This window comes from Enterobacter sp. H2G27 (assembly GCF_054403075.1).
Map to the genome: position 1 here is coordinate 4,356,081 of NZ_JBSVSI010000001.1, position 57,671 is coordinate 4,413,751.

Genomic DNA, 57,671 nt, shown 5'->3' on the forward strand with positions numbered 1-57,671 from the left:
GCTTTATGCGCGAGATGGAGCCCGATCCGCAGGAGCTGAACGCCTTCCAGCTACGCTATAACCAGCTCTTCCTGCCGGAAGAGGGCGTGTTTTATCTGCACTGATCCCCTCTAAAAACCACAAAAGTTGTCTAAACGTTAAATCCGTCACACTTTTGATGATAAACTGCGCGACTTTTCCGCACGTTTTTATCTTCAGGTGACGCCATGACAGAACATATCCAGCCCACGACCAGACCGCAGACCAAAGAGGTTTCACGCCCCAACTGGTCGGCGGTTTTCTCCGTGGCGTTCTGCGTCGCCTGCCTGATTACCGTTGAGTTTCTGCCGGTGAGCCTGCTGACACCGATGGCGCAGGACCTGGGCATTTCCGAAGGCGTGGCGGGGCAGTCCGTTACCGTCACCGCGTTTGTGGCGATGTTTGCCAGCCTGTTTATCACCCAGGTGATTGGCACTATCGACCGCCGCAAAGTGGTCATTCTGTTCAGCGTGCTGCTGACGCTCTCCTGCCTGCTGGTCTCCTTCGCGGAAAGCTTCACCCTGCTGCTGCTCGGTCGCGCCTGTCTTGGTCTGGGGCTCGGCGGCTTCTGGGCGATGTCCGCCTCGCTCACCATGCGCCTGGTGCCTGCGCGCACCGTGCCGAAAGCGCTGTCCGTCATATTTGGCGCGGTCTCCATCGCGCTGGTGATTGCCGCGCCGTTGGGCAGCTTCCTGGGCGGGATTATCGGCTGGCGTAACGTCTTTAATGCGGCGGCGGTTATGGGCGTGCTTTGCGTTATCTGGGTGTGGAAGGCGCTGCCGTCCCTGCCGGGCGAAGCGGCGCACCATAAGCAGAACATGTTCGCGCTGCTAAAGCGCCCCGGCGTGCTGGCGGGGATGACCGCGATCTTTATGGCCTTTGCCGGGCAGTTTGCCTTCTTTACCTATATCCGCCCGGTGTTTATGAACATGGCGGGCTTTGACGTAGACGGCCTGACGCTGGTGCTGCTGAGCTTCGGTATCGCCAGCTTTGTCGGCACGTCGCTGTCTTCGCAGTTCCTGAAGCGTTCCCTGAAGGTGGCGCTGGCGGGTGCGCCGCTGGTGCTGGCTGCAAGCGCCGCGGTGCTGGTGCTGTGGGGTAGCGATAAGTGGGTCGCGTCTGCCATTGCGATTATCTGGGGCTTTGCCTTTGCGCTGGTGCCGGTGGGCTGGTCGACGTGGATCACCCGCTCACTTGCCGATCAGGCTGAAAAAGCCGGGTCGATTCAGGTGGCGGTGATCCAGCTGGCAAACACCTGCGGCGCGGCGATTGGCGGCGTGGCGCTCGACCACCTGGGGCTGACGTCACCGCTGGTGATTTCCGGCACGCTGATGCTTTTGACCGCGCTGCTGGTGGCGGGCAAGGTTAAAGCATGTTGATTGATAAATAGTCACTTCATCGATATACTTGTACCGTAACTTGTACAGGAGGGAATATGCAGGTTGTGACGTTTACCGAAGCACGAAGCCGACTCAAAGATGTGTTGGACGACGTGAATGACAACGTGGAGACAACCATCATCAGCCGCCGAAACGGGGGTGACGCGGTGGTTATGTCTCTGCAGCACTACAACTCGATGATGGAAACCATCCATCTGATGAGTTCGCCTGCTAACGCCAGCCGACTGATGGAGTCAATCGCACAGGCAAATACCGGAAAAACCACGCAGAGGGATCTGATAGATGACCAGGCTACTGATTTGGACTGATAACGGCTGGGATGATTACCTGTGGTGGCAGGAGCAGGACAAGAAAACGCTTCGCAGAATCAATAAATTGATTGAAGATGCGAAGCGTCAACCTTTCGATGGCCTGGGTAAGCCGGAACCCCTTAAAGGTAACCTTTCCGGATACTGGTCCCGTCGAATCAATGATACCGATCGTCTGGTTTACGGGGTGTCAGATAGCGCTCTTACTATTTTAATGTGCCGCTATCACTATTATTCGTAGATCACGCCGATGTCCTCACCCGTCTTCTTGAATCCATCGAAATCAGTACAACCGACGACACGATCAGCAGCGTCCCCAGCCAGTCCGGCAGGGTGAACGCCACGCCCAGCAACACCACCGACAGCAGCGCGCTGCTCAGCGGCTCGGCGCAGCTCAGAATGCTCGCTTTCGGCCCGCCGATCGTCTGCGCGCCTTTCAGATACAGGCTGAACGTCAGCGCGGTGCCGATCACGACCAGGTAGAAAAACGCCAGCAGCAGGCTGCCGTCAATGACGAAGGTCGTCCCGCGCCCGGCGTAGAACGGCGTCAGCATTAACCCGGCAATCAACATACTCCAGCCGACAATCGGCAATGTGCCATAGCGGGCAATCAGCGTTGACGGATAGGTGGTGTAAAACGCGGCGGCAAACGCCGAAGCGATGCCGAAGAACAGCGCGGCTGGCGAGATGGAGAGCGAGGTTGGATCGCCGTGGGTGACCAGCAGGAACGTCCCGACAAGCGAGGTCACAATCGCGGATAAAACAAACACGCCGGGGCGCTTTTTCCGCGCCAGCGCGAACCAGGCCACGATAATGGTTGGCGACAGAAACTGCAGCACAGTGGCCGTTGCCGCATTGGATTTTTCAATCGTCAGCAGGAAGGTGAGCTGCACGGTGAGCGCGCCGACCAGCGAGAAAAACAACAGGCTGAGGGCGTCTTTGCGATGTTTGATGACCGAGAAAATCTTGTCGCCGTGAACGAAGGAGAGCGTCAGCAGGATCACGCCGGTAAACAACAGGCGAACCATGGTCAGGTAAGGCGAAGAAATGTGGCTTTTCTCCATGATGTACTGCGCGCAAACGCCGGAACTGCCCCATAAAACGGCGGCGATCAGGACGTTCAGCATCCCTTTACGTGTAGAACCCATTTTCTCCCCTGTTATGTTGGTTTTTTTCTAGCATAACATGGGATCTTTCCGGGTGGCGCTACGCTTACCCGGCCTACAAAACCTTGTAGGCCCGTGCAAGCGCAGCGCCGCCGGGCGAAACAAACGGCGCTGTACTAGAACCACGCCTCCCACATCGCGCCGACGTTGAAGTCGTCGAGCGTTTCGTCTTTGGTGTTGTTCACGCGCGCGGTGCGTGCGTTATCCACTTTGCCGCCGGTCACGTAGAAGCGCAGCATCGGACGGAACTCTGGCCCCATGGCGATAGACATGTTCTGCGACAGGGTCAGCTTCCAGCCCTTGTTGTCGCCGCCGTTGTCGTAGTCAACGTGCTGCCAGCCTGCTTCCAGCCAGGTGGAGTGAACGTCGTTCCACCAGTGCATCGGACGCACGATGGCGTTGTAGTTCTTGCGGTTGTCGGTCTTATCGCGGCTGTTGTCGTAGTCGTGGAAGGCGAGGATATACTCCACCTGCGTGGCCTGGGTGAATTTGTACAGCCCTTCGAAGCTGGCGTAGACCGTGGTCAGATCCTCGGTTTTGTTGAACACGCTGTTGTCCGAATTATCGGAGTAGCGGGCAATCACCTTGTTCACGCCGCTGTCGTTGGTGTGGCTCAGCACCACGCCGCCCTGCCACGCGTTCAGACGTTCGTCGCTCTCCACCGCTTTGGAGTCAAAGCCGTAGTTGGCGTAAAGCTCCATGTCGATCGGTCCGAGCTTCATGCCGTGGATTTTTGAGGTCGCGGCGTAGTTGCCTTTGTCGCCCGTGCCGGACCCGCCGGTACAGGTGATGCGCGACGGGTTGGCTTCATCTTCCATCACTTCCGGGCTACAGGATTCCACCGCCGCCACGGCGGCGACGTCAAACTGCACGCCGCCGATGTCGAAGTTCTTCACCCCGGCGCCCTGGCCGTCGTGGTTCATCCAGAAGTAATCGTTGATGCCCTGCTGCGGACGCTGGTGGAAGTCACGACCGGCCCAGAAATAGGCGTTCGGGTTGGAGGCCATAATGTTGGTCACCCCGGCGTAGGCTTTTTTCAGGTTAACTTCGTCGCCCCAGTGGTCGATCATCACGTTGATGTCCCAGATGGCGCCGTTTTCGCCTTTAAAGGCCTTGGAAAGCTGGAATTCCCCGCCGTTGCCTTCGTTGCCCAGACGACCAATGGCGGACGCGCCGTTGTATGAACCGTCCACCGCCACGTATTTCTGATCGGCGGCCTGGAAGTGCGCGCCGTATCGGGCGTAGCCGGTAAATTTAACCCCAAACGGAATCGCCATATCCGGAGATTGCGCCGCGCTTTGCGGCTCGGTCACCACGTCCGCTTTTTTCGCGACGGCAGCATCCATTTTGGCCTGACGTTCAGCCAGGGCTTTATCCACCGCTTTCGCCACAATGGCGTCGATTTGTTCCTGCGTGAATTCCTGTGCGAGCACGGAAATTGGGCAAAGCGCGGCGATAACCGCCATGGTTAATGGAAGTTTTTTAATCGTATTCATGGTTATCTCAATATAGTTTAATTTTATTCAGACAATAACCATCCCGCTCCGATCTGACAGAATATGTCGCTATCATCAGAACAAGTGGATTTCTAGTTTTAGGTACAGAGGTGTTACATTAATTTATTTCGACATAGGCTATCTCTGATATAAATGAATAATTTCTTCGGACAATTCACGCGCTAATAAGGAATTCATTAAGTGATCCTGCGCGTGAACCATGATTAACGTCATCGGCTGACGGCCTTCGCCCGCATCCTGCTCGATCAGTTTGGTCTGCATCTTGTGCGCCTGGCGCGCGTAGCCGTCGGCTTCGCGCAGCAGGCTTTTGGCTTCATCAATGTTTCCCTGACGCGCGGCGTGCAGGGCTTCAAAGCACAGGCTGCGGGACTGCCCGGCATTGACGATAATTTCCATTACGGCTTCTTCTAGTGCGATCATCATCATTACTCTTTATCAAAGCTATTATTTAAGGCGGTGGCGGCAAACCACTCCCCGCTTTTCTTAATGGTGCGCTGCTGCGTCTTTAAATCGAGTTGGATAAATCCGTAGCGATTTTTATACGCGTTACACCACGACCAGTTATCAATAAACGTCCACATATGGTAACCAAGACAATTGCACCCTTCGCTAATACCCTTATGCAGCCAGGCTAAATGTTCGGAAATAAACTCGATGCGGTATTGATCGTTAATCTGGCCATTTTCAATAAAACGTTGCTCGTTTTCGACGCCCATGCCGTTTTCAGAAATAAAGCAGCGGGGGTTGCCGTAATTGTCGCGCAGGTTAATCAGAATATCGTAAATACCCGGCGCGTAGATTTCCCAGCCGCGGTAGGGGTTCATCTTGCGGCCCGGCATCTCGTAGCTATCAAAGAACCATTCCGGCATAAACGGCGCCTGCGGGTTCACCGCGCTGTCGCGACACTTCACGCGACGCGGCTGATAGTAGTTAATGCCGAGCAGGTCGATTTTCCCTTCCGCAATCAGGAAACCGTCTTCCGGCTTGCAGGCGGGCAGCTGGTCGTAAGATTTCAGCAGCGCCACCAGATCCGCCGGGTATTCGCCGCGCAGGACCGGGTCGAGGAAGCTGCGGTTAAACATCAGATCCGCAACGTGCGCCGCCTTCACGTCTGCCGGGTTCTGCGAGCGCGGATACGACGGCGTCAGGTTCAACACGATGCCGATCTCCCCCGCGTAGTGCCCGGCGCGGTAGGCCTGAACTGCCTTCGCATGGGCCAGCACCGTGTGATACGCCACGGTGGCCGCCCTGCGGAAATCCACTACGTTGGGGTAGTGGAAGTCGTACAGATAACCGCCTTCCACCGGCACGATCGGCTCGTTGAAGGTAAACCAGTGCAGCACGCGGTCGCCGAACAGCTCGAAGCAAATCTGCGCATAGCGGGCGTACGCGTCCACTACGTCACGGTTTTCCCAGCCGCCAATTTCCTGCATCGCCATCGGCATGTCGAAATGGAACAGAGTGATAAACGGCGTGATGCCCTGTTCGTTCAGCTTGTCAATGACCTGATTATAAAAATCAACCGCCTCCGGATTCACTTCACCGATACCGTCGGGGATCAGGCGCGCCCAGCTAATCGAGGTGCGAAAGCTGTTGTGGTTCAGCTGCTTCAACAGCTGAATGTCCGTTTTCCAGTGCTGATAAAACGTGGAGGTCTGCTGTGGCCCCACGCCGTTGTGAAAACGGTTCGGCTCGCGGGCAAACCAGTAGTCCCACGTGGTTTCCCCCTCTCTTGCCCCTTCCGTCTGGAGAGCGGAGCTTGCGCTGCCCCACCAGAAGTTATCGGGAAATGCGTATTTCATGACTCTTCCTCTTTGACTTAATTGCTGGCGGTCTCAGCGGCACCGACGGTTGCCTGGGCCTTCTGCTCTTCGTTTTTGATGAGCGTACGCTCATAGGCGCGCAGGAACGGCAGGTACATCAGCGCGGACATCACCATACAGACCAGGCACATCACCACCGGGCTCAACGCCCAGTTCGCCGCCCACGAGGCGCCGATCGGTGCAGGGGTAGTCCATGGGGTCAATGACACAACCTGTGCCAGCCAGCCGAGTTTGGTTGCCGCGTACGCCAGGCAGGCGTTAACCAGCGGAACGAACACGAACGGGATAAACAGCATCGGGTTCATGATGATCGGCGCGCCGAACAGGATCGGTTCGTTGATGTTAAAGAAGCTCGGCACCACGCCCATTTTGCCGATGGTACGCAGGTGGGTAACGCGGCTGCGCAGCAGCAGGAACGCCAGCGGCAGGGTGGAGCCTACGCCGCCAATCAGCAGGTAGTGATCCCAGAAGCCCTGAAGATAAACGTGCGGCAGCGCCGCGCCGGCCGCCAGCGCCGCCTGGTTTGCGGAGAGGTTAGCCATCCAGAACGGGTTCATGATGCCGGTGACAATCAGCGAGCCGTGAATACCGGCGAACCAGAAGATCTGGCACAGCAGTACGGAGAGCAGAATCGCGGGCAGGGAGTCAGACGCGGACACCAGCGGCTCCAGCAGATGCATGATCGCCTGCGGGATGATCATTCCGGTCTGCGCTTCGATGAACAGGTTCAGCGGGTGCAGCGTACCGATCACCACCATCACCGGGATCAGGATCTCAAACGAGCGCGCCACACCGGTTGGGACTTCCTTCGGCAGACGAATGGTCACGTTGTTCTGCTTCAGCCACGCGTAAACGCGGGTGGCGTAGATCGCGGTAATCAGCGCGGTGAAGATGCCCTGACCGGAGAGATACTGGGTCGAGATTTTGCCGTCGGCATACGGCGCGGCGACCAGCAGGAAGGCCATAAAGGCCAGCAGGCCGGACATCACCGGGTCGAGATTAAACTGACGCCCCAGGCTCGCCCCAATCCCCACCGAGATGAAGAATGTCATCACGCCCATGCTGAGGTTAAACGGCAGCATCAGCTGCTCGCGGTAGGTCTGGGAGAAATCCAGCCAGCCGCGGGCGAAGCTGTTGGTGGTATCCGCCGAGAACGGCGGGAAGATGAACACCAGCATAAATGAGCCGATGATCATGAACGGCAGCGCGGCGGTAAAGCCGTCGCGGATGGCAATCACATACTTTTGCTGGCCGAGCTTCGCGGCCAGCGGGGTAATTGACTGCTCAATCACCGCGACCATGGATTGATATAACGAACTCATGTGAACACCTTTTAGTGTGCCGCTTCGATGAGCGACAGAGCATAGTCCAGTACTTTATCGCCACGCTGCATGCCGTAGTCCATCATGTCGATGGGCTGTACCGGAATGCCATGCGTCGCCGCCTTGTCTGAGAGTGTCTGTAACATGTATTTCACTTGCGGTCCGAGAAGGACAACCTGGTATTGCGGAAACTGCGTATCAAATTCGGAAACACCGTACGCATCAATCTTCACCGGCAAACCACGTTCTTTCGCGACATCGACCATTTTGCTGACCAGCAGGCTGGTGGACATCCCGGCAGAGCAGCACAGCATAATCTTGAACATCGACAACCATCCTCTAAATGTAAAAAGTTATTGCGAGGATGATTGGACATGATACGGAAACCGGTTTCCATTTATAAAGAGCAGAACTGTGATAACCATCAAGATCCAATACTTATGAGGCTAATTAACCGGATGTGCGTCACATAATTTCGCTGTTTTGACATCATTTTGAGTGGAAACGGAAAATCGGTTTCCATGGAAAACGGAAACGGATATACTCCGTTCTGGCTATAATGTGAGCCGAAGCGGTGATGGAATTTGCAGGCGCGAGGTAAGCCTGCCAGGGGAAAAAGATGTCGACAATCAATGATGTATCACGTCTTGCCGGGGTGTCTAAAGCCACGGTTTCGCGAGTGTTGAGTGGGTCGCGTGGCGTTAAGGAAGCCAGCCGTCAGGCCGTTCTGAAAGCTGTGGATGAGCTGAACTATCGTCCCAACGTGATTGCCCAGTCGCTGCTGAGCCAGTCGACGGGCTGCATTGGGGTCATTTGCGCGCAGGAGAATATTAACCAGACCACCGGTTATCTGTACGCGCTGGAAAAACAGCTCAGCCAGCATCAAAAACACCTGCTGCTGCGTTTCGCGCACGGTAAAGCGGAAGTGATGAACGCCCTTGAAGAACTTTCCTGCGGGCTTTGTGATGACATCCTGGTGATCGGCGCCCGTTTCCCGCTGGACGTCGACATGGACAACGTCATTCTGGTGGACTGCATGGAGTCTGATAATTCCAACAGCATCCAGTTCGATCACGCTTTTGCCGCAGAAACTGCCTGTAACTATCTCACCAGCCAGGGGCGTCGCCAGATTGCGCTGATCCACCCCCACGGCAGCGGTTTTGCCGACCAGGTGCTGCTTGGCTACAAGCACGCGCTGGAGAAAAATTTCCTGCCCTTTAATCGCAACCTGGTCTTTATGGACGCGACGTCTTCGTCCGTTGCGCTGCAGGAGCTGCTGAATAACGCCAGCACGCTGAACTTCAACGCGCTGCTGGTGGCGGACGAGCAGGAAGCCCAGCGGGTGATCCCGCAGCTGCAGGCGTTTAATAAATCGGTACCGGACGACATCATGGTCTTTAGCCTTGCCGGATCGCTGCACCTGCCGGGTATTCCGGTGATCCCGGCGATTGAATATTCCATGGATGCCATGGCGGCGCGCATTGTGGGCTGGCTGACGGAGAAAACGCAGATGCTGGGCTCGTATGTGCTGCGCGGAGATTTAATTATTCCGGATGTGCGTAAGCGTTAGAAATATTTTGTAGGCCGGGTAAGCGTAGCGCCACCCGGCAAGCAGCATTCAATAATCTTCCATACAATCCACCTGCCCAATCGCCCCCCAGTAGGCATCCAGGTTGTCGCGCTTCACGGCGGTAATGGCATTTTTGATTAGCAGCTGATTGGCCTCGGACGACAAAATCATCTCCTGCCAGGCTTTATCGCTCTGCTTTTTCTGTGGCGTACAGGTTTTCTTAATATCTTTCAGGACCTGCTGCTTTATTTGCGCCTCTTTCGCCGGATCCTCCTTTTCCTGAGCATGGACAAACGCGGCAAAGAGCAGACAAACCAGCAGGCAGACAAGGTGTGCAGCTTTCATCAACAACCCCCTTTTGACGTCACAGGCTTCCCATGAAATATATCGTTACATTCAGTGTAGCGACGCCAGCCGAAAGTATGAATTTTCTCCGTAAAGTATCTGTGAGATAGTCAAACAGCACACAAAAACAGGGAGAACGTCATGCAACTGAGCATTACCAATACGGTTACGCAGCAGGAAAAAGAAGAGTTATTCGTGGGGCTGCGTGCCTACAACGCGCAATTTTTGGATATGGCGACCTTTAGCGGCGACGTTGGCGTTTACGTGCGTGACGATAATGGCGCCATGCTGGGCGGGTTAATCGGTGTGCGAAAAGGCGACTGGCTGAATATCGACTATCTCTGGGTGAACGAGACCGTGCGCGGATCCGGCGTTGGCAGCCAGCTCATCAGAACGGCCGAAGAGGAAGCCAGACGCAAAGGCTGCAAGCACGCGCTGGTCGATACCGCCAGCTTCCAGGCGCGGCCGTTCTATGAAAAACAGGGGTACCAGCTGCAAATGTCTTTGCAGGATTATCCTTATCCGGGCATGCAGCGACATTACCTGGCGAAAGCCCTTTAGCTCTGAATCCGCAGGCCGGGTAAGCGCAGCGCCACCCGGCTATACCCGCATATAACTTATCCTTCTTATTGATTCTTTTTCGGTTTTTATTTCACCGCCTCGTTGTCGATATAGTCATTACAACATTCAGCAAAAGGAACTGTCTTGTGAAACGTCGATTGGGTGCTCTGGTACTGGCTGGCCTGTTGCTGGCAGGGTGCGATCAAAGTGGCAGCGATGCCAAACACATTAAAGTCGGCGTCATCAACGGCGCCGAGCAGGACGTGGCGGAAGTCGCCAAAAAGGTGGCGAAAGAGAAATATGGCCTCGACGTGGAGCTGGTGGGCTTCAGCGGCTCGCTGTTGCCTAACGATGCCACCAACCAGGAGGAACTGGATGCCAACGTCTTCCAGCATCGCCCGTTCCTAGCAGAGGATAACAAGGCGCATGGCTACAAGCTGGTGGCCGTGGCGAACACCTTTGTTTTCCCGATGGCCGGCTATTCCCGCAAAATCAAATCCGTCTCTGATCTGAAGGACGGGGCGACCATTGCCATTCCAAACGACCCGACCAACCTGGGCCGCGCGCTGCTGCTGTTGCAAAAAGAGAAGCTCATCACCCTGAAGCCGGACACCGGGCTGCTGCCAACGGCGCTGGATATTACCGCCAACCCTAAACAGCTGAAAATCATGGAGCTCGAAGGGGCGCAGCTGCCGCGCGTGCTGGACGACCCTAAAGTCGATGTCGCCATCATCAGCACTACCTATATCCAGCAAACCGGGCTGTCGCCGGTGCATGACAGCGTCTTTATCGAAGACAAAAACTCGCCGTACGTGAACATCGTTGTGACGCGCGAAGACAACAAAAACGCCGAGAACGTGAAGGAATTTATCCAGTCGTATCAGTCGCCTGAAGTGGCGAAAGCGGCGGAGACGATCTTTAACGGCGGGGCGGTGCCGGGCTGGTAACAATCTGATGGAAAAAGGGTTGCTTAAATTGGCCCGATTCCATCGGTAATCGCCCTTTAACCCACAGCGTCAGCTGAGACGGCTGGCTATCCTCCTTATCACACCAACCGGAGGATAGCCCATGAACATTACCCACATTCGCAACGCCACCCAGCTGATTACCTACGCCGGAAAACGTCTTTTAATCGACCCGATGCTGGCCCCTAAGGGCGCTTATCCGGGCTTTCCCGGCACGGCGTATGCCGAACGTCGTAATCCGACTGTCGAGCTCCCCGTTGACGTCAACACGCTGCTGGACGCCGACGCGGTGATCGTCACCCATACTCATGACGATCACTGGGATCGCGCCGCGGCGGAACTGATCGCCAAAGACAAACCCATTTACGTACAAAACGAGCGTGACGCCGCGCTGCTGCGCAGCCAGGGGTTTAGCAACCTGACGGTCATGACCGACGAGACCACTTTCGGCGAGATTCGAATTGCGAAGACCCACGGCGGCCAGCACGGTACCGATCGCGCATACGCGGTGCCCGAACTGGCGGAGCGGCTGGGCGAGGCCTGTGGCGTGGTGCTCCGCCATCCTGATGAGAAGACGCTCTACATTGCCGGGGATACCGTCTGGCGTGACGAAGTGGCGGCCGATCTGCAAAAGCACCAGCCGGACGTGGTGGTGCTGAACGCCGGCTATGCTCACGTCATTGGCTTTGGACCCATTATTATGGGGCAGGAGGACGTGCTCAACGTCCATTTCCTGCTGCCGCAGGCCAAAATTGTGGCGAGCCATATGGAAGCCATTAACCACTGCCTGTTAACCCGCAGCGCGCTGCGTGAGTACGTTGAAGCTAACCAGGTGAGTGACGCAGTGAGCATTCCCCAGGATGGCGAAACCGTTATATTCTGAGTATCTAAAAGGGAAAGGAGAGACAAATGCCGCTAGTCAACGTCGCGATTGTCGCGGTAGACGGGTTCAGCCCGTTCCACTACTCCGTTCCCTGCATTCTGTTTGGCGACTCGGTCTCCGGAGAAAAGCGCTTTAACGTGACGATCTGCGCTGAAACGCCGGGGTTCCTCACCTCAAAAGACGGATTTGCCCTCAACGCCACGCAGGATTTTACCGCCATTGGGCAGGCCGATATTGTTGTCGTTCCCTACTGGCAGCACGTTCTTGAACGCCCGCCGCAGTCGCTGCTCGACAGCCTGGTGCAGGCGAGAGACAACGGCGCAGAAATCGTCGGGCTGTGTCTGGGGTCGTTTGTGCTGGCCTGGGCGGGTCTTCTCGACGGTAAGCGTGCGGCCACCCACTGGGAGTTCGAACGTCAGTTTCAGTCCCTCTTCCCGAACGTTCGACTGGATATTAATGCCCTTTATGTGGATGACGGCAATATCATTACCTCTGCCGGGACTGCCGCCGCACTGGACTGCTGCCTGTATATCATTCGCCAGCGCTTTGGCAGCGTGGTCGCCAACCAGATTGCCCGCCGGATGATTGTACCGCCCCACCGCGAGGGCGGTCAGGCGCAGTTCATCGCCCAGCCGGTACCCAAAGATACCCGCGACGGACGCATTAACTGCCTGATCGACTATCTTCAGCAGCACATCACCGAACCACATAGTCTGGACTCGCTGGCGGAGGTCGTCTCAATGAGCCGCCGCACCCTGACCCGCCATTTTGTTAACGCTACGGGGATGAGCGTCGCCGACTGGCTGACCGCCGAACGCCTGCGGCGCAGCCAGGTCCTGCTTGAAGCCGGAAATATGCCGATTGAGCGCGTGGCTGAGCTGGTGGGATTTAATTCCGCCGTCACCTGGCGACAGCAGTTTAAGGCGCGTTTTGGGGTGAGCCCTGCGGAATGGAGAAAAACCTTTCGTCTTCACAGCTAGTTTATTTTGGCTAACTCAAGATTTAAGGCTTAGTTAAATAATTTATTATTTTTTCTTAATCGACCTCTCATTTTTCTAAAAAAATATTTTATTTGATGAGCCCTAACGCAAATTAGATATACTCGCATTAAGAATGCTCTTATATTTCGAAAATATTAATTGCGAATAATTTTGTGGCATGGATGAATAGCAATAAAATAAAAAAGAGAATAATTTCATTAGCAAATTATATTATTTTTATCTTATCGGTTGCGCTTTTTTCAGCGAGCGCTAACGCTGCCCCCTTGTCTCCAGCCGATCGCGATTCCATTCAACAGCAACAGCAGCAGCTTTTATTACAGAACCAGCAACAGCGTGAGGAGCTGGAGCGGAGTATTCCTCGCCCCGCGCCCGCCAGACCGCTGCCTGTTACCGGCTCCGGGCCCTGTTTCACCATTCATACCATTACCCTTTCCGGTGCGACCCTCATTTCCCCGAAAACCCGGCAGACCCTTGTCGCGCCATGGCAGGGCCGCTGTCTGGATATGGCGAAAATAACGGCGCTTCTCGCCCATATTTCTGACTGGTATATCAGCCGGGGATATATCACCAGCCGCGCTTTTCTTACCGAGCAGGATCTCTCCGTCGGTCAGCTGAATATTGTGGTGCTGGAAGGACGGCTGGAAGCGATCCGCCTGGAAGGCGAAACGCCGCACATGCTGAAAATGGCGTTTCCGGGACGGGTGGGCGGCATCCTTAATTTACGCGACATCGAACAGGGCATGGAGCAAATTAACCGTTTGCGTACCGACCCGGTTCAGATTGAAATTCTTCCGGGAACGCAGGCCGGTTATTCCATCGTTAATCTCACGGCAAAACCGGAATTTCCCTTAAGTGTATCCGTAAGCCTGGATAATAGCGGGCAAAAGAGTACCGGCGAAGATCAGCTGAGTGGCGTGCTCACCGCCAATAATATGCTGGGGCTGGCGGATAAATGGTTTGTCAGCGGCGGGCGCAGCAGCGATTTTGCCAGCGCGTACGATGCGCAGAACTTCCAGGCGGGCGTCAGCGTGCCGTTTGGCTACGGATTACTGGACTACAGCTACGCCTGGAGTAACTACCGGACCACCATCAGTAACCAGGGCTTCAACTGGCTCTCCACGGGCGATACCAAAACCCACCGCGTTAACGCGTCCTGGGTGGTCTTCCGCAACGGGGAGGTGAAAACCGGCATTGCGGCTGGCGTGGTTCAGCGCTCCAGCCGCAACTGGCTCAACGACGCGCCGCTTCAGAGCAGCACGCGCAACCTCTCCAGCCTGGTTCTGGGCATTACGCACACGCAAAAAATGCTGGGCGGCGTGGCGACCTTCAACCCGACCTGGAGCCACGGCATGCCGTGGTTCAGTGCCGAAACCGACGAAGATAAGTCCGGGGATATGCCGCGTGCGGAATTCCGCAAATGGAGTCTGAACGCCAGCTTCCAGCGTCCTGTCGCCCGTAACGCCTGGTGGCTGACCAGCGCCTACGGCCAGTGGTCGCCCGACCGGCTGTACGGCTCTGAGCGCCTGACGCTCGGCGGCGAAAGCTCCGTGCGCGGTTTTAAAGAGCAGTACCTGTCCGGGGATAACGGCGGCTACTGGCGTAACGAGCTGGGGTACTCCCTCTTCACCCTTCCGGTGATTGGCGCGGTGAGCGCAACGGTCGCCGTTGACGGCGGCTGGCTGGAAAAAGACCGTCAGGACCGCTTTGCCTCCGGCACGTTATGGGGAGGCTCGGTGGGGCTGAGCAGCGCAGGGCGCTGGTACAGCAGCCAGATTTCGGTCGGTACGCCCCTGCACTACCCCGACTGGCTCGGCCCGGATCATGTGAGCGTTAACTGGCGCATTGCCTTCATGCTTTAAGAGACTCTACGACTATGGATACCCGTCACCCACCCGTTCGTTTCTCACAGCGTCTGATCAGCTGGATTGTCTGCGGCCTGATGGTCTGGCAGCCGATGGCGCCTGCCGTCGCGGCGGCGCTCACGCCGACCGGGCAGACCACGGTCGATCGGGCGGGGAACGGGGTGCCGGTCGTCAACATCGCCACGCCCAACGGGGCGGGTATCTCGCATAACCAGTTCGGTGAGTATAACGTCGGCAAAGAGGGGCTTATCCTCAACAACGGTACGGACCGTTTAACCCAGACCCAGCTGGGCGGGCTTATCCAGAACAACCCCAACCTGCAGGCCGGGCGGGAAGCGAAAGGCATCATCAACGAAGTCACGGGCGCCAGCCGCTCGCAGCTGCAGGGCTACACGGAAGTTGCCGGTAAAGCAGCAAACGTCATGGTGGCCAACCCGTACGGCATTACCTGTAACGGGTGCGGATTTATCAACACCCCGAACGTCACCCTGACCACGGGGAAACCGCAGTTCGACGCCAGCGGTAACCTGCTGGCGCTGGAGGTGACGAAAGGGGCCATCACGGTTGAAGGCCAGGGGCTGGATGCCAGCAAGAGCGACGCGCTGTCGATTATTGCGCGCGCGACGGAAGTGAACGCCGCGATACACGCGAACGACCTGACGGTGACGGCAGGGGCGAACCGCGTGGGGGCAGACGGCAGCGTCAGGCCGGTTGCCGGTGAGGGCGCCGCGCCCGTGGTGGCCGTGGATACCGGCGCGCTCGGCGGGATGTATGCCAACCGTATCCGCCTGGTCTCCAGCGAGACGGGCGTGGGGGTGAACCTCGGCAACCTCACCGCGCGCCAGGGCGATATTCAGCTGGACGCGGGCGGGAAACTGACGGTCACGAACAGCCTGGCCAGCGGCTCGATTACCGCGAACGGCGCGGGGGTGGCCCTCAGCGGCAGCCATCAGGCCGGGGGGGCGCTGAGCGTGGCCAGCTCGCGGGATGTGGAGCTCAGTAACAGCACGCTCGCCAGCCAGGGCGATATGCGCCTTTCCGCTGCGGGGAAAGTGCAGACGACGGGCGGCGGGACAAACAGCGCGGGCGCGCTGTCGGTGAGCAGCGGGCAGGGGATGACGCTCAGCAATACCTCCCTGGTCTCCCGCGGCGCGGCGACGCTGGACAGTAAAGACACCCTGACCGTCAACGGCGGCGGCGTGTCGGCACAGGGCGGGGCGCTGACCGTCACGAGCAAACAGGGAATGGCGCTTGCGGATGCGACGCTGACGGGTCAGGCCGACACCACGCTGTCCACCGGTGGCAGCCTGACGCAGCGCGGCGGCAGCGTCACCAGCAAAGGCGCGCTCAGCGTGGCGGCCGGGAAGGATATCACCCTGACGAATACCCGCAGCGGGAGCGATACCCGCGCGACGCTCAGCAGCGGCGGCACGCTGTCCTCCACGGCCAGCGCGGTCTCGGCAGGAGAAAATCTGGCCCTGAGCGGCGGGCAAATAGTCCTGGACGAGCAGAGCCGGGCCGATGCCGCGGGCGATGTCCGCCTGACGGGCAGCGCCGTCAGTAATCAGGGGCAGGTGAATGCGGGGCGCGACATTGCGCTCTCCGGCAACAGGGTGTCCAGCAGCGGCCAGCTGGCGGCGAAAGGCCGCCTGGACGTGAACGCGGGAGAGCTGACGAACGGCGGCACGGCGCAGGGTAACGACGTCACCCTGAAGGGGCAGACGGTCACTAACAGCGGTACCCTGCAGAGCGCCGGCAACCTGGCGCTGAGCGCCGGTACCCTGGAGCAGCGGGGCACGCTCAGCGCGAAAGGCAACGCGAACGTCACGGTGCAGCAGGCCCTGCGTAACAGCGGCAGCCTGCTGGCTGACGGGGCGATGAGCGTGACGGCAGACGCGCTTGAGCAGAACGGCACCCTGTCCGGCGCGACGGCGCTGACGGCGCAGGCCGGCACCCTGACCAGCGGTCAGGCGTCCCGCACCACCAGTCAGGGTAACGTACAGATTACCGCGACCCGCAGCGCCAGCCTGAACGGGCAGACGGACGCGGCGGGGGCCTTAACCGTCGTCAGCACCGGCGACCTGACCACCGGCCAGGATGCGCACCTGCAGAGCGGGCAGGGGCTTACCCTGCAGGCGCAGAATGCCGCGCTGAACGGCACGCAGGCGGCGAAAGGCGCTCTGTCGGTGACGGCGGGCACCCTTGCGCACGCCGGGAAATCCACCGGTAACGCGCTGAGTTTTAACGCAACCGGCGACCTGACCAGCGGCGGCGAGCTCACCGCCGGTACCCTCAGCCTCAGCGGAAATAACATCCTTCACTCCGGCGTCGCAAAAGCGGACCGCATGACCCTGACGGCCCCCGGGCGCATCACCAGCAGCGGTACGCTGATTGCCGGTACGCTGGCGCTGGACGGTGCCTCGGTGGAGAACGGCGGGCTGCTGCAGGGAACCATCCTGCTCGACCTGAAGACCGGGTCGCTCACGAACCTCGCCGGCGGGTCGGTCTACAGCGCGCAGGATTTAACGCTGAACGTTCCGGCGCTGGCCAACAGCGGGCTTATCACTACCGACGGCACGCTGCGCATTAAAGGCGACACGCTGACAAACCAGGGTGAAATCAACGGCGTCAGCCTGAGCAGCGACTACCTCAGCCTGACCAACACCGATACCGGACGCCTGCTGGCGGACGACCGGCTCACCCTGAACGGCACTGCGTTTGCTAACGCGGGCAATATTGCGGCCAGCGACCTGCACATCACGGCGAACAGCCTGCAAAACCAGGGCACCGTCGGGGGGGACGCGGCCCTGACGCTCGGCGTGGCAGACCTCACTAACCGGGGCGCGCTGCGCAGCGGCGGAACGCTCACGCTTAACGGTGAAACGCTGGCCAACAGCGGCGAGCTCAGCGCCACCGCGCTGCTGCTGAACCTGACCCGCCAGGCCAGCAACGATGCCGACGGGCGGGTGATTGCCCGGGACGGCCTGACGCTGACCGCCGCCAGCCTGACGAACGGCGGCCTGATGGCCGGTACCGACGCGCAGTTTAACAGCGCGTCGGTGACCAACGGCGGCACGCTGCAGGGGACACACTCCCTCACGGCGACCGGGACACAGCTCAGCAACCAGCAGGCGGGCATGCTGCTCTCCGGCGGCGCGCTCGGCCTGCACCACACCACCCTGAACAACGCCGGGCTGCTGCAGGGCAACACCCTGAACCTGGCCACCGGCGAGTGGATGAATACAGGCAACGCGCTGGGGGAAGCGGGCGTGACGGCGGCGGTGACCGGCACGCTGACCAACAGCGGCAAGGTGCTCAGCCAGCAGGCGCTGGACGTCCAGGCCGGCAGGACCGATAACCGGGGCCAGCTGCTGGCGAAAGTGCTGACCCTGCGGGGCGACCTGCAGAACAGCGGCCTGCTTCAGGGCAGCAGCACGCTGGCCTGGTCCGGGAATACCTTCACGAACCAGCCTCAGGGCCAGGTGACGGGCGGCGAGACCCTGACGCTCAGCGGACAAACGCTGAGCAACGCGGGCAGCCTGCAGGGGCGCAGCGCGACGCTTGACGCCGGGAGCCTGAATAACCAGGGCAGCGTTCAGGCGCTGGACGCCCTGACGCTTTCCGCGACCGGCAGGCTGGATAACACCGGCGCCCTGCTCAGCCAGAACCTGTTCACGCTGACGGCGGCGCAGCTGTTCAGCGACGGCCAGCTGGCCGGGAAGGCGCTGACGGTGAACGCCGCGCAGCTGACCAACACCGGCATGCTGCAGGGCAACGACACGCTGGCGCTGACCACCCGCGCGCTGAGCAACGGCGCCACCGGGCAGCTGATTAGCGGCAGTTCTCTGGACCTGTCCCTCGACACGCTCGATAACGCCGGCCTGCTGCTGGTGAACGGCGGGTTTACCCTGCGGGGCAGCGACCTGACGAACCGGGGCGATATTCAGGCGCAGAGCCTGGATTTGGGCCTGAGCAGTGCCCTGACCAGCACGGGGAACATCGTTGCCACCGGAGATGCCGCGCTTCACGCGACGACGCTGACCAGCAGCGGCACGGTGGCGGGCAAAACGCTGACAGCTGGCGCGACGGAGCTGCGCAACAGTGGCCTGATGCAGGGCAGCAGCGCGGTTAACGCCGCCGCTGACCGCTTTATCAACGAGCAGAACGGCAAATGGCTCTCCGGCGGCGGCTTCACGCTGACGGGGGGAGAGCTGACGAACGCCGGTACGCTGCAGGGCGCGACGCTGGGCATGACCGGCACCACCCTCACCAACAGCGGCACGGTGAACGGGCAGACGGGACTCAGCGGCACGCTCGGCGGGGCGTTAACCAATACCGGGCTGCTGCAGAGCGGCGGCACGACCGCCTTCACCGCGGATACCCTGGCGAACCCGGGGCGCATCACGGGCGGTACGCTGTCCCTCACCGCCCGCGAGATGAACAACGGCGGGCTGATGCAGGGAACGAACGGCCTGGCGCTCACCGGCACCGCGCTGACCACGGGCGCGGCCTCGCGCACCCTCTCCGGCGGCATGCTGACGCTGGATGCAGGCCAGCTGACCACCCAGGGCACGCTGCAGGGGAACGGCGCGGACATCCGCGCCAGCGACTGGACGCACGGCGGGTCCCTGCTCAGCCAGGGAGCGCTGACGGCCACGACCGGCGGCACGCTGACCTCAGCCGGCTCGCTGATGAGCCAGGGGCGGGCGGATATCACCGCACAGACGCTGGATAACCGCGGGCAGCTCCTCAGCGAGGGGGATGTGACGCTCGGCGGCAGCACGCTTAAAAACAGCGGCACCGTGCAGGGGAACACCCTCGCGCTGCACCAGGACAGCATTAACAACCAGGGCACGCTGACCGGCCTGCAGAGCCTGACCGTTCAGGGGGAGCAGCGGCTGATGGCGCGCATGGCGATGGCCGCGCCGCAGCAGGCGCTGATTAACGGCGCAGGCGGCAGGCTTCTCACTCAGGGCGCGCTGACGATTGCGTCCGGCGCGGTGACCAACGCCGGCAGCTGGCAGGCGCAGAACATCCTGCTTAACGCGCAGTCGCTCACCAACAGCGGCACGGTGCAGAGCGCCGACGGGCTGCAGATGACGCTGGCCGACACGCTCACCGGAACCGCGGGCAGTAAGATCACCGCGCTGGGTGCGGCGACGCTGCAGGCCGCCACGCTGGCGAACCAGGGGCAGTGGGCGGCGAAAAACCTGACGCTGACGGGCGGCACGCTCAGCAACAGCGGCGCCATCAGCGGCGTGAATGGCCTGACCCTCAGCCAGACCGGCGCGGTCAGCCAGCAGTCGACCGGCACCCTGCTCTCCGGCGGGGCGCTGAACGTCACGGCGGCCTCCGTCACCAGCGACGGCAAAATGCAGGGGGGCACGCTCGGCATCACCACCGGGGCGCTCACTAACGGCGGACGTCTGCAGGGCGATAACGGCGCGACGCTGGCCCTCAGCGGGACGCTGACCAACAGCAGCGGAGGCGAAATCGTCAGCCGCGATGCGCTGACGCTGACCACGCCCGCGCTGTTTAACTACGGCCTGATCCAGGGTGGCGGCGAGACGCGCGTGACAGCCTCCTCGCAGGCGCGTAACGACGGCAGGCTGCTCTCCGGCGCGCGCCTGACGCTCGGCACGCCGCAGTTCACCGGCACCGGCTGGCTGCAGGCCACCGACCTGATACTCAATGCGGCAAACGCCACCAACGGCGGCACGTGGGTGGCCGACCGGGCCACGCTGACCGGCACCAGTTTCGCCAGCCAGGGCACCACCCAGGCGGGGCAGCTGACGGTTAACTACGGCCAGCTGAACAACAGCGGCACGCTGCTCGGCAACGCGCAGCTGAACATTAATGCCAACCAGGTAACCCAGAGCGCGGGCGGCAGGCTGCTGAGCGGCGGCAACCTGTGGCTGCAGAGCCGGGGGCTGGACCTGACCGGCCAGCTGGTGTCCCTGGGGGACTTAACGCTGCAGCTGACGAACGCGTTTACCAGCCGGACCGCCGTGGCGGCAGGCCGAACCCTGACCATCAGCAGCGGCGGCGACATCGATAACCGCAGCGTGCTGCAGGGGCAGGCGGTCAGCCTGAACGCGGGCGGGCAGCTCAGCAACAACGGACAAATCACCACCGGCAGCGGCACCAGCACGCTCTCCGGCAGCAGCGTGGCGCTGAACGCCGCGGGCTCGGTGCAGGGCGGGGGCGACATCACCGTGGCCAGCCGGAGCAATATTACCGTCGACGGCTTCACCGGCACGCGCGGCTCGCTGACCCTCAGCGCGCCGGGCGCCATCGTCAACACCGCGCTGATGTACGCGGCGAATAACCTGGCGCTGTTTGCCGACAGCATCACCAACCGGCGCGGCGACATCATGGCGGGAAACAACCTGTGGATGCAGCGGGATGCGACGGGGAATGCGAACAGCCAGGTGGTGAACACGTCGGGGAATATTGAGACGCAGGGTGGGGATATTGCGATCGGAACGGGGCATTTGCTGAATGAACGAGATGATATGGAGTCGAGCGGTAATACGCAAACTTTGACCAATCCTGCTTACGTCGGAACGGCATCATATCAGATATCTCTGGATGACATGCCAAAACTCAATTACGACATAGTTTATACCCGTACTGACGTATGGGTTGGCAGTTGCGGGCCTACGGGCGCATGTACTATGGATGAACCTTTTTACAGGAAATCCTACAAACTTACCGACACAGGAAAAACTCAGCGTTTTGCTATCTCCCGTACAACGATGGACATTTCAGGGAATAGTGCGGCAGGTCGTATTGCTTCAGGTAAAAACCTGAACATAAACGCCGCTACGCTAGATAACAATGCAAGTAACATTCTGGCAAATAGTAATGTCGCGTTAAGTGGAAACGTGCTTAATAACAATAGCTATCAGTCTGGTGGTTATACAGACTATCTGGTTTACTCATCCTCTTATGTTGGCGCGGGTGGTGCACTCTACACGCTGACTGGTCAGGAGCGGGTGCAGGATGAAGGAGGCGCTATTATTCGCGCCGTCATCCAGGCGGGCGGCAACGTCACCGCAAACTTCACCAGCAACATCAGCAACACTAATACCACCGCTAACGCGGGCGGCGTCAGCAACGTTATCTCCACCCCGTCGCTGAACACCCTCAGCAACCAGACCATCGGCAGCGGCGTGCAAAAACAGGGGCTGAACGCTACCGGCACCGTGGCGGTGAACTCGCCGCAGTGGAACGATCGGCTCCAGGGTGCGCTGCAGCAGCTTAACGGCGGCGGCGCGCTGGAAAACGGCGGCGCGTCCGGCACGCCTCTCAGCAACATTGGCACCACGCAGAAAGGCAACGCGAACCTCGGCCAGTTGGGCGCGCTGGCGAACGCCGGGGTCACCACCGCCGATCTCCGAACCGCTCAGGGCGGCGCCGTCGGGCACTATCAGGGCCAGCGCGTCGATACCAGCGCTTACCCGCTGCCGTCGGGCAACAACGGCTATTTTGTCTTCTCCGACAACCCGAAAAGCCCGTACCTGATCGGCATCAACCCGAAACTGAACGGTCTCGGACAGCTTGATCCCGCCCTGTTTGCCGACCTGAACGCGATGCTCGGGATCAAACCGTCGTCCACTGCGCCGCAGGAGACGCGGCTGGCGTTTACGGACGAGAAGCAGTTCCTCGGCTCGTCTTACATGCTGGGCCGCCTCAACCTGAACCCGGACTACGATTACCGCTTCCTCGGCGATGCGGCGTTCGATACCCGCTACGTTTCCAACGTGGTGCTCAACCAGACCGGTAACCGTTACCTGAACGGTATCGGCTCCGATCTGGATCAGATGCGCTACCTGATGGACAACGCCGCGGCGGCGCAGCAGTCGCTGGGCCTGCAGTTTGGCGTCTCGCTGACCGCCGATCAGATTGCCGCGCTCGACCACAGCCTGCTGTGGTGGGAGAAAGCCACCGTCAACGGCGAAACGGTGATGGTGCCGAAACTCTACCTGTCGCCGAAGGACGTCACCGTCAACAACGGCAGCGTGATCGCGGGCAACAACGTCACCCTGAAGGGCGGCAGCATCACCAACGGCGGCAGCTCGCTGCTGGCGAAAAACAGCCTGACGCTCGACAGCCAGAACAGCATCAGCAACCTCAGCAACGGCCTGATGAAAGCGGGCGGTGACCTGAACCTGAGCGCCATCGGCGATATCAATAACATCAGCTCCACCATCAGCGGCAAAACGGTCGCGCTGGAGAGCCTGGACGGCAGCATCAACAACCTGACTCAGGTTGAGCAGATTGATATCAACGCCGGCGGGAAGTATGGCAACATCGGCCTGAAAGACACCCTGCTGGGCAACACGGCATCGATTACCGCGCAGGATGGTCTGTCCCTTGAGGCGGGAAAAAACATCACCGTTACCGGGGCGAACCTGGCCTCCGGCGGCGATATGCTGCTGAACGCGTGGGGCGATATTGCCGTCAACGCGAACCAGATCAACGACGCGTACAGCTCCAGCCGGGCGAAAACCAGCCGTTCGTCCGTCACGTATCAGGGCAGTAACGTCACCGCGGGCGGTAACCTGCTGGTGAATGCCGGGCACAATCTTGACGTGACCGCCAGCGACCTGAAGGCGGGCGGCAGCGCGGGGCTGAGCGCGGGCAACGACCTGAACCTGAACGCAGAGCAAACCAGCGAAAGCAGCCGTAAAGGGAAAAGCGAGTCCCACAGCACCGGGCTTGACCGCACCACGATTTCCGCAGGCGATAACCTGGTCCTGAAGGCCGGGCAGGATATCAACGCTCAGGCCGCCGCGCTGGCGGCGGAGAAAAGCGTCGGGCTGCAGGCGGGTCGCGACGTGAATCTGGCTGCGGAAGAGACCACGCAGGGCGACAGCTATAGGTCAGGCAAGAAAACCGTCATCAACGAGTCCGTACGTCAGCAGGGAACCGAGATCGCCAGCGGGGCGAATACCCAAATCCTCGCCGGGCGCGATGTCACCACCGAAGCCGCGCAGGTGACGGCGAAGGGCGATATCGGCGTGGCGGCAGGCCGAGACGTCAATCTCAATACCGCAACCGAAAGCGACTATCACTACAAAGAGCAGACCAAAACCAAAAAAGGGTTCCTGAGCAAGAAAACCACCCACACCATCGAGGAGAACAGCGCGACGCGTGAATCCGGCTCTTTGCTGAGCGGCGACAACGTGCAGGTGGTTGCGGGCAATAACCTGTTGGTGTCAGGCTCCGCCATCGCGGGCGATGGCGACGTGAAGCTCAAGGCAGGCAACAACGTCGATATCGTGGCGGCCACGAACAGCGATACCTCCTGGCGCTTTAAGGAAGAGAAAAAATCCGGTCTGATGGGCTCGGGCGGGATTGGCTTCACCATCGGCAGCAGCAAAAGCACGCACGATCTCCGTGAGAAGGGTACCACCCAGAGTCAGAGCTTCAGTACGGTGGGTTCGACGGGGGGGAGCGTTGATATCGCCGCCGGTAATCAGCTGCATGTGGGCGGCGCGGACCTGGTGGCTGGCAAAAATATGGCGCTCACCGGTGACAGCGTGGTGATCGAGCCGGGTCATGACAAACGCGCCCGCGATGAGAAGTTTGAACAAAAATCCAGTGGCCTGACGGTGGCTCTGTCTGGCGTAGTGGGTAGCGCAATCAACAGCGCTGTTACCACTGCACAGGAGGCGTCTAAAGAAAGTGATGGACGTCTGGCTGCCCTGCAGGCAACGAAAGCGACACTTTCGGGCGTACAGGCAGCGCAGGGAGCGGTTGTTGCCCAGCAGACTGGCGATCCGGCGAACGGATTTGGTGTCAGCCTCTCTCTGACTAGCCAGAAATCGAAATCTCAGCAGCATGCCGAGAGCGACACGGTAGCGGGCAGCACGATCAATGCCGGAAACGATCTTTCCATTACCGCCACGGGCAAAGGTAAGAGTGCGAATAGTGGCGATATCCTGATCGGCGGTAGTCAGCTGAAAGCGGGCGGTGACGCCGCGCTGAATGCTGAAAACGACATCCTGCTGACGGGAGCGGCCAACACGCAGAAAACCACCGGCAAAAACAGCAGCAGTGGTGGTGGTTTGGGCGTAAGTATTGGGGGCGGCAGCGGCGGGATGGGGATCAGTGTCTTCGCCAATGTGAATGCGTCAAAAGGTAATGAAAAAGGTAACGGCACCGCCTGGACCGAAACCACGCTGGACAGCGGCGGCACGGTCTCCATGACCAGCGGTAGAGATGCCATTCTGAACGGGGCGCAGGTCAACGGTGAGAAGATTGTCGCTGATATTGGCCGCGATCTTTTGGTGAGTAGTCAGCAGGACAATAATGATTACAAATCTAAGCAGACCAGCTTAGCGGCGGGCGGCAGCTTCACCTTCGGCAGTATGACTGGCTCCGGTTACATCAGTGCCAGTCAGGACAAGATGAAGAGCACGTACGACTCCGTTCAAGAGCAGACGGGGTTGTTTGCCGGTAATGGTGGATTTGACGTCACGGTTGGCCGTCATACGCAGCTGGATGGCGCGGCTATTGCCTCCACGGCGACAGCTGACAAAAATTCGTTGGACACGGGAACGCTGGGCTTTAGCGACCTTCACAACGAGGCGGATTATAAGGTCAGCCATACGGGTGTGAGCCTCAGTGGGAGCGGTAGTTTTGGCGATACGTTTAAAGGCAAAATGCCGGGCGGCATGATTTCAGGCGCAAGCCACAGCGGTCATGCGGAAGGTACCACCCAGGCAGCGGTGGCTGACGGCACCATTATCGTTCGCGATCGGGATAATCAGAAGCAGGATGTGGCAAACCTGAGCCGCGATACCGAACATGCTAATGACAACATCAGCCCAATCTTCGACAAGGAGAAAGAGCAAAATCGCCTGAAAGCAGTCGGGCTTATCAGTGATATCGGCAGCCAGGCGGCGGATATCGCGCGGACACAGGGAGCGATAGCGGCACGGAATGCCATGACCGATCCAGAGGCGCTGAAGGCGGCCAAAGAGAAGCTGAAATCGGAAGGTAATGCTAACCCAAGTGATAAGCAAATCGTGAATCAGGCTGGCCAGACGGCAATGGAGAAGTACGGTACAGGCAGCGATATTCAGCGCGGTATTCAGGCGGCAACGGCGGCACTTCAGGGCCTGGCGGGCGGTAATATTGCGGGTGCCTTGGCAGGCGCGTCGGCGCCTGAGCTGGCGCATCTGCTTAAAGCAACCGAAGGCGATCCAACCGTCAATACCGTTGCGCACGCAATTCTGGGCGGCGCGGTGGCGGCTCTTCAGGGTAACAGCGCCGCTGCGGGAGCTGCAGGGGCGGCAACGGGCGAGCTAGCTGCGCATGCTATAGCCAGCCTGCTCTATCCGGATGTTAAAGACCTGTCGAAACTGAGCGAAGATCAAAAGCAGACGGTCATTACTTTGGCATCAATATCGGCGGGGATGGCTGGAGGAATTGCGGGGAATAAGACGGTCTCGACAGCAACGGGTGCACAAAGCGGGAAGAATGCGGCTGAGAATAATGCCAATTCTTTCCCTCTACCTGATGGTCTGGCCAAATATATGACTTCTGCAGGCTCATTGAACAATTATGCGGAAGCCAAAGGTGCATCTGCGGATGAAAAGCAGGCCATGATGAATAAGCTGGCAAAAGGAGACTTGCCTGAAAATCAGCAACCCGCTACCGGGCTGGTTAAAGCATGGGGTGCGGGTATGTCAAGTGTAGTTGCTCCAGCACTATTACCTGGAGCGGCAACGGCAGGATCCGTCGTGGCTTCTGGAATGATTGGTGGCACAGCAAATGTGTGGTCTCAATTAAACACTAATGAACCCTTCAGCGTAACCGACGCACTTATAGCAACAGGGGTTAGTGGATTAACACAAGGTCGTGGGTTCTGGTTTACAGAAGGTGCGAGTATGGCTGGTGCTTATGCGGGGGCTGTGTTGCAAGGGAAAGATCCGCTTGCTCCAACTGTTGGCGCAGGATTTGGAACTTTAGCGGGGGCGGGAATAGGTAAGGGATATGAGAAATTGCAAAATTACTTCCCGCAATATTCTTTGCCAAAATATACTAGTACTATTACCGAAGCTGTTGGTTCCGAATTTATTGGTAGCTACGCCCAAGCTTTAACTGAAAAACTACAAAAAAACCAGAGTAGCAATAAATGATGATTAATCCGCGACTAAAACTTTTCTTATTACTGGTATTACTCTGGATGTCAGGTCTCTTTATCACTATGGCTGCAGGCCGTCTGCTAATTGCAGCGGCCTCGTATCTCTTCCTTAATGATTTTGATTTCAAGTGGAGCGACTTGATTACTGCGCTCAAAATCTCTGTAGGCGCAGGGTTCATCATTGGAGGGGGGCAGTCCCTGCAGGTGAAAGAGAAAAAATGAAAATTTCATTTTACTGGGCTTTAAAAGAAGAGAATGCGGCCTACCCCAGCCTCTCCACCCTCGTCTCCCCCTCCGCCATAGACAGCTGATACAGCGAAAACGATCGCTGCTTCTCAATCAACTGCGCCAGCTCCGGCGAGTGGCTGGTGAGCCAGATCTGCGAGTAGCGGCTGGCCTCGGCGATTAAGCTCGCCAGGGCGGGCAGCATCTGCGGGTGCAGGCTGTTTTCCGGTTCGTTCAGCGCGATAAACGCCGGTGGGCGCGGGCTTAGCAGCGCCACCGCCAGGCACAGGAAGCGCAGGGTGCCGTCGGAGAACTCCGCCGGTTCCAGCGGCCTGCTCAGACCCTCGCGCTGCATCATCATGCGAAAACGTCCGCCGGTGTTGTCGCTGTAAAACACGCAGCCGGGGAAGGCCTGGTCGAGGATGCGCATCAGCAGCAGCTCGTCGCCAATCTCGACGATGGTCTGAAACGCGGCCGCCAGGTTAGCGCCGTCGCTGGCCAGCACCGGAGAGCGGAAGCCGACCTGCGGAGCCCGCATTGCCGAGCCGATTGATACAGAAAACTCATGATAAAATCGCCAGTTACGCAGGGATTCGCGCATCTGCGACACTTCCGGGTAAAGATGCGGCTCGCCGAGCTGTCCGAATACCGATTCGTTCTCGTACAGCGTTCCGCTGTGGGTGACTTTCTCGTGATGCACGTTATTCAGAAACACCGCCTGGTTCTTACGCTTCATCAACTGTGACGAAGGACGACGGTGCTGGCCGCTCAGCCAGATGGACTCCTCTTTGATCACCGGGTCGAGCTGAAATTGCGAGGGATAGGGCAGCTTCTCCACAAACCCGACCTGCAGCTCGTATTCGTAGGCCTCTGTTTCTACCGCGAGGTTCATCCGCCGCAGCTGGTCGCTGCGGGTTTTGCCTGCCCAGAACACCTTCAGAATGCCGCCCTCGTTCGCCAGCGCCTGGGAAAACTGCCCCTGAGCGGCGCTGTGCATCAGGTGTATCGCCTTGTAGATATTGGATTTCCCGGTACCGTTCGGGCCGAAGACGATGTTGAGCTGCTCAAGCTCCAGCGACATGTCGCGGATGGAGCGGTAGTTTTGAATGTGCAGGGTGTGGATCACAGGCAGGCCCCTTTCGCAGAATAAGCCTGTATATAATCACAGCCTTTGAGATGAAATGCAAAAAAGAGACGACAGTGAGGATGTCGTCTAAACGGGGTACTGCTTTGGGCCTCTACGGGTCAATGGGGCCTTCGCATTTTTATGATCACTTGACTGCCAGACGCAGACCCAAATCATCAGGATAGGGATCAAAGTAGTTTTGCGTCATCAGATACCGGTCGGGGTATTCGGCCAGGTAGTGCTTCAGCAGCGTGATCGGGGCGAGGATTGGCAACTGTCCGTTGCGATAGTGCAGGATCACGTCGCGCAGCTCGCCGCGCTGGCGGGTGTTCAGCTGGTTACGAAAATACCCCTGAATATGCATCAGCACGTTGGTGTGATTCTTACGCGAAGCGGGTTTTTTCAGGATGGTCATCAGCTTTTCCCGGTACGCCACAAAGAAGGCGTCCAGGTCTTCCCACTCGTGCAGCGAGGCAACGAACGGGCCGATTTCTCTGTAACCCGCCTGATGGTGCGCCAGCAGCTGGAGCTTATAGCGGCTGTGGAAATCCAGCAGCGCGCGGCGCGTGAGGCCATTTTTACGCAGCGTGTTCAGTTCGTGCAGGGCAAAAACACGTTCGACGAAATTTTCCCGCAGCACCGGGTCGTGCAGGCGTCCGTCCTCTTCCACGGGCAGCCACGGCCAGGTTTCAAGGAGGGCAGCGGTGAACAGCCCGACCCCCTCCTTGCGGCCCCGGTTGCCGTTTTCATCGTACAGCCGCACGCGTTCCAGGCCGCAGCTTGGGGATTTTGCACAGACGATAAATCCCGACAGATCGCCGATTTTTGGCAGATAGTCCGCCGTAAAGTCGGCCATTTTCTGCGTGAGGTCATCATGAGGCGGCTTGCTAAAACGGAGCTGCGTTTCGCCGCTTTCCGTCAGCGTCAGGCGTATGGCCGGGCGAGGCGTCGGCAGACCGATGGCCATCTCCGGGCAGACGGGCCTGAAATTCACCCACTGGGCCAGCTCATCCATGACGAAGCCCATACGCTTGTGTCCGCCGTCAAAGCGAACGGCGGATCCGGTCAAACATCCGCTAATACCCAGCACTGGTTTCGTCGTCATGGTGTAGTCCTCCCGTTCATATAATTAAAACTTACACAACATGACTAATTTGTCCAAGTATTCGCGGAACTATTTTTTTTATTCCTTTAGAATCAATGCGCCTTAGCTGCCCTTATAGGTCGAGTAACCGTACTGGCTCAGCAGAAGCGGGATGTGCAGCTTCTCGTTGGTGCGGGTCACGGTAAACAGCACCGGGATCTCCGGGAAGAAGGAGTCCAGTTTTTTGACGTGGAAGTACTCTGCGGTTTTGAAGGTCACTTTATACACGCCAGGCTGCATGTCCTGGTCCTGCGGATAGAGTGATTTGATGCGTCCGTCCTGGTCAGTTTTACCGCTGGCTATCGGGGTCCATTTGTCCTGCTGCTGCTTTTCCAGCGTGACGGTGACGCCCGGTGGAGGCGTGCCGGTTTGCTGGTCGAGGATGTGTACGCTCAGGGTGCCGGCCGGGGCGGCGCTAAAGGCGGCAGGGGTAAAGGCCATCGCGGCCAGCATCAGCAGAGGGGCAGTTTTTTTCATGGTATTTTCCTGTGGAGTTATACGTCACAGGAAAACGTTAGCATCTGCGGCGCGGGAAAATATTCAACTTTTCGTGAAGATTCCCGCAGGAGAAAATGATCAGAGGATAATTACTTCAAGCGATACCTGCTGCTGCCACTGCTCCACCTGCTTTTTCCGCGCGGCGGTGAGCTTGCCGCTGGTGACCAGAAGCCATTTACGCTCCGGGAAAATTTCCGGCGCCAGCGCGTCAGGCGGAACCGGCAGGATGTCGATGCGGTGGCCCTGGCCGGTGCGCGTTAGGGCTTCGAGCCAGATCTCGCACGGGTCGTTCAGGTGCCAGCCGCTGAGCAGAATATTATCGCCCGGCGCTTTTTTATCGCCTTCGAGGCAAAACGAGGTGTAGGCCATGATGATGCCGTCGAGGATCGCGCGCAGGGTCATGGCGGCGGCGACGTTGGCCGAGACCTGGCTGCGCAGCGGGCGCAGCACGTTCGCGACCAGCTCTGGCCTTGGGTACTCGCGTCCGGCGTCGTAAATCATCTGGCGCAGAGACTCAACTTTGCCGTCCTGCAGGCGTTGCAGCATGTTCTGCTGCAGGGTTTGCCAGTTGTTGGTCCGCCCGGGCGTCGGGCGTTCCAGCAGCGGTTTGACCTGGCCGATCGGGACGCCTTTTTTTACCCAGTCGAGGATTTTGAGCGCCTGCTGGACGTCCTCATCGCTGTACTGGCGGTGGCCGCCTTCCGTGCGCTGTGGCTTGAGTAAACCGTAGCGACGCTGCCACGCCCGCAGGGTGGTGGCGGTGATGCCGCTGAGTCTGGCGAATTCGCCGATGGAGTAAGCCATGTCCGTGTCCAGAGTGGAGGAATACTCTCAATATACTACGAATTTTCCCGAACGGGATGAAGCGCCGAAACGGTGCACTACACTTAACATCCAACCGTGCAAATGAAAGGAATTCTCATGAAGCTATGGCCTGTTGTGACCGGTGTTGCGATTGCTTTGACGCTGGTCGCCTGTAAATCCCCCACGCCGCCGAAAGGCGTGCAGCCTATTACCAACTTCGAAGCCAGCCGCTATCTGGGCAAATGGTACGAAGTCGCCCGTCTGGAAAACCGCTTTGAACGCGGTCTGGAGCAGGTGACGGCGACCTACGGCGAGCGCAGCGACGGCGGCATCAGCGTGCTTAACCGGGGCTACGATCCGGTGAAGAACAAGTGGAATGAGAGCGAAGGCAAAGCGTACTTCACCGGCGAGCCGACCACGGCCGCGCTGAAGGTGTCGTTCTTCGGCCCGTTCTACGGTGGCTATAACGTCATCAGGCTGGACGATAAGTACCAGTACGCGCTGGTGAGCGGCCCGAACCGCGATTACCTGTGGATCCTGTCGCGCACGCCAACCATCCCGGATGCGGTGAAGCAGGATTACCTGAACACTGCGCGCAGTCTGGGCTTCCGGGTTGACCAGCTGGTGTGGGTGAAGCAGTAGCCCTTACTGGTAGGAAAACGTAATGCTGGCCAGCGCGTTGGCCGAGCCGGGGACCAGTTCACCGGTTCGGATGTACCGCGCCTGGAACGGTAACGTGAGCGTTTGTGCCGCCGTGGTACTCTGGATAAAGAACTGGCCGGTCGCACCCGCGGCCGAGCTGTCCGGCCCCATCATCAGCGGCCCGCTGCCGTTGTAGAAAAACTGCACCCCAACGCCGGACGCCGTGGAGTCTCCGGTCAGCGTCACCACCGACGAGGTATTCGACGGCGTGGTCTGATCGGTCATCACCGCGTGAACCGCCACGTTCGCGTCGCAGGTCAGGCCGACGTTAAACGTCCCCGATGGCGACGTGCTTCCCACCGTGGGCAGGGTGCGAATATCAATGGTGCCCAGCGCCACGCTGGCGTTTTTGCTGCCGACCGTACACCCGCTGGCGGTCACCGTGATGGTGGTCGGGCTGATAATCACCTGCGCCGTTTTTGTCTCGTTGTTATAGGCGGTGAGCACCGCGGCGTTGATGGTCGGGATCTGATAGACGCCGGATTTAAGGGCGGCACCGGTTTTAATAAAGGTGACCTTTGCTGACCATCCCAGATCCTGGGCAAACCCACTGGTGCCCTCTGCCGGGTAGCTTTGCGTGATACCGGTCTGCAGGGGAATATATTGTGTACTCTTAAAATCCTTCAGCCCGATGATATATCCCACGCCCGGTACGCCGGTCTCAAAAATGGTGTAATTCGCGCCGTCGACGGTGACCGTCGCACCGCTTGAGATGGCGCTGCTGCTGGGCTGCAGCGTGCCTTTGTTGCAGGTAAAAATAAGCCCGCACCAGAACACCTGCTGCACGCTGGCGGTGGCGCTCCAGGTTGAGCCGATAATGCTGCCCGGCACCACGGAGTCCGCTGGCCCGCTGTAGGTCATCGGCTGAGGGGAGAGCGTAATGTCCGATTTCCAGTCCAAAGCCTGCACGCTGGTGCAGAAAAGTAATCCGCTGAGAAGAAACGCTAAACGCATCATAGATACTCCGTTGTCCAGGTGGCGAGGGCTGACACATCACCGGCGCTCACGGGTGTAGCAGTGGCAACCAGCTGCGCGTAGAAGGTCATCTGTACGCTGTCATCCCCCGCGGTTCCGTATGCGGTGGTCTTTGTATTCAGGGGAATGAGTACGCTCTCTTTATCGAGGATTTGCACCGCCACGCCGGTAGCGCCACCGTCGGCAATTTTCAGCAGCTGCGGGTTGGCATCATCCGGCGTTCCGCTGAAGCGAATTTTTACGCCAGCAAAGGTTGGCCCGCACGCTTCAAGCCTGAGCGTGAAGGGCGTTTTGATATTGCTGACGGCCCCGGCACGGCTGAACTGTTTAATACCAATAGTGCCCAGCGGCACGTTCTGCTCCCCGGAGTCCTGCGCCACCACGCAGGTGTTGCCGATCAAATTGCCGGTGACGGAGACCAGCACGTCGTAGCCGCGAACGGGGAGCGTGAAAACCAGCAGCAGCGCAATGCAGCCGATCCGAAGCGTTACTGACATACCACCTCCTGAGAATAAAGACCGGTGCGGGCGCTATAGTTCTGCTTGTTTAAGGCATAGGTAACGGCGCAGCGCTGGCGGTTGCCGCGACCCCACACGGCGTTCAGCGTGCCCTTCTCTGACAAACCGGAGAGATACAGGCTGCCGCCATCGCCGACGATGCCGCTGGTTTTGTCATCATCGAGCGAGACCAGCGTGCCGAAGGGGAGTACGTCGTTGCCGTGACGCACGATAAACATCGCTTTTGCCCCCTGGTGCGTAGCGAAGGTGGCGCGAACCAGGGCACCGTCGGTAGGCGTTTTGTTGGCGATGGCGTTTTCCAGCTCCACGTCGTTGCCAGCGGTCGTCACGTCCAGCGCGACCTGGTTAACGCGGTAAGGCGTGGCGTACGGGATCACCGCGTAGCCACGGCTGTCCGTTTTGATGCCCTTATGGTTAAGCACGGCAACGTTGCTGGCCCCCGGGGCTTTCACCAGAATGTTGGTGTTCCCGAGCGGCTGGCTCAGCGTCAGGCCATCTTCATGCACTACCGCGCCGCCGCTGATGCCGTAGCTGAGGTTGCGGGAGTCGCTGGCGTAGCTGTAGCCCAGGTTGTAATCTCCCCACGCGCCTTCGTATTGCAGAGTGGCATCGCCGCCGTAGTGCTGCTGCGCGCTGTAGCGCTGGTTGACGCTATAGAACAGGTTTTCCTGGCCCGGCAGGTAGCCGCTCACGCCCGTGCTGGCGGTTGTGCCGGTGGAGTCCGCATGGGTCGTGGTAAAGCGCGCACGGGTCGACAGCGTCGGGTTGCCCAGCGGGACCGAAATCGACATCGACAGGATGTTATCTTTCTTGTCATGGTACAGGCCCGAGCTTCGCTGGACGCTGACGCCAAGAGACACATTACGAAACGTGGCGTTCCACGCAAACTGCAGGCTTTGCGTGGTGTCTGACGTGTTCCAGTAGGTCTGCTGATCCCACGACAGTGACAGCGAGCCGTATTGTCCCATCGGCTGCGACAGCAGCAGCTGGTTTTTTGCCTTACGCGACATGCGCAGGTTGTACATGGTGTCGTATTGGGTGGTGACGGTGCCATCGTCTTCCACCGTCTGCTTTGGCGATCCGCCCGACATGCGTTTGTACGTGGTGTCGCTGAGGGTATAAAACCCTTTCGTGGAGTAGCGCAGCGAGAAGAAGTTAACCCGCGTGCCAATATCATTCAGCAGCTTGCTGTAGCGCAGGCGCACCGAATCACCGGTATAGTGCCGATCGTCCGCCAGCTGGCTGCGGGCGTGGGTCAGGTCAATAGAATAGGCGCCAAAGCGGCCGAGGTTCTGCCCAAACCCGAAGGCCAGGCCGTTATAGCGATCGGCAAACTGCGCCCCACCGTAAAACGTCAGGCCGTATCGCCAGCCGTAGAACAGCTCGCCCTGCGCGAAAGAGGGCGCATCCTGATTGCCCGTCGGACGGTATTTCCCGGCACCCAGGGCATATTTCACCTGTCCGTTACGCACCAGGTTCGGCACGCTGGCAAAGGGAAGCGTGTATTGCGTTTTGCTGCCGTCGTTCTCCTGAATGGTGACCGCCAGATCGCCTCCCGAGGAGGTCGGGTAGAGATCTTTCAGCACGAACGCCCCCGGCGGAACGGAGGTTTGATAGATGATGTTGCCGTTCTGGCGAACCGTGACCGTGGCGTTGCTGCGCGCAATGCCCCGGACTTCAGGAGCATAGCCGCTGAGGCTGGCGGGCAGCATGTTGTCATCGGTTTTCAGGGCGAGACCGCGCAGGCCCACGGAGTCGAAAACCTGCGCCGAGGTGTACGTTTCCCCGGCGTACACCTGCGCGCGCAGGGCGTGAATATCGCGCTGCAGCCAGGTCTGCACGTGGGTAAGTTCATTGCTATCTTTGGTCCACGTGGTGAAATCACGCAGCCGCCACGCGCCCAGGTTGACGCCGCTGTTGAGGCTTGCAAACAGCTGCTGTTCCCGCGTGCGCGTCTCGCCGCGATATTCATTATTCGAGCCATTGACCACGTAATTCAGCCACGCGGCAGGAATGCCCGCCTCCCAGCTTTCCGGGCTGACATATCCGCGCGGCAAATTGCGCATCGCACTTTGCGGTACGGTGAAGCTCAGGGTGAGCGTCTTTTGGTCCAGATCAAACTGCGTATCCGCAAACGCCTTCGTTAAGACGATGCAGCGTTGCGCCAGCGGCAGCACTCCGCCCTTCGCCTGATGACTATCGATGCCCAGCGCGTCGAATTGCTGGGGCGTGAGGCAGGGCAGCGCTTCACCCTTACTGTCTTCAGCAAGGCGGAACGTGACGTTACCTGTGAACGCGTAGTTGGTATTGATATACACGTTGAGGTTGTAATCACCCGGCGGCAACGCGCTCCCGGCGCTGACCCATGCGAGATCGGCGCTGTTCGCGCTCTCGCCGTTGAGGAACGCGGGGTTAAATTGCAGCTCGCTTTCAGCAGCCACGGCTTGCCGAATCACCAGGGAGATCACCGTGGCGCACAGGATTTTTATTTTCACGTGGTCACGCCTTACTTTTATTATTGGGATAACGACGCGCGCGTGGCGGGGGTCCATGCCCCGTAATCGTTAATGGTCTGATAGCTCATGCTACCCGCATGGCTGAAGGTTTCGGCCAGCGTCACGCTGCCTTTCGGGGGCACCATCACCGGCTGCACCGGCATACCGTCAATTTTCACGTTGATGGTGGTGAGGTAGTACGGCGTGGGGTTGCTGAGCGTGACCTTTCCGGCACGGTAGACGCCGGCCAGTTTTTTCCACGCCTCTGCCGGGCTCTCACTGAGTCCTTCCGGGCGATAAAAGACCTTGATGCGGTTAGCCGACGCAAACTGCAGCGTGTTCCCGGAGCCGCTTTTAGCCTGCTGGGGGATGGCTTTGACCGTCATCCAGTAGAGCGTCTCCCGATCCTCTGGCAGGGCTTTGCCGTTAAACATGATTTTTACCGCGCTTTCGCTGGCCGGTTTCATGACGTACAGCGGCGGCGTAATCACGAAGTCGTTGGTGCGTTCGCCTTTCTCATTCTCCATCCAGGACTGGATGAGGAACGTGGCGTCGGGATGGGTGTTTCTCACCTGCATCATGGCCTGGCTGGTGGCGCTGGAGTAGACCATTCGCGTTGCGCCCAATCCCACGCCGCCGGCATAGACGGCGGAGGAACATAACGCGCCCACCAGGCAAATCCATGTATTTTCGCGCATAGTGTTTCTCCTGAAAGCTAAGACAGGCCCGGCTCGCAGACCGGGCCTGAAGATTACGAATAGGTCACGGTGTAAGTCGCGACGGCGCTGGCATCGCCCGCGGTGGCGCCGCCCTTCGGCGAGTAATATTTCGCGCTGAAGTTCAGTGTGTTGGCACCCTTACACAGAGGGATGGCAGAAGCCGGTTCACCCAGCTTCACCACGTTGCCTTGCTCGTCATAAAGGCGAATAGCCACGTTTTGCGCAGAGTTGGCGCTGCCGTTTGCACCGACGGACAAGCTATTGACATCGGAACCGTCCGGCGTACCGGTGAAGGTGACGGCCACTGTGGTCGCAGCAATCGGGTTCTCTGCCGTTGAGGCTGAGGTATCGGCGATTTCACAATCTTCCAGGGTGATGGCAAACGCTTTTGCCGTGCTGGCTTCACTGCCTGCCGTCTCCAGCGTTGCGGTCCGCACTTCACCCATATCCACGTCAATGTTGGCGCTTCCTGCGCTGATGGCGCAGGCGGAGGTCACCACTTTGCCGCTAAAGTTCACCGTGCCGCCGCTGGTGCCGGCAGCCAGCGCCGAGCCCACTGGCAGTACTGCCGCAATAGCGATCGCAAGCAGCGTTTTATTATTGAATTGAGCTTTCATTGTCCTGATTCCATTATGGTGTTAAGTCGAGATTTGCTCTGAAAGCAGCAGGTCTAACTGGTTAAAAAGACCAGCAAATCTGTCTTGTTCCTGAGCCCGAGTTTTCTTATCGCTGAGCTTTTTAACGCGCTGACACGACGGTAAGAAAGCTGCTCTGTTTCGGCGATGTAACGCATATCCAGACCCTTTCGCAGTTCCTTCAATACCCTCCATTCACCCGGCGTCAGCGATAACGCCGTGGGTTTTTTTATTGGGCGATAACGGCTATCGACCATTTTTAATACGCTGGCTCGCCAGTGATAAAGCGGGTCCTGCAGCGAGAGATAGGCGTCTATTTCACCGCGTATCCACAGCCAGGAATTTGCCGGTGCGGAATACATGCAAATAAGTACGTCGGGATAGAGGACTTTCATCTTCCTGATATATTTCAGGCAATCATATCCCGCGTGATATTTCTCCGTGCCGGATAAAAAAACTACGTCTACAGGTGCGGCCGCGAGTATTGTTTCGATCTCCGCATAATTATCGATCGACGCTGTTATCTGCATGGTCGGGACAGTATTTTTTAATAACGCGGCGATCCCCTGACGCGCAAAGTGATCTCCACCCAATAGCGCGATATTTAAATGACGTGTGTTGTTGAGCTTATTCGCCATGTCATTCCCTCGATTTATAATTGTAATGAGACTCTTCTGTCGGGCAGAACGATGCCTGTATTTTCGAAGCAATTAAGCATTGCACGGTGTGAGCCCACTATACTCAGGGCGTTAAATAGGTAACCTGAATTAATCTTAATTTGTTTTAAGTACAGTTTAGGTGTAGCGTCAATTTCTCCTCGCTAAACCGGCTTTTGCTTATCTGCCTGTAAATAATCATACTGGTAGTTTTTATTGAAAAGTTGGCTTTAATAAATGTTTTGTAAGGAAATAGTCTGCGGACGTCATGTGATGCGGGTAGTTACTGACGGTGGCTAACAGTTTTGCACCGAAATTGTTAATTAAGACGACAGCTTTCGAACTTGTTGTAATTTCGAAACCCGCTGGCGGAGCGCGTCCCCTCTGCTTTTTATCAAAAAAACAAATTAAGCACGCTGAATAATTCAGACAACGATGGCTAAAGCGTTCAACGGGCGCCTTTGTCGAGTTTTGTCAGTGTCAAGACGGCTTTAAATGGCGGTTAAGAAAACTTCAGACCGGTCAGATAAAGAGAAAGGAAAAATAAGATTTTTCGCCAGGCGCCAGGATATACAGTTGCGCAATTATCCGTCACATTAATCCTTACACAGGCGAGGGATACGCAGGTTAACCGTGAAGGGAATCTACTGGAGCAACAGGCGTTGACCGGAGGTATTTAGCCCATTCTATGCATAAGCATTACATTATTAATGGCCTGGTAGAGTTTCACCCAGCCGCCAGCACATTACGCGATCTCAACAATCCTGACCGGGTGGTGGTATTAAATTCCCCGGCGGGCCGCTGTTTGTTGTTATTAATAGAAAGGGTCGGAAGTATTGTGACTCAACAGGAGTGCATGGATATTGTCTGGCAGCGCCGGGGGATGCTGGTTTCGCCTAATACCTATTACCAGAACATTTCTATTCTGCGCAAAGGTCTGAAGAAGGTGGGTTTCGAAACCGATCCAATTGTCACTATCCCGCGCATTGGACTCACGCTCGCAAGCGATACGCAAATCACCATTAAAGAGACGCAGCCGCAGGCTGAAGAGGAAGAATGTGCTGCTCCGGATATCTGTGAAGAGACTGTCGCCCCGACGGTCTCGAGAAACCGCTTCTGGCTGTCGGGCGCGCTGGTGCTATTGCTGATGCTGGCTGGCGTGAGCGTTATCAGCCATAACCTGCTGCATGACAGCTATTTCGTAGACGGGTACCGCTTCGCGATGAAGATGGGCGAGTGTCAGCTCTATTTTTCTCGCGATATTGAAACGCAACGCGATAGGGATAAAGCCCTGGCCTATGCCGCCCCGTTTAAAGACCATTGCGCGAACTATCCCTGGGTGTATGTCAGCGGATACATCCTGCTGCCTCGCGCGTCGGTCATTCGCTGTGACAGACCGATGACGGAACCCAACCGCTGTATGTCCGATTATTTTATAGAGGATCGCTAGTATGGTTCGCTACCGTCAAACGCTTGTTGCGCTCTGCCTGTGCCTGTTGATGGGGGCTGTCGTGGCGGCGTATTACCTCTGGCATCGCCATTACATCCAGCCCTTTTCCTGCCAGGCGAACTTTATTCAGCATCACCGTGATGAAACGCTTTCTCTGTGGCTGAATTACACCGTGGAAGGCAACAACGGAATACTCAGTATGAATGGTCGGCTGAAAAACGATCCCACGAAGACCCTGAATCGCAAAGTTTTCTTTCAGATTGAGCGCAAAGACAGCGTCTATAATCTGACGTCTATACGCAATATGAAATTTCCGGACGACAACATCAGCGACAGCTGGCTGGAGAAGTACGAACCCTTATTTTTTATCTATCCGAATAAGAATATTTATATGCGAATTAAGAAACAGCAGAATGAGAATTATTTATTTATTCTGGGAACGCTCCCGACCTATGTGTGCCACACGTCAAAAAACGGATAGCGACAGGGAAAAATATTTTTAAGTTTTTGCGACCATCATTTATGCTTGATTTAATAGCCAGGACCTATCTTAGGAAAATATAACAGCAACAATAATGTTGCGATAATGTAATTATTCTTCGGCAAGTTAATGAAAACTTTAATTGATGATAGCGTCAGAATGACGCCTGCGCGGAAAAAATCCCTGCATATGGGGTTACTCCTGTGGCCTCATTTCTCGCTTTTCGCATATTCAGGATTGATAGAGGCGTTACGTATTGCTTCCAGCGTCCAGAAGCGTAGCCAGAAAATACGCTTTAAACTCAGTCTGATAAGCACTTACCCCGACTTACCGGTAGTGAGCAGCTCTGGGCTCAGCGTGCGGCCCGAGGCCGCCCATGCGCCGCCCGGCGACTTCGACTATATTGCGGCGATCGGCGGAAGTCTTGATCATCTTCACCTGGGACACCGTGGCGACAGAGCGTTTCTCACGGATGCTCATCACAACAACGTTCCCCTGATTGGTATTGGTACCGGCAGCTTTATTCTGGCGGAGGAAGGCTTACTGAACGAGCGCCGCGCCTCGATTCATCCGCATCACCATGACGTTTTCACGCAACGTTTTCCGCAGGTTTATGCTGAGCAAAGCCTCGATTTTATCGACGAAGGCGATGTGCTGACCTGCCCGGGGGGGATCTCAACGCTCACCCTGATAACGGCACTGATCCGCGCCCACGGGGGAGACGACATTGCGGCCACCACCTCCCGGCGGCTGTCCCTTCCTCCGCATGATGCCGCCACGCCGCGGCCCGCGAATATAGCCATGATCCCTGATTCGCGCCTGCGCAGGGCGGTGACGATCGTCGAACAGTATCTGACTCACCCGCTCAGCGCCGCCAGGCTCGCTCAGGACGTTAAGCTGAGCGAACGTCAGCTTAATCGCCTGTTTCACGCCGAGTTTGGCAAAACTGCGCGGGAGTTTATTCGCAGCGCCAGGCTGCGCTATGCCTGCTGGCTGCTGAAAAACTCTCAGCAAAGCGTTACGGATATTGCGCGACGGATGCGGTTTAGCGACTGCGCCCACTTTATTCGTCATTTTCAGAGCGAGTACGGCTGTACGCCGGGGGCATGGCGCACGTCGCAGAACTGATGCACCTATTTAGTGCTTTCTTCGTAGGGTTTTACTGGCTCGCCTGGATAGACTTCCGTTAAAAGCCTAACGGAGGGAAGACGACATGAACTGGCAGCCTTTTCGCGGCGATGCGCCTGAAAATATGACGATTTTCAGCGCGTCATTTCCCGACGTCAGCGACCAGTGGCCGATGAAAGACGACGCTGCCCGTGAGATCGCCTCCCTTGACCGCGCCCTGAAAGCCGAGCCAGCGCTCCGGCCTCCGAGGGTAGAATACGACGAAGGGGGGCTGGCCGTGCTGGTCCCGCAGAACCGTTATTCCGAACAGGCCTTCCGCAACCGCCCGGCGCTCACCGCGTGGCGCACCCGGCTGGTGCCCTCCGCGCTGGCGCTGTTTGTGGTGCAAAATCCGCTGGAGGACCGCCTGCCCGACGGCACTAAAATGGACAGCGACAGCCGCCAGTGGTTTATCCACGCGAATGATGCCATCGGCGTGCGCTCCCGCGCCCGGGTGCTGGCCGCACTGGTGGATAAGTACATTCATAATGAAAGCGAGAACAACTGGGTCAGCCTGGCGAGCGGTGCCGCTATCCCCGTGCTGGAGGCGCTGCGCGAAGCAAAGCTTGATGGCCAGCAGGTCTATCTCACGCTGGTGGACAAAGACCCGGTGGCGCTCAGCTGGGCGGAAACCATGGCGGCGCAGGAAGGCATTGTGGTGGGCGAACAGCTGACGCTGCTCAGGCGCAACCTGCTCCATACGCTGGTGCGTAACGAGGACCTGCTGCTGGAGCTGGGCGAGCATCAGGCCGAACTGGTCGACGCGCTGGGGATTTTCGAATACTTCAACGATACCGACGCGGTGATTTTTCTCCAGCGCGCGCTGCGGCTGGTCAAACCCGGCGGCGCGGTGATTGTGTCGAACATGCTCACCAGCAGCCCGCAGATTGACTTTGTGCTGCGGGGTATCGGCTGGGAGGATATTCACCCGAGGTCGTTACAGCAGCTGCAGGACATCCACCTTGCGGCCGGCGTGCCGGTGGAAAACGTCACCGTGGTGGTGCCGAAGGACGGGGTGTATGCGGTGATGGAGATTAAAGCTTAGCGCGATCGGTGTGGGGGGACAAACCGCACAAGCGGTACCCTCTCCCTGAGGGTGAGGGTGCGGGGTGACAGGGCGCAACACTATTTACCGTTCCTCAGTTGTTCGGTTAAACCGAACAACTGCCATGAGGGATTGACTCGTTTCCTTTTAGCGTTAGTCCTAAACCGGGTGCACAGGGTAATTGCAATTCCCCTTTAACGATTTTGAGTCCCTCAAAAATGTCGTTTTCGATATCAAGATGACCATCTAAATCTAAATAATCAGCTAGCCCCCCAATTTGCGCCATTGCGGTTATCCCAATACTTGACTCAGTTTTACAGCCTAACATCACACTCATTCCTACATCATGAGCCAGGGTGATCATTTTTGTAGCGTTCGATAATCCACCACATTTGAGTAATTTGATATTCACACCATCGACGCAATCTGAAAGTCGTCTGATGTCTTTACAAGAGTGACAGTCTTCATCGGCGATAACCTGGAGGCTCGTTCTTTCACGCAGAAATTTAAGATGCTCTGGAAAGCCTGCCGCAATGGGTTGTTCTATTAACTCAACACCATAACGCTCGAAACGATCGAGCGTCTTCATAGCCTCTTTTAAATTCCATGCCCCGTTACCATCTATCCAGATACGCCCGCGATAATGTTCACGCACTAATTTCAGCCGTGATTCATCGGGTCTGCTCATTTTAAGCTTGATAACAGGCCAGTCGCACAATTTTTCAAGGCTTGAAACAGTGTTCTCATTAGACATTAACCCTAAAGATATTGCAGTAGGAGGCAATGCTTTGCCAGCAAGACCCAAAAGCCGGTGAATCGGTTGTTCAAGGCGTTTACCCAGAAGATCATGCAGAGCAATGTCGATTGCTGACAAGGCGGCAGGATGACCAGGCAACAGAGTTTGTAAATTCTCCAGAACGGTTATCCTTTCAAAGGGCGTTGAATGCTGCAAGCCTGGGCGATATTGCTCCAGCACCATCGAAATAGTTTCTGCCGTTTCACCATATTCTTTAGCAGGGACGGCAACCCCAACACCTTCATAATTCTTCCATTTCAAACGAACAATAACATGTTCGATCCCAGAATCCGTGACTGATTTGTGACTGACGAAAGGTTCTCTAAGTATAAGATTATGTTTATAAAAATTAAGCTCCATGCGCGTTTTCTCCTGACTGAAGATCAAGGATGACTGAATTAATTAACGTGTCCGCATATTGTGCGGCCTTCCCTGAGTCTTCTCCCTTAACCAAAATAAACCCACGTCTGTCCCCGGACTCGCACGCGGAAGTAATGACCTCTCCTGGTGTAATGTTTATTTCCTTTAAGACAACATTTTTTGCAGCTGCGATGTCTTCAATCCCTCGAATAGCCTTGATAAGGCCTGGAGGCGGAATAAGAAATCTAATTGCCGCACCACATTGTGCTGAGAGCTTTAAAGAAGGCTCTGCTAAACCAAACGCCCATGCGATGCATAGCCGTTTCACATCACATCCAAAGGCCGTTTCAATAAGCTCATTAATATGATCCCCACCTACTCTGTTGTGCGATTCTATTATCCTGGGTCCCCTGGACGTTAACTTGATTTCTGTATGTGAAGGACCATCTTTAAGTCCCATTATCGACAAAAATTCCTTCACCAGTTTTTCGACTTGTATGTGTTGCGATTCGTCTAAATGAAGGGGCAATGCATGTCCACGTTCAATAAAATTTGATGTGATAAGCTTATCGGTAAAGCAGATAATGTGATGCTGACCAGAAAAGCTGAATGCCTCCACGCTAATCTCAGGCCCGTCGAGGTATTCCTCCATTAAAAATGGCAACCATCCCATCATCTGAAAGTGACTAATTACTTTCTCACATTCTTCCTTCGATACGACTTTAAAGACCCCAAGACTGCCTGCTGCATCCAGTGGCTTAACGATCACAGGCGCGTCACCTAAACGGCTGCGAAAAGTAATTACGTCTTCAAGGCAGGTTCCCTTTTCTGCTACAACCGGACTTATCCCTGCCAAAGTAAGGTGCTCACGCATTGCTGATTTATCTTTAAAAAGAAGACTTGTTTGCACTGATGTCCCGGGTAAATGCACTGCCTCTCTTATCTGCGAGGCCAGAACCAGCGTGTCCTCAGAAAGGGATATGACCTGTTCAAAGGGGATTACGGCGTGTAAACCCCGAACCAGGGGGATCAGAGATTTTGTATCATGAAAGTCAGCGGTTAAAGTATAGTCGGCCAGTTCAAGGCGATCGTGATCAATCGCTTTCCGATCCTGCAATCTTAAGACGGCTAGTCCCAGTGATTTGGCTTTCAGGACCAGTTCTGTCTTTCCTCCTACTAACAGAACCCATCTTTTATTATTAAACATATTCCACCGCCTTATGAGCCGTTTGCAAAGAGGCTTCAACAAGAGCCCCAACAATCAGACATGCTTCACGAATCGTGAGCTCACCAAAAAATTCAGGCATGATGGGGCTGGTTTCGTGCTCTATAGAGCGGCCTCCCAGCACCCCTGGTTTTCCATAAAAACGGCTTCGCATGTAATGAGAAAGGTTTTTGCCTTCTCCTTCGAGCCAACGTCGTGTCATTTCAACTGACTCAGACACAATACGGCTATCGTCGGGACGATAACGTGAGGTAATTTTGCGTGTCGCTAAAAAAAGTGATGAAAGAACATCTGAATCAGCCGGGCAATGTCCTGGAGGACAAAGCATGAAAATAGATGCAGGAAGCATCATCATATAAAGCGGGTCAACCTCATCGAAATGATTCACCAGAGGAGTCATGAGATTACGCATAGTACGCGCGGTTGATTTTTGGGCGATATAGCCACGGCGAACGGGTGGATAGCCAGCCATATCCCGTGCTCCCCAGTGTATATGAGGATTAAAAGGCTGCGTCATTGTCGCCCTGTTTACCCTGGCATCAGGATAATGCGTACCGAAGATGGCGCTGAGAACGGCAGTCAATAAATTTGAAATGACAGGAAGTTCCGCCGGCATTTTATCAATGTCTTCAAAAAACGCCTCAGGATCCGCAACCGCACGTATAGGTTGCAGGATTGCTTCAATGAGATGATCGATATCTTGATAATAGGTGTGTTTTAGGCGAAATCCTTTACCTTCCGGTTCTATTTCACAGCGATCGACATGGCCATCAAGACCGACGGCATGTCCAACGATATCAGTAAACGCACGACGAGGGCTGTTACTTCTTACAGCCTCTTTGAGTAACACTTCAAGCATGGATCTCACGGCGTCACGGTGCTGATATAACAGGGCAGCTTCTAACCGAAAGGGTAATGCCGAACGCTTTTGCAACCTATTCCAGTGTAGCGTGATCAAGGGAAGTGTCTCCCCTTGATAATGCGTTCTCACAAAAGGGACAAAAAGAGGCTCTTCGCGTCCCCTTTCACTGTAACGTTTTCCATCCCATGTTAATAATGGTAAACAGTGTCGTTCATTATTTTCAATAATAGAACCAGGCAAATAAACGTGATCACCTGCAGATAGGTCGTAATTCTCTGTTTGATTAAAACAATATATTAATGGATAACCATATTGCTGCGAGCAAATGGCATGATTAAAATCAAGCGCTCCCGCGGCACCTTTTAAAATGCCTTCCCAGTTACCAATGTGACCGGATCGTGGAGCGAGAAGTGAGCCAGAGCTCCTTAAAACATTCAGTAAATGGTTAACTGAAATATCCCGCATACCAAAATGAACCCAATCATATGCGCAACGACGGGCGGCAAAGTCCTCAATATCTTTCGCCGACAGGCAACGGCCAAAGCCGTCCTGCAGACCTAATTTTTCGGTTAGCTCAAGTGGAGTACAATTCATTCTATTACCCCTAATTGTTAGACTGACGAGGACGCACCTGCGGTCGTTTCAATCCAAGGTGTTCTCGCAAGGTCGTACCTGTATATTCAGTTCGGAATAAGTGACGGCGTTGTAATTCAGGTATGACTAAATCAACGAAATCATTAAGTCCGTCCGGAAGACAAGGCGGCATGATATTGAATCCATCCGCACCATTGCTGACAAACCATTCCTCTAACTGATCGGCGATTTGGGAAGGTGAACCTAATATAAATCTATGACCACGACCGCCAGCAACAGATAAATAAAGCTGTCTGATCGTCAATCCTTCCCGCCGGGCTTGTTCATAAACAAGTTGCTGTCTGCTGGTACTGCCTTCAGTAGTTGGGAGTTCGGGTAAAGGCCCATCAAGTGGATAGCCTGAAATATCAACGTCCCCGAGAAGACCTGTTAGCAAGCCCATACCAACAACGGGATCAACCAGCTCCTGCAACTGAGCGTATTTATCTTCGGCTTCAGATTGAGTTTTTCCGACAACTGTAAACACCCCAGGCATAACGACCGCCTGTTCCGGGCTTCGCCCATGAGCTTCCACTTGTTGCTTGATACCACTATAAAAATGTTGTGCTTGTTCAAGCGTTTGGTGCGCGGTAAAAATGACTTCGGCCCATTGTGCTGCAAAGTCCTGACCATCTGCTGAAGAACCTGCCTGGACGATTACGGGATAGCCCTGTGGTGGTCTGGCAACATTAAGAGGCCCGCGAACGGAAAAAAAGGAATCTTTATGGTTGAGTATGCGCAAGCGAGAAGGGTCAAAATAGCGACCTGATGCTTTATCATACAAAAATGCATCATCATCCCAGCTATCCCACAGCCCAGAAACGACATTCATGAACTCTCTGGCACGTTGATAACGCGTTGCGTGATCGGCCTGTTTTTCAAGATTGAAATTTTGAGCCTCAACATCCGTGACTGATGTCACGACGTTCCAGCCAGCACGGCCGTTGCTCAGGTAGTCAAGCGAGGCAAATTTTCTTGCGATATGGAAAGGTTCGTTATAGCTGGTTGAGGCTGTAGCAATGAGCCCCAGTCGTTGGGTTACCATAGAAAGAGCCGACAGCAGGGTTAGCGGCTCAAAATGAACAGTTCTTCCCCAGCGGCTCAATTCGTCCTCATCTTTATAATGGGTGCGGACACCCACCCCATCAGACAAAAACATGAGATCAAATTTTCCACGCTCAGCTGTTCTGGCGAGCTGGCTATAATAATTAATATCCAGACCACCATTTGGTTGTGCATTCGGGTGTCGCCATGCCGCAACATGATGTCCAGGCGCAGGCAAAAAAGCACCAAGGTGCATTTGACGAGGGACGGTTTGCATTGTTCTCTCCTAATTGAACTATTGTTTTTGATTTTTAAAATGATTAATTTGTAGTGTTCTTTTTAATTAGCTTTATTTTGTTGAAAGCGTTGCAGTAAAAAAGGCAACATACCAGCCGACTTAAAAATCACCAGTTCAGCATCAGAAAAAATATTTAGACGTACCCGGAACTGAATAACTTCACCTTCTGGACATTGTGCATAAACCTGCATGAGAGCTTCAGTAGAGAGCTCTGACAAAGGCTCTATTGTGATAGATTCACTGCCATTAAGACCGAGTTCACGCCATCCTTCTCCAGGTTCAAATTCCAGTGGCGCAATGCCCATAGCAATCAAGTTTGAACGGTGAATGCGTTCAAAGCTTTTAGCAATAACAGCCCGAACGCCGAGACACCACGGCCCACGAGCAGCCCAGTCACGGGAAGAACCACATCCATAACGTTCCCCCGCTAAAATAATCGTAGAAATTGAATTGGCTTTGTAAAACTGAGCTGCATCATAAACGGTCTTAATTTCACCAGTCGGCTGAATGCGGGTCCATCCACCAGACATTCCATTTGCCAATGCATTTTTTAAACGCTCATTGGAAAAAGCACCTCTGGCCATAACTTCATGGTTACTCCTTCTGGAACCAAACGAATTTAGCTCAGAAATATTTGTGCCGAGCGTCAATAAATATTTACCCGCTACAGAAGTTGCATCAATAGCCCCTACAGGAGAAATATGATCCGTCGAGATATCATCATCTAACATCAGTAAAGGCCGGGCTGAAGAGATAGTATCATTCTGAATAAAACTATCTTGTTCAAAATAAGGGGGGCGTACAATATACGTAGACTTATCATTCCAGTTGAAATTCGTCCCACCATTCGATGAAAGAGCATCCCATTCTAATGAACGCTGAGCATCTGTCCGGAAGGATTCAGGCCTGACAGACTTTTCAACTATGTTGCGAATGTCATTATCATCAGGCCACAGTTCATGCAAATAAACCGGTTTGCATTCTATATCTAATCCAAGCGGGTCTGTCTCGGGATTAAAATTGATATTTCCAGCAATCGCCATTGCAACCACGATTGCTGGAGATCCCAAATAGTTTGCTCGAATAAGTGGATGAATACGCCCTTCAAAGTTACGGTTGCCACTCAGCACTGACGACGCGATCACCCCCTCTTTTTCAATGGCCTCTTTAACATATGGGAAAAGTTCTCCGCCACCACCGTTACAGGTTGTGCAGCCATAACCGACGATATGGAACCCTAATGTCTGTAGCGGTTCTAACAACCCGGCATGAGCAAGGTAACGTGTGACCGCAGTTGAACCCGGAGCAAAACTGGTTTTGACATGGAGAGGGACTTTCATGCCACGAAGAACAGCTCGTTGGGCCAAAAGTCCTGCTGCTATAATCGCCTCAGGGTTAGAAGTATTGGTACACGATGTAATTGCTGCCAGAGCTATTGTTCCGTGTGGCAACGTCTCGGTTGAGAACTTTTCAAGCTCAAACGCCTTCCGGAAAGATTCCCCCAGCTGGCCTAAAGGCACTTTTTGGTGGGGATGACTAGGACCGGCAACGCATAAACTGACGCTCCCAACATCGAAAACAAGCTCTCGTGCGTAACGCGGCGTGCTATTTTCTTTAAAGATGCGTTGTAAAATATAGTATTCGCGCGCTGTTTCTAATTGCTCGCCTTCCCTGCCAGTCTGATGAAAAAAGTTGAACGTTTCTTCATCAACGGGAAAGTAGGCTCCCATAGCTCCGTATTCGGGAGCCATATTTGCTATAGTGCAGCGTTCTGCGGCTTTTAGCGAAACAGTCGCCGGGCCTATAAACTCAAGAAGATCTCCCACAACCCCCGCTTCACGTAAGAAAGATGTGAGCGCTAATGCCAGATCTGCGGCGCTGACACCAGCTTGCCGCTGTCCATGCAAGTTTACCCCCACAATCTGGGGGAAGCGCGTTTTAACGGGTAATCCGAGCATGATCGCTTCTGCTTCTAATCCCCCAACGCCCCAGCCTAGAATTCCGAGACCATTAATCATGGTAGTATGGCTATCTGTTCCAATAACGGAATCAGGGATTAGGCATAACTCCCCCTGTATTTCTTTTTCAACGACAGGGAATGCAACCTGCTCAAGATTAATTTGATGTACGATGCCTTTTCCCGGTGGCACAATTTTGAGATTAGTAAAATTTTGTTCAGCCCAACGCAGAAAAGAGTAACGCTCACGGTTACGTCTCATTTCATGCGTTTCATTCCATTTCTGAGCATCAGGCACACCGGATTTTTCGATTAATAAAGAATGATCAACGACCATCATCGTTGGAACGACAGGGTTAATAGCATCTGCATTTTCCTCCATCCTGTCTCTCATGGCGGCTAAATCGACCAGGGCTGGGATACCCGTATAGTCTTGCATGATCAGACGAGCTGGGTTGAACGCTATTTCTACATCTACTTTCTGCCCATTTGCGAGCTGATTGAGCGCAATTAACGCTACATGTTCTTCGCCATTACGCGCGATCGATTCTACGAGGACACGTCCAGCGTAGGGAACATCAGAAATATTTATGCCTGCACGCTGTGCCAGCGAGGAAAGACTCCATACCTTTAAACGACGACCATTAATGATCATCGCTTCGCTATAGCATTGATTCTCTTTAACGTGATTATCGACATAAGACATTACCATTCTCCTTATAATGTCTTCGGGTGGTTGCGCTCTGCCTTCCCGATATAATGTAATAAAGGGCGAATCAGAACATTGTTTTCTCTTTGCTCCAGAGCATGAGCAATCCAGCCGGAAACCCGTGCAGCGATAAAAATAGGAATTGAGAGATCATTAGGTAAATTCAACAGCCGATAAAGGAGGCCTGCATACAAATCTACATTGGCATCAATACCATGCCTGGCGTAGGGTTTCATCTCGAGTTCCAGCGCCTGTATGATTTTAAAATAACGTAGATCTCCACTTAACTGACTGGCCTGCCAGGCCGCGTCGCGTAAATGCCGTACCCGTGGATCTTCAGTACGATATACACGGTGTCCAAATCCCATTATTGGCTTATTTTGCGCCCGGCGTTCTTGCACGTATAAAGGCGTGTTATCAGGTTCACCAATTTCATCAAGCATCTCCATGACTTTTTCAATCGCACCGCCATGTAGATCGCCTGCGAAAGTGGAAATAGCCGCAGTAAACACCCCATACATATCGACCTGACACCCTGTTGCGACTCTTGCAGAAAAAGTTGAAGCATTTGAACTGTGATCAGCATGTATAACAAAATCACAGTTCATTAATTCGATTTCTTTTTCTAGCGGTGCCTGCCCGCGTAACACCCACAGGAAATGTTCTACAAAAGGTAACTCGGGATCAGGAAGTACTAATTCACGTCCTTGCCGTGCAGCATGATGAGCCGCAATCAAAATAGGTATTTGTGCCAGGAGGCGCATCCCCGTTTTACGGTGGTGTTCCGTGCTATGCTCATCTTTATTTGTATCGTAACTTGCAAGTGCCGAAACGCCTGTTCGTAAGGCTTCAGTAGGTGAGGCATTACGTAATGCAACCATGATATCCAGTACTTCTTTCGGAACATCCCGTGCCTCACTCAACTCTTTTCGGAATAGCGTTAATTCTTCTGCATTGGGAAGCTCACCATGCAGAAGCAACCAGGATACTTCTTCAAAAGAAGACCATTTCGCTAGCTGATGAATTGAATAGCCGCGATAGGTAAGAATTCCCCTAGAGCCATCAATATATGTTATTGCACTATTATCGAAAGCGATTCCGTTAAGTCCACGAAAAACATTGGCTGTATTCACATGACTTATCAGTTTATTTTTTTCGGGCGCCTCATCCGACCCTTTATATAAAGAAGAAACGAAGGTGCGTAATGCTTTTACACTTATCAGTTCAAGTATCTGTTCAGATGAAACTTTGCAACTGAATTTTTTTTCGAGTTCTAGGATCAATTCTACATGACATAAGGAATCCCATTGATGAATTGACTGATAAGTCAATTCATCACAGAGTTGTTCCGGACTTATTTTTAACGTGCTGATTATCAGCGCATCTAGGGCTTTAATTTTTTCATTCATAGTAATATCGTTTAATTAGAGTTTACAAAGGATTGCTGCCGGGTTCTTTCTCTGATGGTTTTGTTTTAGCAATAACATCATCGGGAAAAAGAGTTATCGATGGCATAATGAGAACTACTAAGCTAAATCCGAATGACACCGAGCCTGCTGCTATTAAAGCTAATGTCAAAGAACTATCAGATAAATGTGTTATAGGCGGAATAAATATACATGCCAGTAAAGTTGCAATAAGTGATCTGACTAAAGATATCCTCCCTTTAAATGGGCCCTTAATACGAAGTTGCAGAGTTGTGTATATACCCATATAAGATAATGAATTCATTACCCCAATAAAAAATGTCGCGGCAACAGCCCATTCTCTTGGCCCACCACTGGCGATACCAATAAACATTAATCCCTGTCCGGTAATGCCGATGATCGAAGTTAAACGAGGGCCGATACTGACAACCAGCCTGTCAGCAAAAAGACCACTCAACATAGCTCCCAGAGCGAAGGAACCATCTAATAGAGAAAGGGCGTAAGGTGCTCCTTCAAAACGATGAACAACAAGTATTGCCAGAAAGATATTCAGAAAACTTGGAGTGAGATAATCGCTCACGCCCAGGGTTGTCAATGTCGTCAACCCCTTGTTACGACGCATAAATTTTGCGACATCGATCCAGTCCTGAACAAGTTGGTGAAACCACTTCAGAATGCCACTTCCTTTATGATGAGAGGCATACTCAATTGTTGAAGGAACAATAACAAATGCAATAGACAATGCAGATAGCAGAAACGAAATCCCTGTTATCATCAATGCAGCCTGTACTCCCGATAAACTTAATACCAAGCCAGCCAAACTGATTCCAAGAAGCTGGCCAAGTTGCATCGCTGCAACAGCAAAACCATTGTACCGGGTAAGTTGTTCAGGCTTGACAAGCGCTGGCTCAAGAACAAAAGTTGAAGAGCGATAAAACGGCTTTCCAACCTGTACAACTACAGTCAGTAGCGCTATCCAAAAAAATAGATATCCGCTGTTTAATTGAGTACATACAAGGCATACCGTGATCCCCCGTAGTAAATCCACGACTAGCATCGTGTATTTTGGGTTATAGCGATCCGCCCAGGGGCCAGCCAGCACATTCACCACAAATAAAACAATATATTCCAGTACGATCACAATACCAAAGTCCATTGCTGAGCCACTTTGGTTATACAGAGCAATACCAGCTACCAGCGTGCGCATGCCGTTACCGATATTTGATACTAAATTCGCACCAAGCATCAAATAGGCTGATGTTGTTAACTTTTGCATGAAATAATAAACCGTATTTTATCCGCGGCGTTTCTGGCATTCTTCACTGCTTCTTCTGCAGATTCGCCCACAGCGATTATTGAAGTGCCACGCGAAAAAGAATCAAATGCACCTGTAAGTTCCTCTCCTTCGTGATAGAGAGTATCAACCTCTACTACACCTTGATTTGCTCGGGCATCATCAACGCCTACAATTTGCTTCAATACACCGCTGGTATTCACTGAGGAGTAATGAATGGCAGCAAATTTGTTACCTGTTGCGTTTAAAACGGGAATATCGGAAAAGATTGACTGGCCCATAACCTGATGAACCCACAAAGTATCGGGGTCAATACCACTAACATGGCGAATAAGATCAGTAATACGATCACCGGCAAGACGTGTATGTGTTTCAATAATCCTTGGACCTTTCCTGGTAAGCATAATCTCCGTATGGCTGGGACCATTTGTGAAGCCTAAAGCTGTCAAAATCTTATTAACATATTCTTTTATGCTAATCTCATCTTCAACAGGGATAAACGCAGGTAAACAATGTCCCGTTTCAACGAAATGCTCGCTGTCTTTAAACTTTTGTGTAATACATATTATTTTATGTTGCCCATTTTCTGAAAAAGCCTCAACGCTCCATTCAGTTCCTTCAAGAAACTGCTCCACCAGCATTGAATAATTACCCGCATGTTTCTTAAACCATGCTACACCTTCTGCACATTCGTCTTTGTTCCTTACTATAGATATTCCCGTGCTCCCACGTGCGTTAAGTGGCTTAATGATTACTGGATATCCATACTGCTCAGCAAATCCTTCAACTCCGCACACAAGATCCTCGGTGATTACACAACTTGCGGTATCATCCAGGCCGTGTTGTTTTAATACCTGTCGCATTGCATTTTTGTCATGGGTAAGTTCGACAAGTTGGCGTGAACTACATGGAAGGCCAAGTTTTTCTGCAATAGCGACAGCATAAAACTCAGCTTCTTCGTTAAAAGCGCCAACTGCATCAATACGATCAAACTGATTAATTAATACAGCAGAACCTAACCACTCTTCTAAAGTTCCTTTTTCTGGAATGGTAATGATGCGATCATAAAGTCCTAAGTCTTTACGATTAGCAAGTTTTTTTGCAGGCAAAAGCAGAGATATTTTATGACCGGCCTTTTTTGCGATAGGGGTATAGCTAGTCGCCCCGCCCACTATGAGCAGATGTTTTTGCATAGACATTGCCTTATTATTTATTCAGTTCAAATTTTATTTGAAATAGTAATTAAGGTATTTCGATCCACTTTTCCATTAAAGTTAAGCGGCATAGAATCTATCCGATAAATTTTCTTCGGTACAAGATAATGTGGAAGTAGCTTTGTCATCGAATGGATTATAGACGCTTCATCAAAATCGACTGTTACAAAAGCTCTAATTTCAGTTGGCTGTATAAAATCTGGAAATGCAATTGCTGCGTTTTCCTCAAACCCCAACCGCCTTAATGCTGATTCCACTTCACCTAGTTCGATTCGGTAACCGTTTATTTTAATTTGATGATCGAGACGGCCAATATATGTCAGGGAGCTATCACTATTCAGGCGCACCCTATCGCCGGTACGATAATATTGTTGCCCATCTTCAAGACAGATCATGCGTTGGCGAGTTAACTCAGGGGCAGCCAGATACCCAGCAAACCTCTGTGGCCCTGCAACACACAACTCCCCTTCATGGCCCTTTTCAACATGACGAGCATGTTCGTCAAGAATGGCTACTGAAAGATGCGGATAAATTTCTCCAAGTGGCACAATATCCATATGACAATCTTGCTCTGAATGACCTGGTACCCAACGATAAACAGCACATGCGATAGTTAATTCAGTAGGTCCATAAAGATTTTCAAGTGTGGCATAGGGTGCAGCCGCTTGCCAAAGCTCCGCAACCGATTTAGGTAACGCTTCCCCACAAAACAGGCTCCACCGTAAAGTTGGCATCGAACCCGGTTCGATAACACCAAGTCGCTGCGCAAGAATGACAACCGAAGGCACTGAGAACCAGACGGTAATATGATTTTTATTGACATATTGTACAGGTGAGAGAAGCTCGTGTGGCTGCGCTACACACAATGTCGCGCTACTACTCCATGCCATAAATAGATCAAAAACGGATAAATCAAATGTTAAATCAAAAGTCTGACTAACTCTGTCTTTTTTATTTAAGCCATAACGCGCCAGGTTAAAAGAGAGGAAAGACGTTACGTTTCGGTGTTGAATTGGAACACCTTTTGGTACGCCTGTGCTCCCCGAGGTAAATAAAAGATAGGCGTTGTCATTTGGTGAAACTGCAATCGCATTTTTTAATCGTTGGGTTCGATTAATGCTGCATGCGCCCTCTGCCGGGTATGAACTCTGGTCTGTTGTGGTTGATTCTGGAAGAAATACTATTGGTTTAGTTTCAATGCCAGACCATATATCAGAAAAAAGAAAAGATGCTTTTTCATCCAATATTATCGCATCCAGATTCGCCCGGTTAATCATCTCGAGGCTTCGATCTTTAGGGAACCGTATGTTAATCGGAACATACGTTGCGCCAAGATACAAAGCTGTCAAAACACCGACATATGAAACAAGAGAACGGCCGCTAAATACACCGACATTTTCTGGTTTCACTCCTTTACGTTTTGACAGAATAAGCCCCGCCCAATCCCGGGCCATTTCAGATAGTTCTTTATAGCTATATAAGCAACCTGAAACTTCAAGCGCAATTGTATCAGGGTTACTTTCTAATGAATCCAAAAATCCTTGCAGCAACCCAAAATATTCTTTTTTTGATTGCGTTCTATACGCTTGTTCTTCTGACATAAACATATCATTTCCTTTATTTTTTAAGTCAGAGATTTATAACGTGTGTGGTATCACCTTCAAAGAAACGAACCACATTATCAAAGGCTGCTTTGAAATATAATTCATAACTTGCCTTTTCTACGTAACCCAAATGAGGTGTACACAGAACGTTCGGCATTTTTAAGAAAGGATGATCGGTATTGTAGACGGGTTCTTGTTCGTAGACATCCAGAGCCGCATATCCGGGACGACCTTGCTGCAAAGCCTCATAAAGCGCGCCTTCTGAAACAAGCTCAGCACGACTTGTGTTCACAAATAAAGCATCCTCTTTCATTTTAGAAAGGTCACTGAGGGTAATATTTCCATGAGTTTGCGCCACCAGACGTTGATGTACTGTGATGATGTCAGAAGTGGAAAAAAACTGCTCTCTGTTTTCCGGCACATGCAATCCAACGGAACGAGCTTCTTCTTGCGCGCGCTCACTCCCCCATATTTGAACACGCATCCCGAATGCCTTAGCATAATTTGCGATCTTCTTGCCTATTTTCCCGTATCCCAGTATTCCAATAAGTTGATTGTTTACCGCGCAACCAATTTCTGTCTGCCACAACCCTTTTTTCATGGCATCCACTGACGCAATTAATTTTCTTCTGGAAGCCATAATTAACAACCATGTTAATTCAGCAGGTGCAACAGGGGAACCAATACCTTCAACCACAGCAACACCGGCCCTGGTACATGCATCAATATCAACATTTCTGGCTAACTTGCCAGTTTGACTGATCAGTTTCAGATTAGGTGTGCGTCTTAAAAAATCTTCGTCAATAATCGTTCGTTCTCTGATTAATATTAACGCCTGTGCAGTTGAAAGCTGATTTTCAATATGGGGAGCTTTACTGAAATCACCAACGGAAACACAGGAGTATTTATCATTGTTTTGCAGAAAGCTTAGCTGAGTCGTAGCTAACTGGTAATCATCTGGAATAAGAACTTGAATAGACATTCTTCACCCTAATTCTTGATTAGTTTCACTTGTAAATTATTTCAAGCAAGGATGAAGATATATCATATTATATAGCTTTCCCTGCCACTAATAACGTTCCATTTATTGAACGAAATTAAGTGTATCAGGAAGATGTTTCTTGTAAAGATTGCGTTAACAGAATGTTATTTTTTTATTTGTTTTATACCAGTATTTAAAATTACAAAACAATACATTTCCAATATAAAACTTTACAATAAAAATTGATATTCCACTTCGAAGCCAGATTATATGCGGTTCAGCTTCATGCTGAACATCAAAACTGACCGATAGACGTTCATATTATTTCATTCAAAAGACATCATTATTTCGAAGTCTGCACATTCCTGTATGGATAATTGAATTTAAAGATCAAAATGTCGAGAGCGTAAGAAAGGAATAAACTTCCAACGGCATTGCAGTCACACCACAACTTTAACTCAGCAAATGCCGACGCGTTGGTAAGAGGATATTGAACCAACGAGTCAGTTCAGAGCGTTTCGGGTATCGCCCTCCCATTACCATTTCTCCGTCCATCAACAACAACGGAAGCCCTCCTGCTCCTGCTCCAGATCTTTGAAGAATACTTTCGCTTTCTCGTTTTGAACCACAAAACCTGAACGATATATGAGCCAGGTACGCCAGTACTGCATCATATTGCCGGGTTAAACAGTGTTAGCGTCTTCATTCTGAATACCTCACATTCGAAAAAATATCTGTTCTGACAAATTTTTTAGATACAAAGAGCCTTTCCGTCGCCAGAGCAGTTTGCTGATGCCAGCTAACGGACGATGGCCTGTACGTCGTCACTGCAACGGACAGAGAAAACGCTGAAGCTAATCTTTATGTCGAAATTGAGGCACGAATTCGTGAGCACGAGCGTTCCAGTGCCAGGGTAAGTTAAATATCAAGTATTTAGCTTTTAAGCTAGGCGGAAAAAAGATTCTCAATCTCTAATATAAAAATACTGATAGGGGTTGAGAATTCTTATTCTGCTGAATTTACACACACCCCCAGAGACTAAACTTTCTACATAATCTGCATGCTTCTGCATCATTTCTCTCCCCCTCCAAACACTGCGCATGGTTATAAGTCCCATGTAACGCGTCCTTATCCACATGTGCTAGCTGCGTTTCTATCCACGCTGAGTTAAAGTGGAGTATGGTACTCATCGTGTAGCGGAAACCGTGCCCTGTCTGCCTTCCTTTATGTCCCTACAACTCATTCACCTGATTTACGTTTTCTTTTGAGATCGGCCTCGTACGATCATTGCCTCCGACGAATACCTGTGGGTATAACCGGCCAGATCCTTAAGAAAGTGAGGGAATTTTTCGGTAGTCAGTAATGGAAAATGTGTTTTCTTTGGTGTTGCGAGGGCTTTGGCGCGATCGGGTGCAGGATTGTATTCAGCGCGTCCGGTCACAATCGCATGGCGGTAATACTCCACCGCAGCGCTGCCTGACTTTGCGCATCTTTTCTAACGTGCCGCGTTTTTCATTCTGCGAAGCGTTTCCAATAATTCCATCGGCTTAATTTGAGCTATAGGGCGTTTGCCGATGTAGGAAAAATATCCTCTTCAAAAATATTAATAATTTCAACACGATAGCGCTATGACCAACGATCGGCTCTCAGCCGATGCTATTCACGGTCAATAGCCTCGAATGTATTTTCATAGTTAAGCTTTTGGGCGATTTTCTCCGCTTTCTT

General features: G+C 54.3%; 44 protein-coding genes and 2 pseudogenes (2 of these 46 cut by a window edge). 17 read left to right on the plus strand and 29 right to left on the minus strand.

All coding sequences use genetic code 11. The annotated features are described in order from the left end of the window. The 4 genes from ACW9E7_RS20730 to ACW9E7_RS20745 form a co-directional block, all read left to right on the plus strand. On the plus strand, positions 1-104 hold the final stretch of the coding sequence (locus ACW9E7_RS20730; protein ID WP_115876746.1) for a DUF1198 domain-containing protein. It extends 349 nt beyond the left edge of the window; only the last 104 of its 453 coding nucleotides appear in the window; its start codon lies off the left edge, out of view; the stop codon is at positions 102-104. A gap of 102 nt (positions 105-206) precedes the next feature. Next, positions 207-1,397, plus strand: a complete 1,191-nt coding sequence (gene nepI, locus ACW9E7_RS20735; protein WP_458728297.1) for a purine ribonucleoside efflux pump NepI — start codon at positions 207-209, stop codon at positions 1,395-1,397. Between the two features lie 56 nt (positions 1,398-1,453). Further along, positions 1,454-1,726, plus strand: a complete 273-nt coding sequence (locus ACW9E7_RS20740; RefSeq protein WP_041911702.1) for a type II toxin-antitoxin system Phd/YefM family antitoxin — start codon at positions 1,454-1,456, stop codon at positions 1,724-1,726. Next, the gene (locus tag ACW9E7_RS20745) at positions 1,701-1,967 is read left to right on the plus strand and encodes a Txe/YoeB family addiction module toxin (RefSeq protein WP_041911701.1); all 267 of its coding nucleotides are present in this window, start codon (positions 1,701-1,703) and stop codon (positions 1,965-1,967) included. Before ACW9E7_RS20740 ends, ACW9E7_RS20745 begins: the two co-directional genes overlap by 26 nt. A 1-nt stretch (position 1,968) precedes the next feature. On the opposite strand, the gene ACW9E7_RS20750 is transcribed toward ACW9E7_RS20745, so the two are convergent. The 6 genes from ACW9E7_RS20750 to ACW9E7_RS20775 all read right to left on the minus strand — a co-directional run bounded on the left by ACW9E7_RS20750 (position 1,969) and on the right by ACW9E7_RS20775 (position 7,880). Continuing rightward, positions 1,969-2,874 (minus strand): DMT family transporter, encoded by a 906-nt coding sequence (locus ACW9E7_RS20750; RefSeq protein ID WP_248175552.1) that lies wholly within the window; start codon positions 2,872-2,874, stop codon positions 1,969-1,971. A gap of 134 nt (positions 2,875-3,008) precedes the next feature. After that, complete coding sequence (locus ACW9E7_RS20755) at positions 3,009-4,388, minus strand: carbohydrate porin (protein WP_111964264.1); 1,380 nt, start codon at positions 4,386-4,388, stop codon at positions 3,009-3,011. A 138-nt stretch (positions 4,389-4,526) separates the two neighbouring features. Next, a complete protein-coding gene (locus tag ACW9E7_RS20760) occupies positions 4,527-4,829 on the minus strand; it encodes a PTS lactose/cellobiose transporter subunit IIA (protein WP_029741865.1) in 303 nt (100 codons plus the stop codon). Positions 4,830-4,834: 5 nt separating this feature from the next. After that, the gene (locus ACW9E7_RS20765; RefSeq protein ID WP_458728298.1) at positions 4,835-6,211 is read right to left on the minus strand and encodes a glycoside hydrolase family 1 protein; all 1,377 of its coding nucleotides are present in this window, start codon (positions 6,209-6,211) and stop codon (positions 4,835-4,837) included. A gap of 17 nt (positions 6,212-6,228) precedes the next feature. Continuing rightward, positions 6,229-7,554, minus strand: a complete 1,326-nt coding sequence (locus ACW9E7_RS20770) for a PTS sugar transporter subunit IIC (protein WP_023309840.1) — start codon at positions 7,552-7,554, stop codon at positions 6,229-6,231. Between the two features lie 11 nt (positions 7,555-7,565). Then, a complete protein-coding gene (locus ACW9E7_RS20775) occupies positions 7,566-7,880 on the minus strand; it encodes a PTS sugar transporter subunit IIB (protein ID WP_032644367.1) in 315 nt (104 codons plus the stop codon). A gap of 293 nt (positions 7,881-8,173) precedes the next feature. On the opposite strand from ACW9E7_RS20775, the gene ACW9E7_RS20780 reads away from it, so the two are divergent. Then, positions 8,174-9,124 (plus strand): LacI family DNA-binding transcriptional regulator, encoded by a 951-nt coding sequence (locus tag ACW9E7_RS20780; RefSeq protein WP_115876739.1) that lies wholly within the window; start codon positions 8,174-8,176, stop codon positions 9,122-9,124. Between the two features lie 48 nt (positions 9,125-9,172). Here ACW9E7_RS20780 and ACW9E7_RS20785 read toward each other — a convergent pair whose 3' ends face one another. After that, positions 9,173-9,469: a YicS family protein gene (locus ACW9E7_RS20785; protein WP_115876738.1), complete on the minus strand. Its 297-nt coding sequence runs from the start codon at positions 9,467-9,469 to the stop codon at positions 9,173-9,175. 141 nt (positions 9,470-9,610) lie between these two features. Here ACW9E7_RS20785 and ACW9E7_RS20790 point away from each other — a divergent pair, with 141 nt between their 5' ends. From ACW9E7_RS20790 to ACW9E7_RS20820, 7 genes are all read left to right on the plus strand, one after another. Continuing rightward, positions 9,611-10,030: a GNAT family N-acetyltransferase gene (locus ACW9E7_RS20790; RefSeq protein WP_115876737.1), complete on the plus strand. Its 420-nt coding sequence runs from the start codon at positions 9,611-9,613 to the stop codon at positions 10,028-10,030. A gap of 146 nt (positions 10,031-10,176) precedes the next feature. Then, on the plus strand, positions 10,177-10,977 hold the full coding sequence (gene nlpA, locus ACW9E7_RS20795; RefSeq protein ID WP_115876736.1) for a lipoprotein NlpA: 801 nt from the start codon (positions 10,177-10,179) through the stop codon (positions 10,975-10,977). 121 nt (positions 10,978-11,098) lie between these two features. Next, positions 11,099-11,878: an MBL fold metallo-hydrolase gene (locus tag ACW9E7_RS20800; protein ID WP_458728299.1), complete on the plus strand. Its 780-nt coding sequence runs from the start codon at positions 11,099-11,101 to the stop codon at positions 11,876-11,878. 26 nt (positions 11,879-11,904) lie between these two features. Beyond that, positions 11,905-12,858, plus strand: a complete 954-nt coding sequence (locus ACW9E7_RS20805) for a GlxA family transcriptional regulator (RefSeq protein WP_458728300.1) — start codon at positions 11,905-11,907, stop codon at positions 12,856-12,858. A 182-nt stretch (positions 12,859-13,040) separates the two neighbouring features. Further along, positions 13,041-14,738: a ShlB/FhaC/HecB family hemolysin secretion/activation protein gene (locus ACW9E7_RS20810; protein WP_458728411.1), complete on the plus strand. Its 1,698-nt coding sequence runs from the start codon at positions 13,041-13,043 to the stop codon at positions 14,736-14,738. 14 nt (positions 14,739-14,752) lie between these two features. Then, positions 14,753-26,896 (plus strand): hemagglutinin repeat-containing protein, encoded by a 12,144-nt coding sequence (locus tag ACW9E7_RS20815; RefSeq protein WP_458728301.1) that lies wholly within the window; start codon positions 14,753-14,755, stop codon positions 26,894-26,896. Further along, complete coding sequence (locus tag ACW9E7_RS20820) at positions 26,893-27,123, plus strand: hypothetical protein (RefSeq protein WP_047651828.1); 231 nt, start codon at positions 26,893-26,895, stop codon at positions 27,121-27,123. The genes ACW9E7_RS20815 and ACW9E7_RS20820 overlap by 4 nt, the downstream gene beginning before the upstream one ends. 40 nt (positions 27,124-27,163) lie before the next feature. Here ACW9E7_RS20820 and ACW9E7_RS20825 read toward each other — a convergent pair whose 3' ends face one another. From ACW9E7_RS20825 to ACW9E7_RS20840, 4 genes are all read right to left on the minus strand, one after another. Beyond that, complete coding sequence (locus tag ACW9E7_RS20825; protein ID WP_458728302.1) at positions 27,164-28,252, minus strand: AAA family ATPase; 1,089 nt, start codon at positions 28,250-28,252, stop codon at positions 27,164-27,166. 145 nt (positions 28,253-28,397) lie between these two features. Continuing rightward, entirely contained in the window at positions 28,398-29,357 is a 960-nt protein-coding gene (locus ACW9E7_RS20830; RefSeq protein ID WP_111964276.1) for a YbgA family protein, read from the minus strand. Positions 29,358-29,459: 102 nt separating this feature from the next. Continuing rightward, positions 29,460-29,873 carry a hydroxyisourate hydrolase gene (uraH, locus tag ACW9E7_RS20835; RefSeq protein ID WP_458728303.1) on the minus strand — a complete coding sequence of 138 codons (414 nt, stop codon included), beginning with the start codon at positions 29,871-29,873 and terminating at the stop codon, positions 29,460-29,462. A 99-nt stretch (positions 29,874-29,972) separates the two neighbouring features. Next, positions 29,973-30,698, minus strand: a complete 726-nt coding sequence (locus ACW9E7_RS20840; protein ID WP_111964278.1) for a MerR family transcriptional regulator — start codon at positions 30,696-30,698, stop codon at positions 29,973-29,975. Positions 30,699-30,815: 117 nt separating this feature from the next. Here ACW9E7_RS20840 and ACW9E7_RS20845 point away from each other — a divergent pair, with 117 nt between their 5' ends. Further along, positions 30,816-31,340 carry a lipocalin family protein gene (locus ACW9E7_RS20845; protein WP_109845916.1) on the plus strand — a complete coding sequence of 175 codons (525 nt, stop codon included), beginning with the start codon at positions 30,816-30,818 and terminating at the stop codon, positions 31,338-31,340. Positions 31,341-31,343: 3 nt separating this feature from the next. Here ACW9E7_RS20845 and ACW9E7_RS20850 read toward each other — a convergent pair whose 3' ends face one another. Genes ACW9E7_RS20850 through ACW9E7_RS20875 form a run of 6 tightly spaced genes read right to left on the minus strand, consistent with a single transcriptional unit; the run spans position 31,344 to position 37,380 of the window. Beyond that, positions 31,344-32,354 (minus strand): fimbrial protein, encoded by a 1,011-nt coding sequence (locus ACW9E7_RS20850; protein WP_111964361.1) that lies wholly within the window; start codon positions 32,352-32,354, stop codon positions 31,344-31,346. Beyond that, entirely contained in the window at positions 32,354-32,872 is a 519-nt protein-coding gene (locus ACW9E7_RS20855; protein ID WP_111964279.1) for a fimbrial protein, read from the minus strand. The genes ACW9E7_RS20850 and ACW9E7_RS20855 overlap by 1 nt, the downstream gene beginning before the upstream one ends. Then, entirely contained in the window at positions 32,863-35,388 is a 2,526-nt protein-coding gene (locus ACW9E7_RS20860) for a fimbria/pilus outer membrane usher protein (RefSeq protein ID WP_458728304.1), read from the minus strand. Before ACW9E7_RS20860 ends, ACW9E7_RS20855 begins: the two co-directional genes overlap by 10 nt. Before the next feature lie 20 nt (positions 35,389-35,408). After that, positions 35,409-36,086, minus strand: a complete 678-nt coding sequence (locus ACW9E7_RS20865; protein WP_458728305.1) for a fimbrial biogenesis chaperone — start codon at positions 36,084-36,086, stop codon at positions 35,409-35,411. Between the two features lie 53 nt (positions 36,087-36,139). Then, on the minus strand, positions 36,140-36,724 hold the full coding sequence (locus tag ACW9E7_RS20870) for a fimbrial protein (protein WP_458728306.1): 585 nt from the start codon (positions 36,722-36,724) through the stop codon (positions 36,140-36,142). Between the two features lie 53 nt (positions 36,725-36,777). Next, the gene (locus ACW9E7_RS20875) at positions 36,778-37,380 is read right to left on the minus strand and encodes a helix-turn-helix transcriptional regulator (protein ID WP_458728307.1); all 603 of its coding nucleotides are present in this window, start codon (positions 37,378-37,380) and stop codon (positions 36,778-36,780) included. Between the two features lie 706 nt (positions 37,381-38,086). On the opposite strand from ACW9E7_RS20875, the gene ACW9E7_RS20880 reads away from it, so the two are divergent. From ACW9E7_RS20880 to ACW9E7_RS20895, 4 genes are all read left to right on the plus strand, one after another. Further along, a complete protein-coding gene (locus ACW9E7_RS20880) occupies positions 38,087-38,848 on the plus strand; it encodes a winged helix-turn-helix domain-containing protein (RefSeq protein WP_458728308.1) in 762 nt (253 codons plus the stop codon). A gap of 1 nt (position 38,849) precedes the next feature. Continuing rightward, positions 38,850-39,329: a hypothetical protein gene (locus ACW9E7_RS20885; protein WP_458728309.1), complete on the plus strand. Its 480-nt coding sequence runs from the start codon at positions 38,850-38,852 to the stop codon at positions 39,327-39,329. A 189-nt stretch (positions 39,330-39,518) separates the two neighbouring features. Then, the gene (locus ACW9E7_RS20890; protein ID WP_136195923.1) at positions 39,519-40,457 is read left to right on the plus strand and encodes a GlxA family transcriptional regulator; all 939 of its coding nucleotides are present in this window, start codon (positions 39,519-39,521) and stop codon (positions 40,455-40,457) included. An 85-nt stretch (positions 40,458-40,542) separates the two neighbouring features. After that, on the plus strand, positions 40,543-41,541 hold the full coding sequence (locus ACW9E7_RS20895; protein ID WP_458728310.1) for a class I SAM-dependent methyltransferase: 999 nt from the start codon (positions 40,543-40,545) through the stop codon (positions 41,539-41,541). 106 nt (positions 41,542-41,647) lie between these two features. On the opposite strand, the gene ACW9E7_RS20900 is transcribed toward ACW9E7_RS20895, so the two are convergent. From ACW9E7_RS20900 to ACW9E7_RS20955, 12 genes and pseudogenes are all read right to left on the minus strand, one after another. Then, complete coding sequence (locus ACW9E7_RS20900) at positions 41,648-42,697, minus strand: dipeptide epimerase (protein ID WP_136195880.1); 1,050 nt, start codon at positions 42,695-42,697, stop codon at positions 41,648-41,650. Then, positions 42,687-43,904, minus strand: a complete 1,218-nt coding sequence (locus ACW9E7_RS20905; protein WP_458728311.1) for an ATP-grasp domain-containing protein — start codon at positions 43,902-43,904, stop codon at positions 42,687-42,689. The genes ACW9E7_RS20900 and ACW9E7_RS20905 overlap by 11 nt, the downstream gene beginning before the upstream one ends. Next, positions 43,897-45,378, minus strand: a complete 1,482-nt coding sequence (locus ACW9E7_RS20910; protein WP_133293492.1) for a DUF6025 family protein — start codon at positions 45,376-45,378, stop codon at positions 43,897-43,899. Before ACW9E7_RS20910 ends, ACW9E7_RS20905 begins: the two co-directional genes overlap by 8 nt. Positions 45,379-45,388: 10 nt before the next feature. Further along, positions 45,389-46,738, minus strand: coding sequence for an LLM class flavin-dependent oxidoreductase (locus ACW9E7_RS20915; protein ID WP_133293493.1), 1,350 nt, complete (start codon positions 46,736-46,738; stop codon positions 45,389-45,391). A 62-nt stretch (positions 46,739-46,800) separates the two neighbouring features. Then, a complete protein-coding gene (gene acnA / locus ACW9E7_RS20920) occupies positions 46,801-49,422 on the minus strand; it encodes an aconitate hydratase AcnA (RefSeq protein ID WP_458728312.1) in 2,622 nt (873 codons plus the stop codon). A gap of 11 nt (positions 49,423-49,433) precedes the next feature. Further along, on the minus strand, positions 49,434-50,834 hold the full coding sequence (locus ACW9E7_RS20925; protein WP_133293495.1) for a citrate/2-methylcitrate synthase: 1,401 nt from the start codon (positions 50,832-50,834) through the stop codon (positions 49,434-49,436). 22 nt (positions 50,835-50,856) lie between these two features. After that, a complete protein-coding gene (locus tag ACW9E7_RS20930) occupies positions 50,857-52,128 on the minus strand; it encodes an MFS transporter (RefSeq protein WP_458728313.1) in 1,272 nt (423 codons plus the stop codon). Further along, the gene (locus tag ACW9E7_RS20935; RefSeq protein WP_158285457.1) at positions 52,116-53,339 is read right to left on the minus strand and encodes an ATP-grasp domain-containing protein; all 1,224 of its coding nucleotides are present in this window, start codon (positions 53,337-53,339) and stop codon (positions 52,116-52,118) included. The genes ACW9E7_RS20930 and ACW9E7_RS20935 overlap by 13 nt, the downstream gene beginning before the upstream one ends. A gap of 26 nt (positions 53,340-53,365) precedes the next feature. Beyond that, positions 53,366-54,967, minus strand: a complete 1,602-nt coding sequence (locus tag ACW9E7_RS20940) for an amino acid adenylation domain-containing protein (RefSeq protein WP_458728314.1) — start codon at positions 54,965-54,967, stop codon at positions 53,366-53,368. A gap of 22 nt (positions 54,968-54,989) precedes the next feature. Then, positions 54,990-55,946: a D-2-hydroxyacid dehydrogenase family protein gene (locus tag ACW9E7_RS20945; protein ID WP_133293499.1), complete on the minus strand. Its 957-nt coding sequence runs from the start codon at positions 55,944-55,946 to the stop codon at positions 54,990-54,992. A gap of 453 nt (positions 55,947-56,399) precedes the next feature. Next, a pseudogene (locus ACW9E7_RS20950) lies at positions 56,400-56,652 on the minus strand (arsenic metallochaperone ArsD family protein). Positions 56,653-56,910: 258 nt separating this feature from the next. Further along, positions 56,911-57,671: pseudogene (locus ACW9E7_RS20955) on the minus strand (tyrosine-type recombinase/integrase) (it continues 252 nt past the right edge of the window).

Coding starts and splice junctions, on each gene's coding strand:
- nepI (WP_458728297.1), top strand. CDS start 207: ATGACAGAACATATCCAGCCCACGACCAGACCGCAGACCAAAGAGGTT.
- ACW9E7_RS20740 (WP_041911702.1), top strand. CDS start 1,454: ATGCAGGTTGTGACGTTTACCGAAGCACGAAGCCGACTCAAAGATGTG.
- ACW9E7_RS20745 (WP_041911701.1), top strand. CDS start 1,701: ATGACCAGGCTACTGATTTGGACTGATAACGGCTGGGATGATTACCTG.
- ACW9E7_RS20750 (WP_248175552.1), bottom strand. CDS start 2,874: ATGGGTTCTACACGTAAAGGGATGCTGAACGTCCTGATCGCCGCCGTT.
- ACW9E7_RS20755 (WP_111964264.1), bottom strand. CDS start 4,388: ATGAATACGATTAAAAAACTTCCATTAACCATGGCGGTTATCGCCGCG.
- ACW9E7_RS20760 (WP_029741865.1), bottom strand. CDS start 4,829: ATGATCGCACTAGAAGAAGCCGTAATGGAAATTATCGTCAATGCCGGG.
- ACW9E7_RS20765 (WP_458728298.1), bottom strand. CDS start 6,211: ATGAAATACGCATTTCCCGATAACTTCTGGTGGGGCAGCGCAAGCTCC.
- ACW9E7_RS20770 (WP_023309840.1), bottom strand. CDS start 7,554: ATGAGTTCGTTATATCAATCCATGGTCGCGGTGATTGAGCAGTCAATT.
- ACW9E7_RS20775 (WP_032644367.1), bottom strand. CDS start 7,880: ATGTTCAAGATTATGCTGTGCTGCTCTGCCGGGATGTCCACCAGCCTG.
- ACW9E7_RS20780 (WP_115876739.1), top strand. CDS start 8,174: ATGTCGACAATCAATGATGTATCACGTCTTGCCGGGGTGTCTAAAGCC.
- ACW9E7_RS20785 (WP_115876738.1), bottom strand. CDS start 9,469: ATGAAAGCTGCACACCTTGTCTGCCTGCTGGTTTGTCTGCTCTTTGCC.
- ACW9E7_RS20790 (WP_115876737.1), top strand. CDS start 9,611: ATGCAACTGAGCATTACCAATACGGTTACGCAGCAGGAAAAAGAAGAG.
- ACW9E7_RS20800 (WP_458728299.1), top strand. CDS start 11,099: ATGAACATTACCCACATTCGCAACGCCACCCAGCTGATTACCTACGCC.
- ACW9E7_RS20805 (WP_458728300.1), top strand. CDS start 11,905: ATGCCGCTAGTCAACGTCGCGATTGTCGCGGTAGACGGGTTCAGCCCG.
- ACW9E7_RS20810 (WP_458728411.1), top strand. CDS start 13,041: ATGAATAGCAATAAAATAAAAAAGAGAATAATTTCATTAGCAAATTAT.
- ACW9E7_RS20815 (WP_458728301.1), top strand. CDS start 14,753: ATGGATACCCGTCACCCACCCGTTCGTTTCTCACAGCGTCTGATCAGC.
- ACW9E7_RS20820 (WP_047651828.1), top strand. CDS start 26,893: ATGATGATTAATCCGCGACTAAAACTTTTCTTATTACTGGTATTACTC.
- ACW9E7_RS20830 (WP_111964276.1), bottom strand. CDS start 29,357: ATGACGACGAAACCAGTGCTGGGTATTAGCGGATGTTTGACCGGATCC.
- uraH (WP_458728303.1), bottom strand. CDS start 29,873: ATGAAAAAAACTGCCCCTCTGCTGATGCTGGCCGCGATGGCCTTTACC.
- ACW9E7_RS20840 (WP_111964278.1), bottom strand. CDS start 30,698: ATGGCTTACTCCATCGGCGAATTCGCCAGACTCAGCGGCATCACCGCC.
- ACW9E7_RS20845 (WP_109845916.1), top strand. CDS start 30,816: ATGAAGCTATGGCCTGTTGTGACCGGTGTTGCGATTGCTTTGACGCTG.
- ACW9E7_RS20850 (WP_111964361.1), bottom strand. CDS start 32,354: ATGCGTTTAGCGTTTCTTCTCAGCGGATTACTTTTCTGCACCAGCGTG.
- ACW9E7_RS20855 (WP_111964279.1), bottom strand. CDS start 32,872: ATGTCAGTAACGCTTCGGATCGGCTGCATTGCGCTGCTGCTGGTTTTC.
- ACW9E7_RS20865 (WP_458728305.1), bottom strand. CDS start 36,086: ATGCGCGAAAATACATGGATTTGCCTGGTGGGCGCGTTATGTTCCTCC.
- ACW9E7_RS20870 (WP_458728306.1), bottom strand. CDS start 36,724: ATGAAAGCTCAATTCAATAATAAAACGCTGCTTGCGATCGCTATTGCG.
- ACW9E7_RS20875 (WP_458728307.1), bottom strand. CDS start 37,380: ATGGCGAATAAGCTCAACAACACACGTCATTTAAATATCGCGCTATTG.
- ACW9E7_RS20880 (WP_458728308.1), top strand. CDS start 38,087: ATGCATAAGCATTACATTATTAATGGCCTGGTAGAGTTTCACCCAGCC.
- ACW9E7_RS20885 (WP_458728309.1), top strand. CDS start 38,850: ATGGTTCGCTACCGTCAAACGCTTGTTGCGCTCTGCCTGTGCCTGTTG.
- ACW9E7_RS20890 (WP_136195923.1), top strand. CDS start 39,519: ATGGGGTTACTCCTGTGGCCTCATTTCTCGCTTTTCGCATATTCAGGA.
- ACW9E7_RS20895 (WP_458728310.1), top strand. CDS start 40,543: ATGAACTGGCAGCCTTTTCGCGGCGATGCGCCTGAAAATATGACGATT.
- ACW9E7_RS20900 (WP_136195880.1), bottom strand. CDS start 42,697: ATGGAGCTTAATTTTTATAAACATAATCTTATACTTAGAGAACCTTTC.
- ACW9E7_RS20905 (WP_458728311.1), bottom strand. CDS start 43,904: ATGTTTAATAATAAAAGATGGGTTCTGTTAGTAGGAGGAAAGACAGAA.
- ACW9E7_RS20910 (WP_133293492.1), bottom strand. CDS start 45,378: ATGAATTGTACTCCACTTGAGCTAACCGAAAAATTAGGTCTGCAGGAC.
- ACW9E7_RS20915 (WP_133293493.1), bottom strand. CDS start 46,738: ATGCAAACCGTCCCTCGTCAAATGCACCTTGGTGCTTTTTTGCCTGCG.
- acnA (WP_458728312.1), bottom strand. CDS start 49,422: ATGTCTTATGTCGATAATCACGTTAAAGAGAATCAATGCTATAGCGAA.
- ACW9E7_RS20925 (WP_133293495.1), bottom strand. CDS start 50,834: ATGAATGAAAAAATTAAAGCCCTAGATGCGCTGATAATCAGCACGTTA.
- ACW9E7_RS20930 (WP_458728313.1), bottom strand. CDS start 52,128: ATGCAAAAGTTAACAACATCAGCCTATTTGATGCTTGGTGCGAATTTA.
- ACW9E7_RS20935 (WP_158285457.1), bottom strand. CDS start 53,339: ATGCAAAAACATCTGCTCATAGTGGGCGGGGCGACTAGCTATACCCCT.
- ACW9E7_RS20940 (WP_458728314.1), bottom strand. CDS start 54,967: ATGTTTATGTCAGAAGAACAAGCGTATAGAACGCAATCAAAAAAAGAA.
- ACW9E7_RS20945 (WP_133293499.1), bottom strand. CDS start 55,946: ATGTCTATTCAAGTTCTTATTCCAGATGATTACCAGTTAGCTACGACT.